Raw genomic sequence first — 55,001 nt, forward strand, 5'->3', positions numbered from 1 at the left:
TATATTATTGGTAAATAAATGAAGCGAAAGATTTAAAAATATTTGTGAAAGGAGAATAGCAAAAATGTATGAACTTAAAACGAAAGAAACTGATAATAGTGTCATTGAATTTATCGAAAAAGTCGATAGCGTCAAAAAGCGGAAAGATGCATATGACTTGTTGGATATCTTCACAGAAGTGACAGGTTTTCCGGCCAAAATGTGGGGGCCAAGTATTATTGGGTTTGGGTCTTACCATTACGTATACGAAACAGGACACGAAGGGGAAGCACCACTTGTAGGATTTTCACCTCGAAAAGCAAAAATCAGCCTATATTTTAATATGGGTGAAAAAGAACGGGAAGAATTACTGGAGAGTTTTGGGAAGCATACAACAGGTAAATCTTGTGTTTATATTAATAAACTAGAGGACATAGATGTAGAAATATTAAAGAAGCTAATTAAACAATCAGTTAACTATTTGGAGAATAAATACTCTAAAAAGTGATTTCTAATAAAGCAAGTTTTCTATGATCTTTTGAAAGGGGAAAATATATGAGTATTGGTGCATTTTCTATTAGTTTGACGGTAAAGGATATTCATGCTTCAAAAACATTTTATGAGAAACTAGGGTTTAATGCTTTTGGCGGAAATATCGATCAAAACTGGTTAATCATGAAAAATGAAGACTGTATAATTGGCCTGTTTCAAGGCATGTTTGAAAAGAATATCTTAACCTTTAATCCTGGGTGGGACGAGAATGCTGAAGAGGTAAATCCGTTTAAGGATGTAAGGGTATTGCAAGAAGAACTTAAAGAAAAAGGAATAAACTTTATTCAGGAAGCAAATTTAGAAACTGAAGGTCCAAGCAGCTTTATGATTGAGGATCCGGATGGTAATCTAATTCTTGTTGATCAACACAGGTAGACATAAAGTCAATTGAATATACTAGGAGGTTAATGATGGGAAGAGTTGTTCATTTTGAGATTCATGTAAATAATATGGAACAGGCAAAAGCGTTTTATGGCGAGGTATTTGGCTGGACATTTCAAGACTGGAGCGAATATGCTGGAATGCCTTACTTTGGGGTAGTGACAGGAAATGAAGATGAGCTTGGAATCAATGGTGCCTTAATGCAGCGGCAAGGTGCTGCACCTGAAGTAGGGCAAGCTTTAAATGCTTATGCTTGTACAATTGGTGTAAAGAATTATGACGAATCGGAAGCTAAAATTCTTAACAATGGCGGAAAAGTCGCCATGCCAAAATATGCTTTACCTGGAATGGCGTGGCAAGGATATTATTTGGATACAGAAGGCAATATTTTCGGACTGCATCAGCCTGATGTTAATGCAAAATAAGGTATTGTAAAACAAGGATTACATATAAGAAGGTGCCTACCCTTGGGGAAAGGCACTTTTTGTATTTTCCCCATGCCTTAATTCAACTGCTCTTCTATTCCCGTCACGAAGATATTCCAAAAAGCTGATAACACAAAATCGTAAATACCTCAAATTTACGATTTTTCAAAGAACTGATACAATTGAAAATAGAGAAATAATAAAAACGGGAGCGAGGAGCGGCTATGTTTGAATTGCTAGTGACGATGGTGGAGCGGCTGGGGATACTTGTCACGATTGCGCTTGTGTTAACGAGATTCCATTTTTTTCGGAGTCTAATTTATCAGAATCAACTAAATCGGAAACAGCAAATGACTGCGATTTTGTTTTTTGGCTTTTTCGGAATCATCGGGACGTATTCTGGGCTAACCCTCAGTGCTGACAGCCTACAGTTTAACCGCTGGACTTCAGGCCTTACTGGGGACGAAGCGATTGCCAACTCCCGCGTCATAGGAGTCGTCTTAGCCGGACTGCTTGGCGGCTATCGTGTCGGAATCGGAGCCGGATTGATAGCCGGAATCCACCGTTTTACCTTAGGGGGATTTACCGCCATTTCCTGCGGCTTGGCGACAATCATTTCAGGATTCCTTGCAGGGTTGTTATACAGGAAAAATAAACATGTGAAATTGAGCTCCGCTTTTATCATTGGTGCTCTTGCTGAAGCTCTGCAAATGCTGATTATATTACTGCTCTCCCGTCCGTTTGATAAAGCGTGGTCGCTAGTTGAAATCATTGGTATGCCGATGATATTGGCAAACGGACTCGGCTGTGCATTATTCCTCCTCATCATTAAAAGTGTCATCAATGAAGAGGAAAAGGCAGGAGCCATTCAAGCGCAAAAAACACTGCGTATTATGAAAAAAACCTTGGCCCACCTAAGAAACGGGCTAAATCACGAATCAGCAAAAGCCGTTTGTCAAATTATTCATAAAGAAATTAATGCAAGTGCGGTTGCTATGACAAATTCATCGGAAATATTAGCCCATGTCGGTCTTTGTGATGATCATCACCGTCCAGACAGCCCTATCCAAACGCAAATCACTTGCGATGTCATCGAGAAAGGGGAAATGGTCACAGCGAATCACGAAACAATCCGTTGCCGTGTAAAGGGCTGTAAGCTAGGTGCGGCAGTCATTGCTCCTTTAAAACAGCGGGGGAAGACTATTGGAACGCTTAAATTTTATTTTCGATCGGAAAAAGAAATCAATCCAATCATTATGGAGCTCATTTCCGGCCTTAGCGCTCTGCTCAGCAACCAGCTGGAATTAGCCGATTCAGACAAAGCCTACCATCTGGCGAAAGAAGCGGAAATCAAGGCGTTGCAGGCTCAAATAAGCCCACATTTTCTTTTTAATACGCTAAATACGATTCTCTCACTTATTCGTGTTAATCCAGCGAAGGCCCGTAAATTGCTTATCTATCTATCCCATTTTTTAAGGCAAAATCTATCTATTACGACTCAAACCTTAACGACACTTGAACAGGAGCTGAAGCAGGTTAAGGCATATCTATCTATTGAAGAAGCTAGATTTATAAATAAGTTAACCGTTATTTATGAAATTGAGGACAAGGCATTAGGACAGAGTATCCCGCCCCTCACCTTGCAGCCGATTGTGGAAAATGCCATTAAACATGGGATAAAAGATAGAGAACGAGACTGTATGATTAAAATGACGATTTTTAGCCATAATCACGCTACACATGTAAAAGTAACAGATAATGGGCATGGAATGAGCGCCGAACGAACTGAACAAATCTGTAAAGAAAAGGTAACTTCAGAGATTGGGAACGGCCTCGCTCTTTACAATGTAAACCGCAGGCTGACCAGCATTTTTGGCGATCACGCTGCCCTTAAGATTAAAAGTGAACTAGAAAAGGGGACGGAAATTTCCTTTTCCATTCCATTTGCGGAGGTGACACACGAATGGAACAATCCATACGAACACTCATTGTCGATGATGAACCGTACAGCCGGTATGAATTGAAGCATTTATTAGAGGCTTACCCTTCAATTATTATTGTGGGCGAAGCCGAATCAGGAGAATCCGGTGTGATGAAAGCCATTCAGCTGCAGCCTGATGTCGTCATCCTTGATGTGGAGATGCCAAGAATGAACGGAATGATGGCCGCCAAAGCGTTAATGGAGCTGAAAAAAGCACCTTTAGTTGTGTTTGCAACAGCTTATCCCCAATTCGCCGCCGAAGCTTTCCGTTATGATGCGATTGACTACTTACTAAAACCTTTTGATGAGGAACAATTACAGGAAACGATCGAGCGAATTGAACGGAAACTTAGCACAATTAAGGATAAGTACCTCGGAAGATCGGCAGGAAAACTTGCGATCGAATCTGATGGTGAAATTTATTATCTTGAACCGAAAGATCTTCTTTATATCGTTAGAGATGATAAGCTGACAAAGCTGATTACAAGAAGTGGAGAGTTTGAAACAAAAACACCATTGAAGGACTTGGAGAGCCGGCTTCTTGGTTATGGTTTTTTCCGGATTCACAAAAGTTTTCTCGTAAACTTAGAGCATGTAACTAGGCTTTCCCCATGGTTTAATGGCGCATATCAATTACAAATAGAGGGTAGAAAGGAATTGTTATCGGTCAGTAGAAATTACGTTAAGGGTTTAAGGACTAAATTAGAAATATAATCAAATATTTATTAAATATTCTATCTCTTCTTAATCTTTTGCGTTTTAGCCCTATTATTAAACATCATAACGCCAAATTTCTACCTCTTAATCTCAAATTACCCCTTTTGCCTGCTTTCTTTTTTATACTAAACTATGGAACCGCATTCATTTTTTTATAAAGGGGGAAGAATAATTTGTATACATTTTTAGCTGGCGTTGTCTTACTTATCGTTGGATATTTCACGTATGGCAAATTCGTAGAAAAAGTCTTCGGGGTAAAAGAAGAAAGAGCCACTCCTGCCTATGTTAATAATGATGGCATTGACTATGTGCCAATGAGTACACAGAAGAATTCATTAATACAGCTATTAAATATCGCTGGGACAGGACCTGTCTTTGGTCCCATCATGGGTGCCCTTTATGGCCCAGTAGCGTTTATCTGGATTGTTATCGGCTGTATTTTTGCCGGTGCAGTACACGATTATTTAACAGGGATGATTTCCATCCGTAATAAAGGGGCACATTTACCTGAACTGGCAAGCAAATTTTTAGGAAAAATCATGCGCCATGTAGTAAATGCCTTCGCTGTATTACTGTTATTATTAGTTGGAACTGTGTTTGTTTCTACACCAGCTTCCTTGCTTCATGTTTTGATGGACGGAAAAATTGCTCTAGGTATTATTATTGCTGCTATCTTTATTTATTACATTTTGGCAACGCTTCTTCCGGTTGATAAAATTATTGGCCGACTATATCCATATTTCGGTGCGTTGCTTGTCATCAGTGCTGTTGGCGTTGGGATTGGATTAATTGCTACGGGTGCACCAATTCCAGAAATTTCATTGCAAAATTTCCATCCTGCTAATGCACCAATTTTCCCATTACTTTTCTTTACGATTACTTGTGGTGCCCTTTCAGGATTCCATGCTACACAAACACCCATTATTTCTCGTACGACGCAAAAAGAAAAACAAGGACGTAAAATTTTCTATGGCATGATGATTGCAGAAGGAATCATTGCAATGATTTGGGCTGCTGCTGCTATGAGTTTATTCGATGGTTATAATGGATTAAGCGATCTGCTTGCTGCTGGTGGACCTGGTGCCATTGTAAGCGAAGTATCAATGAAAATGATGGGTGCAATCGGCGGAACACTTGCTGTTCTTGGGGTTGTTGTCCTGCCAATCACTTCTGGTGATACTGCTTTCCGCAGTGCTCGAATGATTATTGCTGAATACTTAAACATTGCGCAAAGGAAATTATCAAGTCGTCTTTGGATCGCAACTCCGTTATTTGCGATTTCCGTTGTGTTAACTCAAATTGACTTTAACCTTTTATGGAGATATTTCAGCTGGGCTAACCAAGCGACCGCGGTAATCGCACTATTCGTTGGCGCCATGTATTTATACATTGCCAGGAAAAATTACTGGATTTCGTTAGTACCTGGTTCATTCATGCTAGTAATGGTTATTACTTACATCTTGAACGCACAAATTGGATTCGGATTGCCAATGAACATTGCCTGGATTGGCGGAATCGTCGGCGCAGGAATCTTAATTGCCCTGTTCTTTCGTGCAGCGGCCAAGAATCGTTCCAACAACCTTTCTCTTGAGGTAGATGTCTCCGACTGGAATCAGGTGGCCTAAGTGGGCTGCTGCAGTCCGGAATATCGTAAGGTTGTCAATGAACAGGAAGCAAAGATTAACCAAAAGGAGAAGGACTCTGTTCCCTTTTTGGCAAAAATCATAATTGCAATTTTAACAGTTGGAGCAATTGCTTCTATGGCTTTGCTTCTATAATAAAAAATGCACGCTTTCAGAAGCGTGCATTTTTTTATGGAATGAGGAAATTTGTTCGAACCTCTAGAAAAACAATCATTTCAGAAAAATAACGGAAGTATGGTCCTGATTAGAATAAACTAGGAAAGTAGTAATATTTTTATAGTATGAAAGGATATTATCCTAACTGATGCGAATATTGTAAGAAATTCCTGAGGGGAAATGTAAAAGGAGTGAGGAAGTTGAGAGGTTTCATTCATAATAAGAAGCGGGAAATGACGGAGGAAAGTGCTTATCACTTTTTAAAAATGGGCAGGGTTGCACATGTGGCGACAGTGGGGGAGGATGGGTTTCCGTATGTAATTCCATTCGTCTATGTTTATGAGGACGGAAACAAACTATACCTGCATATAGGAAATTTGAGGGAGAGTCATTTTTGGAAAAATATCAAAAAAAAACCGCAAATTTGTATCGAGGTTAGCGAGATGGGGGATGTTCATCCAGGTAAAAAATTTGCTTGCCAATCTGCTCTCGTCTATACAAGCGTAGTTTTATTTGGAAACATTAAGCATATTAAAGATGACAAGCAGAAAGAATGGTTCTATGATCGGCTAATGGAAAAGTATGGGGATCCAAATTGGACTTTTGAAAAAGGATACCCGGCCCTTTCGAAAACGGAGTTATTTGAAGTACAAATTCAGAAGATAACCGGTAAATTAAGTGAAGGATTAAGTCATTAATGAGTGCGCCTGAACCCAAAATGCGGAAATTCAAAGTACGCTTGGGGTCAGGCATCTTTTTTTTGGAGAAATTTTAGTTTGCATTTGGCCCATTTTTTGGCGGACACAGAATCCTTTATTTCTATTAAATCCGTCCTTTTGACGAATGAAAAGGACACAGAATCCATTATTAATCAAAAAACACGAGAAATTTGCTTACTTTTAAATGGATAGCGGAACCAGAGTCCGATCACCTCCTGAAAAAGGCCTTTTTCGGTAAATAAAGAAACGAGTGTCCTATAAATTTATGATGGAAATTTCTAATATTATATTACTAATAATATTTTAAAGCTAAAACCCTTTATATTATCGTAATAATCAACCAATTGCGAATAAATTCAATAAAAATAATAGTATTGCAATATATTAAAAAACACAATATAATATTTTTCATAGAAAGACAAATGTCCTTTAGAAATGGAATTTAGAGGAAATGCATTACACGATATTCATAGTATCGTAATTTATTACACCTAGGGAGGTAGATCTATGAAAAGCTTACTGAAAAATTGGAATCAAATAAGCTTAGTTAAACAAATAATCATAGGTTTGATAATTGGAATTGCTCTTGCTTTAACCATCCCAGAAGCAGCAAAACCGATTACTATTTTTGGTTCATTATTTGTCGGGGCTTTGAAAGCTATTGCGCCTGTATTGGTACTCTTTTTAGTAATGTCGGCTATTGCTCAGCACAAAAGTGGTCAGCAAACGAATATGAAATCCGTTATTATTCTTTATCTTTTAGGTACTTTTTTAGCTGGCTTGATTGCTGTTATTGTAAGTTTTATTTTCCCTGTTGGCCTAACGCTTGTAAAGGGTGCTGAGGGTGTTACGCCTCCTAGCGGCGTGGCCGAGGTTCTTAAAACATTGCTTCTGAATGTTGTTGATAACCCAGTAAAGGCCATCTTTAATGCGAACTATATCGGTATTTTAGCTTGGGCAATTGTCCTTGGTTTGGCACTGAAAAATGCCGCTGATTCGACAAAGACAATGATTGCTAATTTTTCTGATGCGGTTTCCAAAGTGGTTACTTGGGTAATTAAGCTTGCCCCATTAGGAATTATGGGTCTAGTATTTGAGTCTATTACGACAAGTGGAATGGACGCGCTGCTAGGATATGGAAAGCTGCTCGTCATTTTAGTTGGATGTATGATATTTGTGGCATTAGTGGTCAATCCAATCATCGTGTTTGTGTATATTAAGCAAAACCCATTCCCGCTGGTTTTTAAGTGCTTAAGAGAAAGTGGGATTACCGCGTTCTTTACACGAAGCTCAGCTGCAAACATTCCTGTTAATATGAAATTATGTGAAAATCTTGGTTTAAATAAGGACAGTTATTCAGTATCGATTCCATTAGGGGCAACCATTAATATGGCTGGTGCTGCTGTGACGATTTCTGTTTTGACGCTAGCAGCGGTTCATACTCTCGGGATTCAAGTCGATATTCCTACAGCTATTATCCTTAGCGTAGTGTCAGCTATATGTGCTTGCGGTGCTTCAGGGGTTGCGGGCGGCTCCTTATTATTGATTCCTCTAGCTTGCAGCTTATTTGGAATTCCAGCGGATGTTGCCATGCAAGTAGTTGGAGTAGGCTTTATCATCGGAGTTGTACAAGACTCTGTTGAAACAGCACTTAACTCATCTACAGACGTACTTTTCACGGCTGCCGCAGAATATAAAGAGTGGCGTAAAGAGGGGAAAACGGTAGAAATTAAAAAAATTGCATAAAGAAGAATTGAACTGTATCTCCAGTGTAAGAATTGACGAACATTGGAGGTGCGGTTTTTTTTGAATAAATACCGGTAATTTTTTGGAAATATTGATACCTTTTCCTATTAATTTCGTCCATTATTATAAATGAAAGAGATTTTAGGTGAAGGGGGAATAAAAAATGAAGAGATTCTTACCAGGTATAGTATTTTTAATTGCTGGAATACTTGCGGGCTGCACGAATCAAGTAAATGCAGATCCAGCAAATGATTTAAATGAATTAAAAAAGCAAATAGAGCAGCTTTCCATCGAAAATGATGCCCTCCAAAATACAGTGGAGGAACAAAGGAAAGAACTTGAGGCAATGAACAATGACTACGCAATTATTCCAGCTAAAGAGATTGAAAACTATCCGCGTTCGCTATATAAGGAAATGGCCCTTGATATTGATCAGGATGGCGAGGACGAAATAATTGAGCTATATGTGAATGCAGAGAAGATGGCAAATGGTTTATTTGCCTGGGACGATGGACAAACTTGGCTATTGGCAGTGAAAGACGGTGAAGAAACCTATCCCCTTTTTGATAATTTTGTTCAGTTAGGCTCACTCGATATCAGTACGACAACTATTGATGGAAAACCAAGTATTATCATGTTAGAATCGTGGCATTCTGACATTTATATTCACAAATTTATATACGATCCTGACGCAAATGGATTTGTTAAAGAAACGTTTTATAAAAAAGAGAACGTGAACCAGCAATATAATTCACCTGCTTCCTACGCTTTTTTCAAGGACGCTTACGAATTAATGGAACAGGCTTTTACAGTTAAAGCAGCTGAAGCTTTAGAAACTAGCGAAAATAATCTTCAGGAGCTAAAGGATAGAGCGGCAATCTTTGACCCAATCCTTGTAGACCTTTGGAGAGCACAGCGATTGTTTGAAATTGTAGGACTGTTAAATCCCGATCTTCATGTTTCATTACAGAAAGCAGTCAATTTGCTGAACCAAATGGTTAAAACTACACCTACCTTAGAGCAGATGAATCAGCTAAGGCAAATTCATGGTATCTTCAAAGAAGGCGGAATTGACGATTTGGTTATGGACGAAGAAAATCAAATTCATCCGGATTTTACAAAAAAGCTTCAAAGAATGGATCTTATTCTTATGGAACCTATTTAAAATATTATATTGCCGGTAAAAGGACGGACCCTCTTTTAATTCAAAAAATGAAAGAATCGGCCATAAATTAGTTATTTTTCTAAATGTTGTTGACAATTTGTTTTAATAAGGGTAATGTTTGTACTTAAGGAGTTTGAAAAATTAAATAGTTTATCTCTTATCAAGAGTAGCTGAGGGACTGGCCCGATGAAGCTCGGCAACCGTCTATGTTCAATAGATTGGTGCTAAATCCTGCAAAACATTTATTGTTTTGATAGATAAGAGAGGATTTTATGTATATATACAGAAGCCTCTCTTTTTGATGGAGAGGCTTTTTATTATTTTCTTCTTCCAAATACAACTACACAGGGGGAACCTCGAAATGAAGAAGCTTGGAATGATTTTAGCATTACTTGGATTGACATTATTTATTGCCGCATGCAGTAAAGAAAGCGGCGGGGCATTGAATGACAAGAAGCTAATTATTGGAGCAACGGACGGTCCGCATGCTCAAATCTTGGAAGTTGTGAAAGAAGTGGCTGCAGAAGACGGACTTGATTTGGAAATTAAATCTTTTACTGACTACGTCCTACCAAATACAGCATTAAATGAAGGCGACTTGGATGTTAACAGCTATCAGCATAAACCTTTTCTTGAAAAATTCAATGAAGACCATGGACTTGATCTCGTACCTGTAGCAAAAACAATCCTCAACCCAATGGGTATTTACTCTGAAAAATATAAAAGCTTTGAAGAGCTTCCAGACGGAGCAGAATTTGGACTGCCAAACGATCCGACTAATGGAGCACGTGCACTTTTCATCTTACAAGAAAATGGCCACATTAAACTTGAAGAAGGCAAAGAAGAAACAGCTTCTATTCATGATGTAGTGGAAAATCCAAAGAATCTTGAGTTCATTGAGCTTGACGCAGCACAAATTCCAAAACAATTAGGCGAAGTCGATGCTGCTGCAATTAATACAAACTTTGCTATCGCAGCAGGTCTTTATCCGAAAGAAGATGCATTTATTTTGGAGTCAACAAACTCACCATATGTAAACTATATCGTTGTTAGAGGGGAAAACGAAAACGATCCTGTCGTGAAAAAATTGGTGAAAGCTTATCAAAGCGAAAAAGTTAAAACATTCATCGAAGAAGAATTCCGCGGATCCATCATACCGGGCTTTTAATTGAAATTTGATGGAGGTTGTCTATGAAAGCGAGTTTTCTGGACAGGTTTTCGGTAAATTGATAGAAGCTGTCCAATAAAGTGAGTTTTCTGGACAGGTTTTCGGTAAATTGATAGAAGCTGTCCAATAAAGTGAGTTTACTAGACAGGTTTCTGATAATTTGATGAAAGCTGTCCGATAAAGATAGTTTGCTGGACGGCTTTCGGTCAGGAATAGATAACACAGAAAGGAATTGTCCCCATGATTTTATTAGAACATATTTCAAAATCATTTGACTCGAAAAAAGGGATTGTAAAAGCAGTTAAAGATGTGAATCTTCATGTGAAAAAAGGTGAAATTCATGGGGTGATTGGCTATAGCGGTGCTGGAAAAAGCACATTGATACGATGTGTGAATTTATTAGAGAAGCCTACAAGCGGAAAAGTATTTATTGGCGGCAAGGAAGCAACTTCTTTGCCGCTCAACCACTTGCGCGATGTCCGAAAAAGAATCGGCATGATTTTCCAAGGCTTTAACCTCCTAAAAACAGCCACCGTCTATGATAATATCGCCATCCCCCTAAAATTATTAGGTTACAACAAAACAGAAACAAATGAACGTGTTAACAAATATCTGGAGATCGTTGGACTTGCCGATAAGCATCAATCATTTCCCGGCCAATTATCCGGCGGGCAAAAGCAGCGGGTCGCCATTGCCCGAGCACTGGCGCAGGAGCCCGAGGTTTTACTAAGTGATGAAGCAACAAGTGCCCTTGATCCAGAGACGACAGATTCAATCCTGGATTTGCTTTTAAAAATCAATCGAGAACTTGGGATAACGATTTTACTAATTACACATGAAATGAATGTTATCCAAAAGATCTGTGATCAAGTATCGGTTATGGAAAATGGCGAAATTATCGAGCAAGGTCCAACAATCGAGTTATTTACAAAACCTCAAAAACAGACAACACAGAAGTTCTTAAATACAATCAGTCAGCGGAAGCTTTCACCTTCTTTAATCAGCCAGCTTAATGTAACAGGCAAGGTTTCCCGTCTCACATTTGTCGGAGAAAGTACTGGGCAGCCGCTATTGGCTAAAGTAAGTCAGCAATTCAAAGTTCAGCCCAATATTCTGACAGCGAATATTCTTGAATTGAAAAACGGCATTGTCGGCAATATTGTTGTACATCTTATTGGCGAAGGGCAAGAGGTTGGTCAAGCATTAAAATATTTACAAAATCAAGGTGTTGGCATCGAAGAATTGGAGGGATAATAGTATGTCTGATTTTACTGAAAAATGGTTTCCGATTATCTGGAAATCCGTGCTGGAAACCTTCCAAATGGTCGGCATCTCTATGATATTTGCTATCATAATCGGTATCCCATTAGGGGTTTTACTCGTTTTAACACGGCCTGGCCAAGCTTGGCAAAATCAATGGGTCTATCAAATATTGAATCTAGTCATTAATATATTGCGCTCGGTACCATTTATTATTTTATTAATTTTTATTTTTCCATTTACAAAATTCATTGTTGGCACGACGATTGGTGTACAAGGTGCCATCGTTCCGCTCGTTATTTACACAGCCCCATACCTTGCAAGATTAGTAGAATCATCCCTGCTTTCCGTGGATAATGGCGTATTAGAAGCCTATAAGGCAATGGGAATTAAAACGAGACAAATTATTTGGCATGTCATGCTTCGTGAAGCTAGGCCATCCCTTGTCCTCGCTTTAACCATCACCATTGTCAGCTTGATTGGAGCCACTGCGATGGCGGGACTTGTCGGTGCAGGCGGCCTTGGAGATTTAGCCTACCGCTACGGGCATTTACGCTACGAAGAAAGCGTCATGTATGCAACTGTTATCATCCTGATTATCCTTGTTCAAAGCTGTCAGTCCATTGGGAATCGGATTTCAGCTCGTTTAAAGAAAGATTGATCGGAGGGGTTATAAATGTCAAATGAACTTTATGCAGAAAAAGATGGAGCGATTGCTTCCCTCATTATTAACCGTCCTCAAAAAAAGAATTCATTCACACTTGCCATGTTTAAGAGACTTGGTGAACTATTGGATGAGTTAGAACAGGATTCTAGTGTGAAGGTGCTCATTATTCGCGGTGTTGATGAAACAGCATTTTCAGCGGGTGCCGATATTAGCGAGTTCACGGAAGTCCGTCTTCATGGAAAGCAAGCTAAGGACTATAATGATTACGCCCTTGAATCCATTGGAAAATTATATCGCTTTTCAAAGCCAACCATTGCCTTAATTAAAACATTGGCAATCGGAGGCGGGCTCGAACTTGCGAACTCATGTGATTTCCGATTTGCCACCGCTGGCAGTAAGGTCGGAATTACAGCGGCGAATATCGGCATTGTATACAATTTGGCTAGTACAAAAAGGCTTTATAATTTGATCGGCCCTGCAAAGACGAAAGAATTGCTATATACAGCAAAGCTGATCAGTGCTGAAGAAGGCAAAGAGATCGGCTTAATTGATTATGTTTATCCAATCGAAGAAATTGAGGAGAAATGCCATGATTTTGCCAATCGAATTACGGTGAAATCATCTGTTGCCAACTCGGGCATTAAGAAAGTCATCCAAGCCATCATTGACGGAGAGAACGAAGAAAGTGAATATATTGAGAATGTCATTTTAGAGTCATATAGTTCGGATGACTATTTAGAAGGCATTCAGGCATTTTTGGAAAAAAGAAAACCGAACTTCTCGTGATAGAAAAAGGAGTCAATACACCATGATTCAAGCATTAGAAGGAATGAAAGTAATCGACCTCTCACAAGTATTGGCAGGTCCTTATTGTACGATGGTACTCGGTGATATGGGTGCAGATGTCATCAAAATTGAAAAATACCCAAAGGGCGATGACACCCGTTCAATGGGAGCTACTATTAATGAAGAAAGTCATATGTTTATGATGGTCAATCGCAATAAGCGCGGAATGTGTCTCAATTTAAAAAGTGACGAAGGCCGAAAAATCTTACTCAGCTTAATCAAAACGGCAGATGTATTCGTAGAAAATTACCGTCCTGGAGTAACAAAGAAATTGGGCATTGACTATGAAACATTGAAAGAAATCAATCCCGGATTAATCTACTGCTCGATTTCAGGCTACGGACAGACCGGTCCCTATAGTCAAAAGGGCGGCTATGATATCATGGCACAAGGCATGTCCGGGCTAATGGATATGACTGGCGAAAAAGGTGGAAAGCCTGTAAAAGTTGGGATTGCCATTCATGATATTGCAGCAGCACAAACCGCCATTCAAACGATTTTGACTGCATACATCCACCGCTTGAAAAATGGAAAAGGGCAATATATCGACGTTTCCCTTGTTGATGCAGGACTTGCCTGGACTGTTTGGGAAGCTGCTGCTTATTTTGGAACAGGGGAAGTGGCTAAGCGGAATGGGACAGCACACCGTGCATCAGCCCCATATCAAGGCTACGAAACAAAAGATGGCTTTATTTTAATTGGTGCAGCTAATCAGAAGCTATGGGAAAATTTTTGCTTAAACGTGATTGATCAGCCTAATTGGTTGGAAGATCCTCGCTATGAAACGGTTAGTTCAAGAACGGAACATGTGGATGAGCTTGAGATCGAAATCGAAGAAATTTTAAAACAAAAAGAATCAGCACATTGGCTGAAGCTTCTCGAAGATTACGGAATCCCGTCCGGTCCCATATATTCTTATGATCAAACCTTGAATGATCCGCATATCCTTGAACATGATATGGTCCTTGATTATGAACATCCTGCTGCTGGACAAATGAAAACACTTGGCTTCCCGGCCAAACTTTCCGAAACGCCAGGGCAATTAAGAATGCCTGCTCCGCTCCTTGGACAGCACAATAAGGAGATATTGGCTGAATTAGGATACTCTGAAGAAGACTTTAAAGTATTACAAAACAAAGAAATTATCAAATAAACATGAGGGACGGATCACTTGCTTCCACATTTCGAAGCAAGTAATCCGTCCCTTTTTTTACGCTAAAAGAACCCGTTCATGGTCTCTTCAATATTATTAGTAAAACGTCTCTCCAATCTGTCTAATCCTGAATACATTGTTGTATGTGAATGACGTGTATTGAAAATTTATTTTTAAGGGAGCAGACAAATGTATAAAAAGCTAGCTGTCGCCATTATTCATGGAATGGGTAATCAAAAGGATGGTTTTGCTAAAAATATGATCGTGATGATCAATCAAACATTCGCAAAAAAACTAGAGGATGCGGTTGAAGATCCTGCCTCCTATCTTATGTTTGAACCGATACTATGGGCACCAGTTTTTGCAGGCCGACAGGAAAAGCTGTTTGAAAGAATGGTGCAGGAAAACAAATTGAATTATCAAGGCTCAAGAAAATTCATTGTTACTTATATAGGAGATGTGATTGCCTATCAACTAGTAGAGACAGCAAAGCAAAATTATGAGAGAGTTCATGAAAAAATCGGTGAAGGTCTGAACAGTCTCTCTAAGAAAGCAGGAGACCAAGCTCCACTATGTGTCATTTCACACAGTTTAGGTTCAGTCATTGCGAGCAATTACTTTTACGATTTACAATTTAAACAACGCGATGTTGCCTGTATTGTAAATGAAACGTCGCCATTGGAAAAGGGAGAAACTTTAACATTATTTTATACAATGGGGACTACCCTCCCGCTATGGAGTTTACGTTATTATAACTTTAACCGCCCGATCAATATTCCTTCTAAAAACCTCCAAAAATACTATCCTAGCTTAAAAGGTGAATGGATTAATTTCTATGACAAAGATGATGTTTTGGGCTTCCCATTAAGATCTGTAGACGAAAATTATTATCATGCTGTTAACGAAGATCGAGAAGTGAATGTAGGCGATTTGTTAACGAGTTGGAATCCGTTAAGCCATACAGGTTACGTTAAGGATATGGATGTAATTGAACCCATTGTAGATGGATTAGTCCGTACATGGAGACAGATAAATAATCTATAACGCTCTGCTCTATTCAAATCATCAAAATCGGTCAAAGGGTAATTGCAATAGAAAATCATACCTTAAAAAGCTATCAAGGCAATTATGATTATTTTAAAAGCGAGAAGGACAAAGTAAGTCTAAAAGAGTTGAATAAGCCTATTGTAAAAACTGAAAAAGTGAAAAAACAAAGAAATAAGTCTGAGAATTCATAACAAGAGAAAAGTAGGTGCCTTAATGAGTATTACCTTAGCATTATTGGCAGCTTTATTCGCTTCACTTACATCTATATTGGCGAAGATTGGCATCGAAAAGGTGAATTCTAATTTAGCTACAGCGATTCGGACAATTGTTGTTATCGTCATGGCTTTATTGGTCGTGGTTGTAACGGGCAAGCTCGAAACAATCTCTCAGATTTCTGGAAGTGCATTGTGGTTTATTATATTGTCAGGTTTTGCAACAGGATTTTCGTGGTTATTTTTCTTTAAAGCACTGGCAATTGGTGATGTTTCCAAGGTTGTACCCATTGATAAGTCAAGTGTAGTCTTAACAATCGCAATCTCCATCCTCTTTTTAGGAGAGCCGGCAAAGCCCCTTGTCTTGGCTGGAGGAGCGATAATCGCCATTGGAACCTTCATTTTAATTGGGAAAAATGAAGAAAAGAAACGATTTACGGGCTCACAAATATATATTGTATATGCCATTTTGGCAGCAGTATTTGCGGCATTAACCTCAATCTTAGCAAAAATAGGGATGGAAGATGTGGATTCTAATGTCGCTACCTTTTTACGGACAATCGTGATTTTATTGTTCGCTTGGGCCATCGTATTTTTCCAAGGAACTCATAAAAAAATGAAGGAAATTACAAAAAAGGGATATCTTTTTTTAATATTGTCTGGGGTTGCAACTGGTTTATCCTGGTTATGCTATTTCGCAGCATTAGCCATTGGGAAGGTTTCCGTTGTTGCACCTATTGATAAATTTAGCGTTGTGATTACCATGATTTTAAGCTTTATTCTTTTAAAAGAAAAAATGAATAAACACATTATTATAGGTGGTATAGTCATTACTGCAGGAACTCTGTTGCTTATTTTGTAGTTAAGGGATTTTTTAAGATGAATATGATTACTAGTGTTGTTTGAAAATCCTCCCATCTAAAAAAACATTATGTGGAAAATATAGTAAAAATATTCAGATGTAATATTTTGCAAACCGAAATAATTAAAATTGTGAATAGTAGACTAAGGATAACCTGCATGTAGACTGGTAAAACCTGTAGGTTATTTTTTTTATTTTTTTATAAAAAAAAGATTGTCTTATTTTTTAATATAATTTATACTTCGAATATGAATAATATTCAGAATTATAAAAGGGGGGAATTTTTATGTTTGATCAAATTGTAAATACTATTAATGGATGGCTGTGGAGTCCAGTATTGATTGGTTTCATTGTTTTATGTGGTTTGTATTTTAGTTTTCGTACTAGATTCCTGCAGATCCGTCACTTTAAAGAAATGGTTAAACTTGTAACATCAGGGAAGGGTTCCGATGCAGGGGTTTCTCCATTCCAGGCATTAGCGATGTCATTATCAGGCCGTATCGGTGTAGGGAACGTTGCCGGAACCGCTACAGGTATTGCTTTTGGTGGACCTGGTGCAGTCTTTTGGATGTGGGTCATTACCTTTATCGGTGCATCATCAGCTTATGTAGAGTCAACTCTTGCTCAAATCTATAAAGAAAAGCAAGATGGGGAGTATCGCGGGGGTCCTGCTTTCTATATCGAAAAGGGACTTGGCTGGAAATGGTTTGCGATCGTTTTCGCAGTTGCAACATTGCTTGCTATGGCTTTCTTGATGCCGGGTATTCAGGCAAATGCAATTGCAGATACGGTTCATAACGCTTTTGGTCTAGATCCAAAAGTCACGGGACTAATCGTTGTCGCACTTGTTGGTTTTACTATTTTTGGCGGTGTTAAGCGTATTGCTAAAGTTGCAGAATGGGTTGTTCCTTTCATGGCAGCTGCTTATGTATTAATTGCACTTATTATTATTGGATCTAATTTTGCTGATATTCCAGCAGTTTTTGGACTTATATTTAAAAGCGCTTTCGGAGCTGAACAAATGTTTGGCGGTATTATTGGTTCAGCTATTATGTGGGGAGTAAAACGTGGTCTATATGCAAATGAAGCCGGCCAAGGTACAGGTGCTCACCCAGCTGCGGCTGCTGAGGTTTCCCACCCTGCTAAGCAAGGTCTTGTGCAAGCGTTTTCAATTTATTTAGATGTATTCTTAGTTGTTACAGCGACTGCATTCATGATTCTATTTACACAGCAATACAATGTAATCGATGAAAAAACTGGAACAGTACTAACTGAAAACCTCCCAGGAGTTCAACCGGGAGCTGGTTATACTCAAGCGGCAGTTGATACGCTCATTCCAGGATACGGTGCAGGATTTGTTGCCATTGCTTTATTCTTCTTTGCCTTTACGACTATTTATGCTTATTACTATATCGCAGAAACAAACTTGGCCTATCTAGTACGTGGTAAATTCAAGGGAATTGCATTTATTGGACTAAAGATTGTCCTTTTAGGCGCTATTTTCTTTGGTTCAGTAAAAACTGCAACAACAGCATGGGCAATGGGAGATATCGGACTCGGAATTATGGTATGGCTGAACTTAATTGCGATTCTCTTCTTATTTAAACCAGCGCTGATTGCTTTAAAGGACTACGAAGAGCAGCTAAAGGAAGGAAAAGATCCAGAATTCAATTCATCTAAATATGGGATTAAGAATGCAGATTTCTGGGCGAATGGTTATCAGAGTCCTGAAAGAAAGAAGCGAGATAAAGTATCATAAGTGAACTTCTATTCGTATGGTTTCTTCGAATAGTTAGTTATATCAGAAAAGCACCAGCTTTAGTGGCTGGTGCTTTTCTATTTACGGTTTAATAGGACCCGCTTATATAAAAACATGCAAAATCACAAATCCAAAAAATACAAAAGCCATCGTAAAATGAAATTTTCTCCTTTTTCCTGATGCTTTCCACCTGCGTAATAAACCGCTAAATAACAAGATAATTAGGATCCCAATCGCTGCTGCTCCACTAACCGTTTTCGCTTTCCTAAGATCGGTAACGTATGCGGAAATCATCAATGCCGCATGAACGATGATTAATAGAGACGCAGTTATAGCGATTGGTATATGGTATCTCATCATTTTCTTTGAAATTTGTGCAAGCTTTACTTTAACATTTCGAATTTTACTTTTCCGAATTAGGAGAAAGACGAAATACATATTGATGTTAATTAAGAATAAAATAAATGCTGCTTGTGCTATGATTTTTCCTATTAAAATATAATTTGAATCATATCCTTGGTATAAGCTCCACAGAACAATGAGGAGGACAGTAATGATATTAATGGTCAGCCATCTGGTGATCATATAAACCCTCCTCACTTTAGTAGAAAAAGAATGAGCAGACGAAACATCTATTTCTAAGGAGCCTGTGCTTTTTCATTTATAAGCAACTCCAATTAATGCAGGGGATTCAGTTGTATATTCCGATCCTTTAAAATCTCCAAATAACTGAACTCGTCTAAAACCAGCCATTTTTAGACTCTCATTGAGCTCATTTGAAGTTAACGGATACAGCTCGACACTATTTGAGAAGGTCTGAATGCCAGCAGCCTTATTGATCGCAAGTGTTCCGTTGAATTTAATTTTATTTTCAGAGTGGTCATATGTTCTCTTAAATGTAACTCCCTTATTCGGCAATTCAATAAGCGGCAAATCTGTAATATGTTGTTGAAGGATGCGATCATAATTTACGATTTGAATAGTCAATACGCCGTCTTCGGACAGGACATTCCATATTTTCTTCAAGGTTAGACTTATCCCTGCAAATGAATCTAAATGTACAATGGAGTTTCCGATACAAATGGCAGCATCAAATGATTGATCATGAAAGTGATCTATGTTTCTCATATCTAATTTTAATGCCGATAAATTCAGATTATGATCCATTCGCTTTTTTTTAATTTTTTCGACCATCTTTTCATCTAGGTCAACGGCTGTTACATGATAGCCGGCTTTCGCTAATTCAATCGCTTGGTTGCCTGCTCCGGCAGCAATATCTAATAGTTTGATTTTACCGTTAGTGGCGGTTTTAATAAATTCTATTTGAGCTGGATTACTGGGAAATAAATCATCATAATATTGACTTAATATTTTATAAAAAGACATCTCTTATCCACCTCATTTTTATACTTTCAATGCAAATTATACCTGATGTAAAAGATAAATCTAATGATGGAAATCACAGTGGATAATGATCCCTGCTTAGAGCCGCCCAATCAACTCACTATTCGCTCTCACTCTTCAAACGATAAAATCCAACTGTATTTTCTCTAACAATAGAATACACTTCAGTAATCGGCATTCGCTTTAATCTAGCAATTTCCTCAAGTGATTTATGCATCATTTGTGGGTGGGTCTGCATACCTGTAAAAGGGCCTTCGAATGGCCAAGGGCCATCGGTTTCAACCATGATTTGCTCGAGTGGATATTTTTTGACAAGCTCCTTAATATCGTTTTCATAGAGTACATCAGGTGTGATGGATATGAAGTAGCCATTCTGAATCATCCGGTTAATCGTAAGCTCATCCCCCTTAAACCAATGGAAATGCGCTTTTGAAATCGAGTGCTTTTCAAGAAGGTCACATACTATTTTTGCGTCTTCGTATACAGCATGAAGCACAAGCGGCTTTTGCCATTCTTTCGCCTTGATAGTCATTTCTTCTAACAATTCAAGATAAGGTTCGAGTAGAAGATCCTGTTCTTGACGTAAGTAATAGGGGAGCCCGACTTCGCCTACAGCAATCATTTCGCTTTGATGACGGCCCATCCAATTGATAAGTTCGACCAACTCTTTTTCATTTGGAAGCTGCTGCTCGGGATGATAGCCGTAAGCTGGGTATACCTGTTGAAAAAGTGAAGCAATTTTGTGCGTAATTTGGCACGACTTCAAGTCAAATGAAACAGCAATGAGGGCCTCAACGAAAGGGTCACCTTCAATAATGCGGCTTAATTCTTGTTTATTGTATTGATCCAGATGAATATGCGAATCAATAATTTTCTTCATCATACTCACTCCATGAACGATTTCAGTTCGTAATAGATTTTCCGTTTCCATTGTAAAAAATTGTCCTCCAACAAAAGTTCTTCCTTACGCGGTCTAGCAAAAGGAATGACAAACTCAGCTGCAATAGTTGCAGGCTTGTTGGAAAGAATCACAATCCGATCGGATAAAAACAAAGCTTCCTCAAGATTATGGGTGACAAATAGAACAGTTCGGCGATTATTTTCCCAGATGGATAATAGCCATTTTTGCATGTCCAGTCTTGTCAGTTCATCTAAAGCTGAAAACGGTTCATCAAGCAAAATGATGGGCTGTGGACTAAGCAAAGCTCGAATAAAGGATACCCGCTGTTTCATGCCGCCGGAAAGCTCCTGAGGATAAGAATAGGTATATTGGGCTAACCCGGCTTTTTCAATCATCTCTAGAGCTGTGCTAGTGTCCTTTGCGCCTTTTAGCTCTTGACCAAGAAGAACGTTTTGTAAGACGGTTCTCCACGGAAGCAAGCTAGAGGATTGCGGCATATAGCTGACTGCACCTGTTTGGCTGTTGATATTTTCACCCTTTAGTGTAATCGTCCCTTCATCTGGAGCAAGGATGCCGCCAATGAGCGAAAAGAGCGTACTTTTTCCACTGCCTGAAGGACCGAGAATGGAAACAAACTCGCCATCATTTACTTGTAAATTAAGATGTTTAATAATTTCTGCATCTGCAAATTTTTTCGAAATATCTTGTATTGTTAAAACACTCATTTTAGTTTGCTCCTTTTGACTGCCAGCGGATAAGAAGACGTTCAATCAAAACGATTGCAGCAAAGAATAATAGACTTAACGCCATGATGGCAAAGATGGCAACAAACACACGATCTGTTCGGAATGAGGAAGAAGCTAAAGTCATATACACACCAATGCCTGATTTTGCCCCAAGCCATTCGGAAATAACGGCGCCCATGATGCTATAAGTGGCAGAGATTTTTATTCCTGAAAAAATGGTGGGAAGAGCATGTGGAAGTTCCAGCTTCCAAAACAACTGGCTCTTCGTTGCGCCAGCCATTCTCATGTAATGCTTTAAGTCAGCTGATGTTTGTTTAAACCCATCAAGTGCTGCAATCGTCACTGGGAAAAAACAAACAAGGGTAATGACTATCATTTTTGGCAAAATTCCAAAACCAAACCAGATGACTAATAATGGTGCTAGAACGATCACGGGAATATTTTGCGAAAGAATGAGAAGCGGATAAACGGCTTCTCGAACAAACGGCAGTAGATAGAGCAAAATAGCGGCGAAAAGCCCGATCCCGACACCGATCGCAAATCCTGTAACCCCAAGCTTTATCGTTGAAAGCAAATGTTCGAAAAATCCTGTAAAGCCTGTAATCGCTTCATTCATAATGGATGAGGGAGCAGGAAGCAGCCATTCTGGAATATCGGCTTTTTTAACGATCATTTCCCAAATGAAAAAGAAGAGAAGGAGAACGAAAACCGATCTCCACCCCTTTAAACGATTTATTTTCATTATCGATACTTCTCCGTTAACTGATTCATGGCTATGCCTGTAGGCTGATATAAAATTTTCACTTGAGAAATGACGTTTTTGCTGCCCATTTCAATCATTCGTTCATTCATTTTTTTGATCACATCAAATAGTTTAGAAAGCTCACCTTCCATCGTTGTTTCTAACGGATGGACTTCATAAGTGACTCCTGATTCTTCAATAATATTAATCGCTTCATCTACATATGGAATGACGTCTTCTCCATTTTTTGTTTTCGGTATAATTTGAATGCTAACTAATGAATTGTTCATTTTGCAAGTCCCCTTACTGTGGTAAATAATCGTTTGTAAAAGCTTTTTCCGCCTCTAGCTCATTATCTAATAAGTCATTTTCATACATCCAGCTTGCATAGTTTTCCCAAACTTCAAGTTTCTGTTCACCCCATCTTGGCGCAACGTCTTGATATTTTGATGCCAGCCACTCTTGGCTTTTCTTCACAAGCTCTTGATCAAGGTCAGGTGCTGCTTTTAATAAACTATCTGCTGCTTCAGATGGGTTATCGATTGCAAACTTGTAGCCTTTCGAAACTGCCTTCAAAAATTTCTTCACTTGTTCCGGATTAGATTGAAGCTTCTTTTCATTTGTTGCAAGAACTGGTGTATAGTAATCGAGCTTCTCACTATAATCGGTTAAATAGATCATATTAATCTTTTCGCCGCGAATTTCCGCTTCAATGCCTGTCCAGCCGTAATAAATCCATGCAAAATCAATATCTCGTTTTACAGCTGTAAAAAAGTCTGTATCCCCCATATTTACAATGGAAACATCTTCTACATTGGCATTTTCGGTTTGCATCAATGAAGTAATGACTGATTTTTCAACTGGAGCACCCCAGCCCCCGTATGTTTTTCCAGCAAAATCCTTTGGTGAAGTAATATTTTTCTCCGCTGGGGAGGCGAATCCAGACGTATTATGCTGGATTACTGCCGCGATTGAAACTAAAGGCACCCCTTGAACACGTGCTTGTGTAATGCTTTCTTGATAGCTGACACCAAAATCGGCTTTTCCAGAAGCAACTAGCTGATCGGCTCCCGCTTCACCGGGCATAATAATTTCCACGTCCAAGCCTTCTTCTTTAAAGTAATCTTTATCCTGTGCCACATATAAACCGGTGTGATTCGTATTCGGTGTCCAATCAAGCACAACTGTTACTTTTTCATTTTTTTCTTGTTGGTCCTTCGTTGAATCAGTGGATTCCTTTCCTCCAGCACATCCCGCGAGAAGCAAGGTAGTCATCATTGTTGCAATCAACCATTTCATCATTTTTTTCCTCCAAAGCATTCATGATAGTTTCCAGAAAAAATAAAAAACACCCGGATGAGAACCCGCGCGTACATGAACAAACATATCTATTCTTCATTCGAATATGTTTCCTCCGCTGGTATTAACCAGATCAGGTTCAAAGGGTCAGCACCTCACAGGTACAGTCTCAACCGGTCACACCGGTTCCCCCACAATTCTAATGCTATTTATTTTTTCAGATACTTTATTATATCAAATAAAAGAGAGGGAAGTAGCATAATTTAATAATCTTATTAGTAAGTTCCCTTTTTTCTGAAAAGCTATATTCCTATAATTGTATGAATGACAATTAAATACATCAAACATGCTGTTGTTATTCAATACCAAGAGTACTATTCTAATAGAAAAAAGCTATCCAGTAAGTCTGATTCGAAAAAAACAGACTTTCCGGATAGCTTCAAATTCATGAAATCAGGAAGACGAGTGGTTTATAGCCTTTGGAAAGATGAATAGGAATTCGTATTTTCTCTTGTTATAGCTGGTCTTGTCAAAGAAAAGACTACACATAATAAAGCGATGATGACAATACCGCTTCCAAACCAAGCTGTACTAGTAACAGAACCAGTTTGGTTTAACACTAGGCCGCCAATAGCTGATCCAAGTGAGATACCGATTTGTATGGCGGAATTATTAAAGCTTTGTTGTATGTCGGACGTCTCTGGGTCGATTTGAATCAAATAGCTTTGCTGGGGTGGTGCCAAACTCCAACTTAATGCACCCCATACCATCATCATTGGAATGAATAGGAAAATTGAAAAGGTTGTTAACGGCAATAAGCATAAACAAATCGCAAAAGCACTGATAACAATAATCATGCTTTTGTGTGTACCAATCCGATCCGAAAGTGTTCCACCGAATGCTCCGCCACCAACTGCTGCAATACCAAACATGAAATAGCAAATACTAATCCAATAGGAATTAAGATGAAGATTCGTTTCCAAAAAAGGGGTAAAATAGGCATAAACCGTATAATGTCCCGCCAGCATAAACACTGTAGAAAGATGGGCACTGCCTATTTTCGCACTTCCTACTGCCTTTAATTGCTGGGAAAGCGGAACTGTTTTTTCTCCAGGAATACGCTCCAAAAGTAATGCAACAAGCACCATTGATCCAATTGATAGCACCGCGATTCCAAGGAATATGACGCGCCATCCAAATATGTTTGATAATAGGATTCCTAATGGTACACCTAACACGATGGACGAACTTAAGCCCATATATATAAGCCCAACAGCCTTCGCCCGGTTAGCCGACATTACAACTTTAGTAGCCATAGTTAAGGAAAGTACAACGACAAGTGCCGTACTAGCGGCAGTTAAAACTCTGGCCATCATCATATAGGTGAAATTTGGACTAAAATATGTCATGACATTTCCGAGGAAAAAAATCAATAACGAAGCAAGATACAATTTTTTGCGTTCGATTTTGCTTGTTAACACAAGTAAAACAGGTCCAGCTATGGCATATATTAGCGCATACACTGTAATTAATTGTCCGGCAGAGCTTAATGAAATGTTTAAATCTTCGGCAATTGTCGGCAATATCCCGCCAACGATCAATTCAACCAATCCAACCGCGACAGTTGATAATGCTAGAATAAAAACTTTTAAATTCATAATCTATTTAATGTCCTTTCTTAGCTGATATCAAAAGAAATAAGCTTTGAAGGTCTTTTCTGAACAAAAAAAATCCTGACTACAGAAAACGAATAGTTTCATTTTCTGTAGTCAGGATTTTCTTGGTTCCTGGTAGAGACCCTCTAGCCATATTCTAGAAGTTATACAGGTAATATATAATTTACTAGTGATCACTTTGAAGATTTTACTACTCCTTATTTTATTTATCAAGTGTAAAATTTTGAAAGTGTGAATAGACTTGACCCTCAGTAAGTATTTTACTGGGGGTCAAGCTTTTTATTCCGGAATTGTTTTATAAGCTAACTTCTTAATTATATTTTTATACGCAGGATACTTTGACAAAAGCTCGTCTTGTGTGAACAATTCAAAATCCTGAAATTCAAACCCTGGAGAAACCATACAGCCTACTAATGAGAAGGTATCTTCTTCCATAACAGACGATCCAAAAATAGCATTTTTCGGAACTAACGCTTGAGGAACTTCTCCTTTATCCAAATTTAATCCTAATTTAATCTCTTCATATTCTCCGTTTTCATGAATAATATGAATGGTTAAAGGGCTTCCGGCGTGATAATACCATAGCTCATCAGATTTCAAGCGGTGAAAATGAGACACGTCATTAGATGTTAATAAAAAGTAAATACTTGTATAGAGCTTTCTCTTTCCCTCAAAATTCACTGTTAATTCTTGATCAGAAGTTCTTTCACCAGATTGAAATGTACTTTTATAAAATCCGCCTTCTGGATGTGGTTCTAGTCCAAGTTTCGATACAAAATACTGTGCGTCACGATTGTTCAAGTAAATACCTCCCTAAAACATAGTTCTTAAAAGCTTACCAAACAAATCATCCTAAGACCATCGCAGTTAAACTAAATGAACCAGTGAAGTATAACAATAAACATCTCACTAATAAAGTATTTTTATATAATAAAAAGTCCTGATATTTTAAAAGGCTATTTTATGATTAAGGGAATATTCACAGTCGCGGAGCCCTTTAAATACTTTTCGTAGCTATTGAAATAAATCCGAATCGGATTTGTTTTATTGCTTGTGTCAAATGTGTAGGTTGATTCAACCATGTTATTCACATTACTCTGACTAGAACCATTAGTATCAACAGTTTCACCGTTCGCATCGACCGCTTGGAAAAACATTTGATAGAAATGATTTTCTTCTTTGGACTTATAGGTAGCACGAATTGTATTGTTACTTTCAATTCCGACATTTACATTTACATTGTCGGGAATATAGAGGACTTTCTTCTTTAGAAAATCGACTTCGATATAATCCTTTCCTTTTGGTAATGCCTGCACGTCATTGAGTTCCAACGTCAAGCTTTTGGGTTCTCTAAAATAGTTGCTTTGAAAGAAGAAAGCCGCTTCTTCGTCTCGCATACCTCCAAAGCCTGATACTCCATTTGTAATTGTGCCCCATACTTCGCCTTTCTCATCCAATAAACGCATGCTTTTTATTTGCAAAATTTGCATGGTGTTTGCTGGATCGACTGCGATCTCAAGCTTTGCCCGAAGTGGAGAAATCCTCAGTGATTTTACGGTCAATTTTTGACCATCGATTTCTACAGTTTGATCCAATTTGTAATTTTTACTTTTTGCGATATTCTTTTGCAAAGAAAAAGGGATGTTGAATGTTGTCTCATGTTCGTCTTTAAAGGTAATGGATAATTCGAAATTCGGATTTGTGAAATCGATATTTTTACTAGCGGTTACCTCTATAGTATCTTCTATATGATTTGTCGGCTCCTTGCCAAACCAACTATAAGTTATTCCAGCTTCTAGCCCTTTAGTATTTTGTTTAATCTCAACTTCCTTTGTGTGGAGGTCATGAATCTCGAAGGGAGCTTCAAGCTCATAGTTAATAATCATTCCTGATTCATCTGCAATAATGCCGAGCAATGTAAATGTTAAATTATTCTTTGCTGCTGTTATATTAAGCTCTTCGTAATAATCATTTTTTAATATATCCTCAATTCCTTTGTCATAGGCAATCATCTCTACAAGCGGGGCAAAGCCTGGTATTTTTGCAACTGCTTGTGCAAAAGCTGGAGATACGCGAATCGTTGTAATAAAGATTAAGATAAGAGCGGCTGTAATTGCTAACGATCCTGTCCATTTTTTGCGGCTACGTCTTTCATTTTTTACTCTCTTTAAACCGTTTATCCTTGCATAGGAGAGTGCTTCTTTCGGAACTGGAATCGAATTTAGTTCATCTTTCAAAGCGGCATATTCTTTTTCATTCATTTAAAATTCCCTCCTTTCGCTAAAATAATGGCGCAGCTTCCGTAGAGCTGTGTGCAATCTGGATTTAACTGTTCCTTCGGGAATATTTTGCGCGCTCGCAATCTCATTGTTTTTCATATCCTGAAAATATTTCAAATAAATTAATTGCTGCTGTTCATGTGGCAATTGCGAAATCGCTTCAACAATCTCTAGATTAGGAGAATCATAATACTGTCCTTCGACCTCCAACGTTTCCCTCAGCTCAATTCGACTTTTTCTCTTATGCATATCGTGGCACACATTGAGCAGTATTCGAACGAGCCATGTTCCGACATAACGCGGCTCTTTAAGTGTATGAATTTTTTTATAGCTTCGGTAAGTCGTTTCTTGAATGGCTTCAATCGCATCGTGCTCATTTTTTAAATAAGCAAACGCTGTCCGATACAATACATCTTCATATGCTTCCAGCACTTGTAAAAGAGCTTGTTCATCCCTTTTCATTGCTTTTTTTATAATATCTATCTCAATCACAGCGTTGCCTCCTTCCCCCTGCTACTTATTAGACTTTGCAGCAGAGGAAAACGTTCATATTCTTTTTCTCCTTTTTCAGAGATTAACGGGCAAGCCAATCCACTTTTATGTATTCAAGTAAAAACTACTAATCTGGCTTTTATTATTATTGGACAAAGAATCCTTTATTTCCACAAAATCGGTATCTTTGGGGTATGGATAGGACAGGAAATCCGCTAATTACGAAAAACAAGAGAAAATAGCCTTTTTTTCATGCAATAGCGGAAACAGAGTCCGAAAACCTCAAGAAAATCGATTTTTTTGCAAAATAACGGAAACAGGGTCCTCAAAAAAATAATGGGACGTTTCTTCGACTTCCAAAATAGAAGTAAAAGATCCGTCCCCTTAGGGCCTTTATCTATTTAGAATATCCATAGCCCTATAACGGTAGAAAGGAGTAACCCAATCATTACTGGGAAAAAGCTTTTTCGAACTAGTTCCAAAACGGGGACTTTTGCAAATCCTGCTACGGCAACAAGGGAGGACCAGGCTATTAATGTTCCACCGCCTACCCAAATAGCGCCCATTTGCCCAATAGCTGCTAATGTTTCAACGTCAACCCCAACATTAGGCCCTAATGCTCCTGACAAGGAACCAACTAAAGGCAGACCAGAGAACCCGGAACCGTCTAACCCTGTAATGGCCCCAATAATAAGAATGCCTAAACCTGCGATTAGGGTGCTTTCCGGTATGAATTGCTGTCCGGCAACGACTAGATCAAATAAGAAAGAAGGTGCTTCTTCTGCACTTATGCCAAATATTTTACTAGATAAATCTCCACTTCCGATGAAGAAAAATCCGGCAATTGGGATAACGGGCCCCATTGCTTTAAAGGCAAATACAAATCCCTGTACAAAATTATCGCTCACATCATTCAGTGAAGAACGCAAATTTTTAAACATAGTTGCAGCAATAAGGAGAACGGCTGATGCTCCACCAATTAAGGCAGCTCCTGTTCCGCCTTCAATAGAAGGGAAGAGGTCCGAAAATTTGGCAAGAAACATATAGGCAATGATTATTAAAAATGTGAGAGGAACAAGAATGGCAAAAAGGAGGCTATATTTGCTTTTATGCGTTTGATTATTTTCCAATTCATCTTTCGATTGAGGAATTTGATCATCCTTTTCCCAGGCGATTAAATGAGAATTAGATGGACGTAAAATTTGTTTTCTTAAAAATAAATAAGCGAGAACAATGGCCGTAATTCCTGTAATGATTGATAATACTAGCGCCCGATCCGCTAAGATTCCAACATCCGCCCCGGCAGCCGTTGCAGTTAAGGTAGGAGCAATTTGGATAATGTAATCAGAAGACAGGGCCATACCCTGACCAGCGAGTGAAATCGCAATGGCTGCTCCAATCGGTGGAAGCCCAGCCCGAACAGCTACAGGAATAAGCAAAGCGCCAACTAATGGTACAGCCGGTGTTGGCCAAAAGAATAGCGAGATTACATACGTAACGAAAATGATCACCCAGTAGGAGATATGGCCATTTTTCATTACCTTTTGAAACGGTGTGATCATTTGCCGATCTGACCCAAGTGATTTCAACGAGTGCAATAAGGCGGTCATAATCGTGATAATAAGGAAGATATTAAATAATTCTCCTGCGGCTACTAAGCTAGCATTGAAAATCGTCTGCAAACCAGAAATAAACGAGCCCGTAAATATCCACCCAACTAAAAATGTTACAATTATGGAAGGCACAACAATATTTTGCCGAAACAGCATCGTTAGAATAATAATACAGGTCCCAATTAAATACATCCAATGAGCTGCTGTTAGTTCCATTATATTTACCCCCTCAACCATATTGAAATGCAATATTAAAATAGTCTATGCTGATATATGGGCTTAGGTGAAAGGGCATTATAAACAAAAATGATACCAATACTTTGGGAGGAATAACTCATGAAAATCGTTACAATCGTTGGAAGTATCCGTAAGAACTCTCTAAATAGGCAGCTCGCAGAGTCTATGAAGGAACGTTATATTCATAAAATGGATATGTACATTCCTGACATCGGTAGTCTGCCTCATTATGACCAAGATGAAGAAAACAATCCGCCGCTAGCAGTAAAGGAATTTAAAGAGGAAATCGCAAGTGCAGATGGGGTTATCATCATTACTCCAGAATATAATTGGTCGGTTCCTGGTGTTTTAAAGAACGCTTTGGATTGGGCTTCTAGAGTGGACAAGGTTTTCATTGGTAAACCAGTAATGACATTAGGGGCAACTCCAGGAATGCTCGGTACCATTCGTGCACAATTGCATTTACGTGAAATTCTATCAGCGCCTGGTATTCAAGCAAAAATAATCCCTCCAGGTGGAAACGAAGTACTGATTGGTCTTGCAAATCAGAAATTCGATGAGCAGACAGGACGCCTTGTAGATGAAGGGACTCTTAATTTCTTAGATGAAAAGATAGACAAATTTATTGAATTTGTAAAGGCGAACTAAGGAAAGGTTTTTTTCATACAGTCGTCCGGCAGACAGAATATGTTAATTAAAATCAAGAAACCGAGGAGCTCTATTCATATAGGGCTCTTTAACTTTTAAAATCATAATTTCCTTTTTATTGGGAATCATATTCCTTACAAATTAAATCATTCAAAGATGAGCGTATAAGATACATGGAAGAAGGGAGGCTCCGGCCAAGTTCTATGGACATTTATTCCAATGATAATACAGCCAGACGTTATATTGCTCATGTTAGCATATTTGGCACTTCCCAAATCCATTTGAGAAATCCGTATATCATTGCTTGGTGGTCTGCTGCATTTCCAGGATTTGGACATCTCCTTTTAGCTAAATATCATAGAGGGTATATATTATTTATTTGGGAGATTATTGTTAACATTAATGCTCATGTAAATCTGGCCATGGTTTATTCATTTCAAGGGAATATCTTCATGGCTAAAGAGGTTCTAGATACAAGGTGGTTATTAATGTATATTCCTGTATACCTGTTTGCTATCTGGGATAGTTATCGTTCAACGGTTGATTTGAATACTATTTATATTTTAGCTGATCATGAAGACCATCGTTTTAACACGTTTAGTATTGGAGCATTTGGAATGAATTACTTAGATAAAAGGAGCCCAGTTTTCGCTATAATATGGTCGCTATTTGCCCCAGGTCTTGGACAGCTTTATGTGCATAGGACCATAACAGCCTTTTTTCTCATTTTTTGGAATGTGATTTTCTTATATTTTTCGCATGCTCTTGAGGCAGTTTCTCTCCTTTTTTTAGGGGAAATTCAAGAATCGACATCCGTAATAAATTCAGAATGGCTACTTTTCTTTCCGTCAATTTATGGGTTTGCCGCTTATGATTCTTATGTAAATACAGTCGAAAATAATAAGCTTTATGAAAAGACGCAAAGAAAATATTTAAAGGATCATTATCAAGCACCTGGCTTTCAAATATTAAAGGGACAAAAAGTGAAGTGATGTTAATGCAGCTGTTTGCAACCTTTGACAGCAATGATTATTTAGAAGTAGCCATCTCCCAAGTTGAGAAAAAAGGGATAAAAAAAGAATGCATATTTGCGATCCCGCTCAATAATAGAATGGAGGATCGCAAACTTTTTGATTTGCTTCATCGTTCAGATGGTATCACGCTGATAGATATTGGGATGGCACTTGCAACAGCATTTTCCGTTATTGGGGCGAGTATTGGGTTTAAATTATCATTGGGACCTATTTATTGGGGGTTAATTGGCGCTGTTTTTGGGTTTGCTCTAGGGGTTGCTATTAGACTTTTTATTGAATTTGTTATGAAGAAAAAGCGCAGAACCTATAAAGGAAAACATTCTGAAATTATTCTAATCATTGATTGTGAAGACACACAAGCTGAACTTATAGAAAGTATTTTATGGAATCACTTTGCGCTGGGAGTCGCAAAGGTTAAGAGTGGATAAATATATTTTAAAAGGATACGTGAAATAATTTTTCAGTTTTATTAAAAGCTCCTCATTCATAAACTCTTCTTAATCAATGAGATAAGGAGAGGGGAAAATGAAATTGAATGTGGAAATGCAAAAAGCAAACATGTTGGCTAAACAAATCGTTGCATTTATTACATATGTTCGTAAAAACTATGATAGTAAGAACTATATTTACCCTAATCCCGACAAATTGTATCAAATTAAACTGCTTATAGATGAGTTTAGGTTCCAAATCATTGCCGAGGAACTCCTAAGAATTAATCGTTTTTCATGGGATGAAAAGTACACCTGCTATTTAGTGGATGAATTTAAGAAGGGGCTAAATATAATGGAGGAATATGTGAGAAAAAATTATGATGATTTATTCATCTTATCGGCAAGACTTTATACATTAAATAACCTTAGCCGAATCACTCAACAAAATAATATGAAAGAAGCCTGACTCTAGCTTTGATAAAGGAGTCAGGCTTCTTAATTTAATGACTATTTTAGCGGCATTAATAAACGCGATCACCATTAAAAATAGAGTTCTTAACAATAACATAGTCAACGTTTCGAATGGAGCTTAGTTTGCTTCCTCCAGAATACGAAATGGAAGACTGGAGATCCTGCTCCATTTCCGTTAATGTCTCTTGTAAAGGACCTTTGTATTCAACAAACATCTTTTTGCCTTCTACATTTTTCTTTTCGCCTTTTTGGAATTCGGAAGCAGAGCCGAAGTATTCCTTGAAAAGCTTTCCGTCTTTCTCGATCGTTTCACCTGGTGATTCTTCATGACCAGCAAATAACGAACCAATCATCACCATTGTTGCACCGAATCTAACGGATTTAGCGATGTCTCCATGTGTACGAATGCCGCCATCAGCAATAATCGGCTTGCTGGCCGCTTTTGCACACCAGCGTAATGCAGCTAATTGCCAGCCGCCAGTTCCAAAGCCGGTTTTGATCTTCGTAATACATACTTTACCTGGTCCAATCCCAACCTTTGTTGCGTCTGCACCAGCATTTTCTAATTCCCTAACAGCTTCTGGTGTACCAACATTTCCTGCGATCACAAAGCTGTTCGGCAAGTGCTTTTTAATATGTTGAATGATATTGATTACAGCATTAGAGTGGCCGTGTGCAATATCAATTGTGATAAATTCTGGGATAAGCTCAGCTTGTGCTAATTCCTCAATGAATCCATATTCCTCTTCCTTAACACCAACGCTAATAGATGCAATTAATCCACGAGCCTTCATATCCTTTATAAAAGAAACTCGTTTTTCCGGATTAAATCGGTGCATGATATAAAAGTAACCGTTTTCAGCCAGGTAAATAGCGATCTTCTCGTCAATAATCGTTTGCATATTTGCAGGAACGACAGGCAGTTTAAATGTATGTCCTCCTAAAGTTACGGTTGTATCACATTCAGAACGGCTATTTACAATACATTTTGCGGGAATCAATTGAATATCTTCATAATCAAATACGTTTTCCATATTACACACCCCTAAAAACGAATATTAAAGTAAGGACACCTATCGAATGTTCGTCCATATAGTAATTTACATGATTGCTATTTGAATGTCAAAGTTTTTTATTATTATTTCCTATGATATTAATAAAAATTAAAAACACTTATTTTTGATAGAGAAAATAATTATCATTCGCAGAAACTTCTAGGTGAGGATGCTTTTTAGCAAATTGTGTAGAATTTTGTTTAAAGCATTTCAATTTTGTAACGTATCTGTGTTAATATTAGATGGGCCTCTTTATAAAACGCATAAGAGGAGTTGTCTATCATTTTTTGAACTATGTCATGGGGGGAGGATATTAGATGAGTAAGGATAGAACACCTTCTCCGCAAAAGTCTTTCTTATCTGACCTAAGGTCACTTTTCAAAGCGAATGTATTAATAGCCAATGTTCTGCCGGTCTTTACCGGATTCTGGTTAGCATTGTACTTTTCAAATGAATCCTTTATGGAGCATGTACCGTTATTTTTACTGACTATGGTTGGCAGTACGTTTGTAATGGCAGGAGCACTTATTATTAATAATTGGTATGATGTGGATATTGATAGGGTAATGGATAGGACGAAAAATCGCCCGACTGTAACAGGCCATTTTTCTTTAAAGGCTGTTTTAATTATGGGGATTGCCTTTTCCATTTTAGGATTCCTCATACTCTTTTTTACAACTCTTGAAGCTGCCTTTTATGCATTTATCGGATGGTTTACTTATGTCATTTTGTACACGATGTGGTCCAAACGAAGATTTACTCTGAATACTGTCATTGGAAGTATCTCGGGGGCTGTTTCTCCTTTAATTGGATGGGCAGCGATAACGTCTGGCATGCATATCATTCCAATTGTATTGTTTCTGATTTTATTTATTTTTCAAATGCCGCATACGTTTGCCATCGCCATGAGAAAACATGATGAGTATAAAGCGGCGAATGTCGCGATGCTGCCAGTTGTTCATGGCTTTTCGATGACGAAGCGGCAAATCCTTGTCTATGTAGCATGCTTATTGCCGCTGCCATTTTATTTAGCTCCGCTCGGTACAGTGTTCCTAGTCGTTGCTACCTTGCTTAATATTGCATGGCTAGTGATTAGTATAAGGGGATTTTTTGTGAAGGATGATCAGAAGTGGGCTCGGGTTATGTTTCTGTATTCAGTAAATTATATTGCCACTTTGTATTTACTGATGGTTGTCGTAACCTTGCCGATATTTGAATAACATATTTTAAAAAGGGAAGCATGGCCAATCGTGAGCCGAGTTTCCCTTTTTTGCTTTTCAGAAAAATATTATTATCAGCGAATTCTGCTTGTTTCTCTAAGAATTAACCCATTATCAGAAGCAGCCCGAACCCAACCAGGATACTCGGCCATAAGCAAATCATATAACTCATGATCGGAAATCATTTGTGGATCTTCCACACTGAAGAAGTTAGCATTATCCAAATATCGTCCTGTTAAGTTATCTAACTCCTCCAGGAATGAAAAATCGGACTGAAACGCTCTAAGAAATCCTCTTGGCTTTGTCCCTTTATTGGATTTTCCGATTGCCATGAACTGCCAGAAGATTGGTTCGTAAGATGAGCTTTGAATATGAATGACTGCTTTTTCATTGCTGAAATCGGATCCTTGAAAAGAATATTCCATGATTGGCTGTCCATTTGCTTTTACGACAAAAGATCCCGAAGAAATCATCCCCATCTTTAAGAAATGGTATTATTTGTATTGTATAATAAAATCGCTCAACATGAACGCTGTTTTTATTGGAACCCACCGAAACTTTCATCATGAGGCTTCAGAGTACGCTTTTACATAGGAGTTTACACAAATCGCTCGTCCATGATCACCTTTGAAAAGGGAAATAGTATTTGGATGATGCGATGTGGAATAAAATTACAATACAGGAAATGAATAGAGGTTTCTAAGATAAAGGACAATTATTTTTGTTAATAATCGTCCTTTATGTCTTTAATTATTTAATTGCTTTACAAAACTTTTAATTTATTTCCTTTGACTGTTGTATTCTCCATTGCTTGTAAAACTAGTGCGCCTTTTCCGTTAAGAATATCAACATATGACAGATGATCCTTGACCGTAATAATACCAATATCATTTGCTGTGACTCCAGGGATTTTTGCAATCGTTCCAACGAAATCTACAGCACGAATTCTTTTTGTTTTTTCCGCCGCTGAAATGAAGTTTCATGATATCTTGGTTTATTCGGGCAGTTTTATTCTCCTAAAGGATTACTATATGCATGATGTGAATATGGTTCATTATACGTGAAATACAGAACAAGTTGGATTTTATTTTTAAAAAACAACTGGTTTTCATTAAGCAGCTGTCATGGGAAGGTTGGTCCGTTAAGTGCGAAATGGCGGCTTTTCTTGTTTATATTCCGTGAAAGTGTTTTGCAGAATTTATCTTTAAGTCTATCTTGTACATGACGTTTGTCATGCCTTGTAGGTGACACCTGCTACTAACAACTCCAAATCCCTTCCTTTATAATTAAAATTAACAAAGGATTCAAGGAAGGAATTTAAATAAATGACCTTACAAAACACGAAGAATTTGAGAAAACAAGTAGCTCCATTTGAAAAATCAACGACAAAAGAAAGTGTATGGCAGCTCATCAATACGGTCGTTCCATTTATTACATTATGGTATCTTGCCTATTTAAGCCTGTCCGTATCATATTGGCTGGCATTAGTGCCCATTGTGTTTGCGGCTGGTTTTTTAACGAGAATTTTCATTATCTTTCATGATTGCACCCATCATTCCTTTTTTAAAGATCGCCGTGCCAATCGAATAGTTGGAACAGCAATGGGTGTTTTGACAATCTTTCCTTTTGATCAATGGGGGCATGAGCACTCCGTTCATCACGCAACAAGCGGGAACTTAGATAAACGCGGGACAGGAGATATTTGGACGCTAACTGTAGATGAATATTTAGCGGCACCGCTTAGACTTCGTTTAGCATACCGTTTTTACCGTAATCCATTCGTTATGTTCGGATTAGGACCTATTTATGTATTCCTCCTTAAAAATAGATTTAACCGTAAAGGTGCCAAAAAGAAGGAGCGTATGAACACATATTTAACGAATGCTCTTATTGCTGCTTTAGTAGGATTGCTCTGCTGGGCAGTAGGCTGGCAGTCATTCCTTCTCGTTCAAGGATCGATTTTCCTGCTTTCTGGTTCAGTAGGCATTTGGCTGTTTTATGTACAGCATACGTTTGAGGACTCTTATTTTGAAGAAGATAAAGATTGGGAATATGTAAAAGCCGCAGTGGAAGGAAGCTCCTTTTACAAGCTTCCAAAACTTATGCAATTCTTAACTGGAAATATTGGGTTTCACCATGTTCATCATTTAAGCCCAAGGGTTCCAAATTATAAACTGGAAAAGGCACACAATAATACGCCTCCTTTACAAAACGTTCCAACGATCTCTCTTGCAACAAGTTTGAAGTCACTGCGATTCCGTCTATGGGATGAGAAAAACAAGAATTTCGTTAGTTTTAAAGAAGTTAAAGCTTTAGTTGAAAAGAGAGTTTCCGTTCAAGTAAAACCTGAATTATAACTTTAGCTGGCTCCCAAATTCTAGGGAGCTTTTGTTTAATGGTGCATATAGATAAGGGGAGAACGTAAATGATTCGAATTGTCATTGCTGAGGATCAGGAAATGCTGTTAGGGGTTATAGGTTCGCTTCTAAATATGGAAAGTGACATGGAAGTGGTCGGTCGGGCAAGGAATGGAGAAGAGACCCTTACCCTTGTACAACAATTGCAGCCCGATGTTTGTATTATGGACATAGACATGCCCGGAATGAGCAAACTTGAGGTAGTAGATGCCTGCATGACAACAGGGTGTAAGGTAATTATTTTATCAACCTTTGCAAAAACAGGCTATTCTAAAGGTGCCCTGAAAGCGGGTGTCAGAGGTTATTTATTGAAGGACACCCCAAGCGAGGAGTTAATCGCCTCGATACACAGCATTATGAAAGGGGAATACATCTACTCCTCCGAGCTACTGGATAAGGATTCTAGAGAGAACGAACAAGGAATAGAAATGTTTGAACGGTTGACAGGTTGTCAAATCATAAATGAAGGCTCTGATCAAAAAAGCCACAAAATTGTATCCGTCAGAAGCTTTTTTTCCACAATCATGGATAAAATGAAGTTGCCGGCAGGATAGGTATTAATAGAGAATATTCAAAGTCCAATCCCTCAGTATACTAAAGTATTTCTGTACTGGGGGATTGGACTTTGTTTTTCAATCCCGGGGTCAGTCTTCTCTAATTGGAATTTGAATTATGTTTTATTCGCTCATTATACAATTCAGTTCTTTTAATATTTACCCCAACAAACGTTTCCAAGATGGCTTGTCCACCTGCAATGGAGAGGATGAAAATAATAAATTTAGCAAAGGAGGGAAGAAAAAGATAACTTGTACAGAGCAGGATTGCAGACCAAATTCCTGTGCACCAATAACAGGTTAAAAGGTAACCAATCATGGATTTTGGCACCTTTTTGAATTCATGGTCGGGAGTTTCCTTTTTCGTTAAAAAAAGATTTCTTAAAGGTTCTGCAATTTTATCAAAAACGATTAAATGGGTTAAACGATAACTTGCTAAAATAATCATCATAAAAGCCATCCATGATATATCCAATAGGTAATCCTCCTAAATGTTCCTATTTTTATTATCACCGGATAGTATCCATATTATGTTAAGAATTATTAGAGGATATTATTCAGTCTAAAGGGGTAAGTGTAACGGGTATTTAAGTCGGGAAAAAAGTTTTCCTATAAATGTCTGAATATATTTACAATTCATATAACGATAAACTACAATAGCGTTATAAAGGTGTAATATAATTAATCATTTCCTATAGATTTAGTAGGAGGAGCAGAAATGGCCAATCTTACAATGGTGGCTAAAAAGAGAAACTAGAACAATTTATCAGGCGGAATGAGGCAGGGGATAAGATCGAAGCAACGTTTTGAAGGAATCGAGGCAAAAGCTTCACAAAGAGCTGTTCAATGTAAGTGTTTTGGAGGAAGTGAGGAAAGAAAGAAAACTGAATTATAAAGGAAAATAGGGGGGAATTGCATGTTTGAAACGATCCGTTATGACGTTAAAGATGGAGTTGCCTGGCTTTACTTAAATAGGCCAGACAAACTTAACGCGTTTACCGCGCAAATGAACCGTGAAATAAAAGACGCCGTAAGAAGCGCTTCAAAGGACGATATGGTACGCTGCATAGTTATTACAGGCGAGGGCCGGGCGTTCTGTTCCGGCCAAGATTTATCAGAAGTCGATGAAAAAATGGATCATGGCGATGTGCTAAGAAACCATTACGGCCCGATGGTTAAACAATTGAGACAATGTGAAAAGCCGATTATCGCAGCAGTAAATGGAGTAGCTGCTGGAGCAGGATTTTCCCTTGCACTTGCATGTGATTTTAGACTAGTTTCAGAGAAAGCCAGTTTCGTAAATGCTTTCATTCATGTAGGGCTCATTCCTGACTCTGGCAATCTCTATTTTCTAAGTCAGCTTGTTGGTCATGCAAAGGCGGCAGAGCTCGCTATATTGGGAGAAAAAGTGCCCGCAGAGGAGGCCGTTCATATTGGTCTTGCAAATCGGATGATTCCAGTGGAGGCTTTCGAGGTAGAGGTAAGCAGCTTTGCTTCACGCCTAGCATCTATGCCAACGAAGGCCATAAGTTTAATTAAACGCTCACTGAAAGCAGCTTCCTCACTTTCCTTTGAAGACTATCTTGAGCACGAAGCGCAAGGTCAGAGAGCGGCCGGTTTAACAGCTGATCACCGCGCGGGCATTAAAGCATTTTTGCAAAAAAGAAAGCCTATTTTTTCAGGAAAATAATAAGGTAAGTTACACAAGTAATGCTGGCAGAGTAAGTAGTTTTATTCTAAGTGGAAATTAGCACAGGCGAATTAGTTAAGATAGACAGCGAAATAAGGTTATCTTTCCATACTCATTTAATGCATAAGGAGGAGAATCGATATGATCACCCGCATTGTGGTTGTAGGCTCCGGGGTAATGGGCAGAGGCATTGCCTATGTTGGAGCAGTTGGCGGATATTCAGTCACATTAGTAGACATTAATGAATCAGCTTTGCAAAATGCCAAGCAGGAAATTGGCTCGATTTTTGAAAAAGGCCTGTTACGGGGGAAAATTTCTCCAGAAGAAGCAGTAAAAGCCCGTGCTAATTTAAGCTATGAAAGTAACTTGTCTAAAGCAGCTTCATTTGCTGATTTAATCATTGAAGCTGTTCCTGAAATAGCAGCAATCAAAAAACAAGTGTTTGAAATAATGGAAGAACATGCATCCGAAAGCTGCATATTTGCTACTAATACATCCACAATGAGTCCAACAGAGATTGCTTCTTATGCAAAACGGCCAGAAAAAACAATCGCGATGCATTTCTTCAATCCTGTACATAAAATGCCTCTCGTAGAAATTGTCCGCGGCTTGGAAACGAGTGAGGAAACAGCAAATGTCATCAGGGAAGTAGCTGTCAAAATGGGGAAAGAAACTGCCGTAATTAATGAATTCCCAGGATTCGTAACGAGCCGGATTAGTGCCCTTGTCGGCAACGAAGCGTTTTATATGCTTCAGGAGGGACTTGGAACACCTGAAGAAATTGATAAAGCGATTAAACTTGGCTTGAACTATCCGATGGGGCCATTTGAACTCGTTGACCTTGTGGGCCTTGATGTCCGTTTAAACAACCTGAAATACTTACATGAAAAGCTTGGCGAAAAATACCGCCCGGCACCACTTCTAGAACAGTACGTCAAAGCAGGACGTCTAGGTCGAAAAAGCGGAAAAGGTGTTTATGATTATACTAATAAGGAAGAGATGGTAAAAAATGAGAGAAGTAGTCATTATTGATGCTGTCCGTACACCGATAGGCAAATATAAAGGAGCTTTAAAAGATGTAAGACCAGATGACCTAGGTGCTATTGTTATTAAGGCACTTATCGAAAGAAACCCTAAACTTCCCCTAGAAGAAATTGAAGAGGTTATTTTTGGCAACGCGAATCAGGCCGGGGAAGATAACCGAAACGTAGCGCGAATGTCTGCTTTGCTTGCGGGCCTCCCAGTGGAAGTCGGCGGTACGACGATCAACCGCCTGTGCGGTTCTGGCTTGGATGCGGTTTTGTATGCAGCAAGATCCATTGCTGTAGGCGAAGGTGATATTTTTATCGCGGGTGGAACAGAGAGTATGACTCGTGCACCGCTCGTGATGGCAAAGCCTTATCAAGACTTTCCGCGCGGCAATATGGAATTGCAGGATACAACGATTGGCTGGCGCTTTACGAATCCGAAGCTGAAAGAAATGTACGGTACAGATTCCATGCCGCAAACGGCTGAAAATGTCGCACAGCGTTATAATATTTCACGAAGAGACCAGGATCAATTTGCCTTTGAAAGCCAGCAGCGTGCGAAAAAGGCGATGGAGGAAAATCGTTTCTCAGAGGAAATTGTCCCTGTTATTTATAAAGATCGTAAAGGAAATGAAATTATTGTAAATACAGACGAGCATCCACGCCCAGATTCTACACTGGAAAAGCTCGGCAAACTCAGACCGCTCTTTGAAGGCGGTACAGTAACTGCTGGCAATGCTTCAGGTGTAAATGACGGAGCCTCAGCCCTGCTATTGATGAGTTCTGAAAAAGCAAAAGAATTGTGCCTGAGGCAGCTTGCGAAATATGTGACAGGGGCGACAGCCGGACTTGAGCCCGCCGTTATGGGACTTGGTCCGATTTATGCATCAAGAAAAGCGCTTGAACGGGCAGGATTGACAGTAGATGATTTGGGACTAGTCGAATTGAATGAGGCGTTTGCATCTCAATCACTTGAATGTATTCGTCAGTTGGGACTTGATCAAAGTAAGGTGAACGTTAACGGGGGAGCAATTGCTTTCGGACATCCGCTTGGCGCAAGCGGTGCTCGCATTTTAACGACACTTCTTTATGAAATGAAGAAACGTGATGAAAAATATGGCCTTGCGACAATGTGTATCGGTGTTGGCCAGGGAATTGCTGCTATTGTTGAGAATGTTAATAAATAGTCCTATTTATTGAACAACATCATCAAACAGGCTGTCCAGAACCGCCCATTAAAGGCAGGCGTTGGGCAGTCTTTTTATAGAGAAAGGATGAAGGATAATGATGAAATCTGTTTGTGAATTGCTTCAAATCAAATATCCGATTATCCAGGGTGGAATGGGTAATATCAGCAATGCGCAGCTGACAGCAGCTGTTTGCGAAGCAGGAGGTCTTGGGACAATTGGCTGCGGCACAATGGCACCAAATGAAGTAGAAAAAATTATTCTTGAAACGAAGCAGCGAACGAATAAACCTTTTGCTGTAAATATCGCTGTTAGTGTATCTCCTTATACGAAGGAGCTAATTGAACTCGTGATTAATCACCGTATTCCAGTCGTATCCCTATCAGCAGGAAACCCGGCACCTTTCATTCCAATGCTTCATGGGCATGGTGTGAATGTAATTGCTCTCGTTGCATCAGTAAAGCATGCCAAAAAAGCTGAAGCAGCTGGAGCGGATATTTTAGTAGCGGAGGGCTATGAAGCCGCAGGGATTAATTCTAGTCTGGAATTAACAACATTTACGCTTATTCCGCAAATTGTGAAGCATGTGAACATACCAGTATTGGCAGCTGGGGGAATCGGAGACGGCAAAGGCCTAGCGGCGGCACTGATGCTTGGCGCAAGCGGAGTGCAAATGGGTACTAGACTAATCGCGACAAAAGAAGCACCATTTCACGATTTATATAAACAGAATCTTGTTAACGCAGGCGACACAGAAACGATGATTTTTGGCCGCAGTGTTGGTCAGGTCAGAAGAATTTTAAAAACACCATACGCGAAGACTCTTCATGATCGGGAAAAAGAGGGAATGACATTAGAGGAATATACAGAATGGACATCAGAAGAAAAACATATTAAAGGTGCGATTGAAGGCGATATGGAAAAAGGATTTATTAATAGCGGCCAGGTTGCGGGGTTGATCGAGGATGTTCCTAGTGTGAAGGAACTGCTTGATGGCATGATGGGGGAGGCTGAAAGACGGATTAAAGGTTTGGCACTAAAATTTGAAGGCGCATCGAAATGAAAAATAGAAGTTTTGATCTTATGTTGGATAAGTTGTAGAGGTCATAGCGTGTGGTGCTGGCTACATCTGTTAATTACTCCTGCCATGACGTGTTCATAGTGCGTGTTTTGATTCACTCTTGTGTAAAACGCTAACTATGAGGTGTTCATAGTGCGTGTTTTCATCCACTCTTGTGTAAAACGCAAACTATGACGTGTTCATAGTGCGTGTTTTCATCCATTCTTGTGTAAAACGCTAACTATGAAGTGTTCATAGTGAGTGTTTTCATCCACTCTTGTGTAAAACGCTAGTTATGAAGCGTTCATAGTGCGTGTTTTGAGCCACTCCTGTTTAAAACGCAAACTATGACGTGTTCATAGTGCGTGTTTTCATCCATTCTTGTGTAAAACGCTAACCATGAAGTGTTCATGTTACGTGTTTCTGGCTTCTACTATTAAAAATGCTTACTATGAAGAGGACAACAACACCCGCATGGCTAATATGAATAGGCCTGTCCCCGAACAATAGGGGACAGGCCGTATTTTTAGATTTTTATATATGAATTTGCAATTGACTTAACAGTTTCAACCGCTTTCTCGACATCATCATTTGTAATGCCCCTATGTGTAACAAATCTGATTCGAGTTGGACCTGAAGAAGTTGCTAATATCTCATGACTCCTTAATTGGTTAATAAATTCCTCCGAGTCCATTCCTAGTCGATCAATATCCACCATGATAATATTGGTTTCCACACTATCTAAATCGATGTCAATTCCGTCAATTAGGGATAGTCCATTAGCAAGGGCTTTTGCATGAATATGGTCTTCTTTCAAACGGTCAATCATTTCTTCTAGAGCCACAATTCCTGCTGCACCAATGATACCTGCCTGACGGTTTCCGCCTCCGAGCATTTTTCTCCACTTTCTGGATCTTTCGATAAACTCCTTTGTTCCTGCTAATAGTGAACCCATTGGAGCACTAAGCCCTTTAGATAAACAAAACTGAACGGAGTCTGCATATTTGGCCATTTCTTTAGGATGAACATTTAAACGAGTAGCTGCATTGAATAATCTTGCCCCGTCTAAATGGATGGGAATCTGATACTCTCTTGAAAGCTGATAAACCTCTTGCATATAACTAAGCGGCAATACCCGCCCGCCTGAAAATGCATGAGAATTCTCTAAGCAAATTAAGCTAGTTCTTGGAAAGTGAATGTCATTCCCGCGAATGGCTTTCTTTATTTCAGATAAAGGCATTTGCCCATTTATCCCTTTAATTGTCTTCGCCTGTACCCCTGCGATGGTTGCGAGGCCGCCAGTTTCATAGTAAAAAATATGGGAGTTCTCCTCTAAAATAACCTCATCTCCTCGCTGTGTATGGGTCAATACTGCTACCTGATTTCCCTGTGTTCCACTTGTGACAAATAAAGCGGCTTCTTTTCCGAGTAAGTCTGCCGCTATTTGCTCTAAACGATTGATAGTAGGATCATCACGATATACATCATCCCCAACCTCGGCATTGCGCATTGCATCTCTCATCTTTTCAGTAGGCATTGTAACAGTATCACTTCTTAAATCTATCGGCATTGTGTTTCCTCCTCTAAATTTCTCTATAATGTAATTTAAGCATAAAGTTTGCATAGAAACTATCATACTCATTAAATATTGCCATAATCTTCTTAAAAGGCTAGAATAGATTCACTATTGAAAATAGATTTGAGGAAACAATATGACAGCACTTAAAAATTTGCATCCACTTGTATGGAATATTGTCATTGGAACGGTTTTCGGAAGAATGGCAACCTCCATGAGCATTCCGTTTCTGGCTATTTATTTAACAAATGTAAAAGGGGTATCACCTACTCAAACAGGGCTGATTATTGCAGTAAGTTCACTGGTCGGGATCGCAACGAGCTTTTTTGGCGGCTATTTTTCCGATCGATATGGCAGAAAAAAAGTTTTATTAGTTTCCATTTTTCTATGGGCTTTTGTTTTTATTGGCTTTGGCTTAGTGGAAGCGGTTTGGGGCTTCTTTCTTATGAATGCGCTAAATGGATTCTGCCGTTCTATTTTTGAACCGGCATCAAGAGCCTTGCTGGCGGATTTAACAGAACCGAAAAATCGACTGCTTATTTTTAACCTTCGCTATACTGCGATTAATGTCGGTGTGATTTTCGGTCCGCTCCTTGGATTTTACTTAGGTTCATCTAAATCGACCTTCGCCTTTTTTATTGCGGCTGGTGTGTATGCCATATACGGATTATCACTCCTGCTAACCTATCAAAGGACATCAATTAAAACAGGAATAAAAGAAAATGAGAACGCTGGTAATCGTGTCAAGTTAATCGAAGCATTGAGGATTACCAAATCAGATACCATTTTATTATGGTCGTTAATTGGTTTTATTTTGGCGATTACTGGATATTCCCAATTGTCGTCTACTTTGCCTCAATTCCTGTCGAACACTTCTCTCGTTGAAAATGGAGCTAAGACGTTTTCGATTTTATTAGCGCTAAATGCGCTTACTGTCATTTCTATCCAGTATCCGCTATTATCGATTGGAAAAAAATATTCGCCTTTAACATCCATCATGTTGGGCAGTATCATGATCAGCTTAGGTTTAATTGGCTTTGGTTTAGCTAGAGGAATGTTTGCGTGGATTATTGTCATGATTATTTTTACTGCTGGAGAAGTGTTAATGTTCAGCATGACAGATCTATTCATGGATAATATTGCAAAGCCACATTTGCGGGGCACGTATTTCGGGGCGATGGGGTTTACACAGATTGGAAATGTTATCGGGCCGGCACTTGGAGGATTTCTGCTCGATACATATGGGTATGACAAACCGAAGCTTGTTTTTGGATTGCTGTGCTTATCCTCCTTACTGGCAATCCCCATACTGCTAGGGGTGATGGGGAAAATGAAGAATCAAGTATCTCGTGAAACATAGAGAAACAAAAAAATCACGCCCTGACTTTATTATGAAGGAGGGGCGTGACTTTTTTTGAAAGAATTTTTAAATCCTATTGAATAGCTGGTAATTTTATTTTCACTGTAAATTCTTGATCTTTATACACAAAATCGAGAAATCCTTGATGGTCTTTGACAATATCATGGATGATTTTTGTTCCTAAGCCTTCATGATCACCTGTTTTGGTTGTCTTTCCATATGTCTGAAATAATTCATCTAATATATTTGCAGGGATTGGGAGACTATTATTTTTACAAATTAATAGATACAACCCGCTTCTTTTATAAAATTGCAATGTAATACAAGCTTGTTCCTTATGATTCTTTTGCCACTCTGAACTAGCATCTATACTATTCGTTAAAAGATTGCCAATTAATGCGACCACATGCTGATCAGAAAGGGGTAATGTTGATAAAGGCAAATCGAAATCGTAGACAACTTCAATGCCAGAAGCTTTTGCTTGCCGGTATAATTTATGCAGAACCCCAGCAATTACACCGTGTTCTCCTTTGATGGATAAATTCGTCTCTTCATACCCATCAACTAATTTATCAAGATAGCTCTTAGCCTCAATAGGCTTTCCATCCTCCAGCAAATAGTGGATCGCAGAAACATGCTTTAAAAAGTCATGTCTCTCACTCCGTACGAGACGAAATGTTTCATTGAATTGGTTATTCTGTTCTTCAAACACCTTGAGCTTTGTAGTAAATGATGTCTTCTCGTTTGCCCAAAAAACTCGCAAGCTTTCAATCCCGATAAAAATAAAAAATGGAATGAGATAGATCCATGAAGGTTTAACCATTACATATATCAAAATGAGCAATGCCTGCATGAAAAAAAGGACAGAATTCCATATATGGCTTAATACAGAAACCTTGATAGGGATTTTTTTATATAAAAAATAGATTAGACCAGTTATAAGGAAGCAAGTAATGAAAATTGGAATTTGTAAAGGGAGATTCAGCAGCAGTGAGTGCAAGTGAACAATCCCCAGCAAAGCCATGATCCCCCAATAAGTTTTGTTCAGTTTCAACTTTTTTCCACCTTTAAAAATAATATTGCTGTAAAAAATCTACCTTCTCCTTTGTAATCATCGCTTGTTCCTCAATGCCTTCAAAGGTGACAATATAGGAATTCTTTGCGTAGAGGGAGAAGTTCAGCACATAGTGAATATTGATGATAAACGATCGGTGTGAGCGGATGAAATCCCGTTCTCGGAGTTCGCCCTCCAATTCATTCAGCGTTTGGTATGTTTTGATCTGTCCAGATTTCGTATAGATCGTAGTAGACCTTCCGGATCTTTCTATAAAAATAATATCCTTCTTTTGAATAATATGAATATTATTTTTCTGTTTGATATAAAGCCGTCCATTGATCTCGGCAGACTTTGTTTTCTCCTTGAGCCGTTCAATTGATTGGATCAGACGTTCCTTCGGGTATGGCTTCAAAATATAGTCATGTACATTAATTTCAAAGGCATGAACAGCATAACCGCTATTTCCGGTAACAAAAATGACTGAAATATTCAGGGCGTGTGAATGAATAATATCTGCCAGTTCATACCCCGATAGGTCTGGCATCTCAATATCGGCAACTAATAAATCAATTGCTTCTTTTTTAATATGTTCATAGGCTTCTTCTGCAGATGTGGTGGAGAAGATAATATCCACACCCTCAATACCTGAAATGATGCCATGTAATTTATCTAAGTCAATTTTTCGATCATCTACAAGTCCAATCTTCATAATGAACTCCTTTACGAATTCAAGCTCTGCTCATCCTCACAAGTGAGTCTGCTTTCATTATTTTACCATTCTTAATAGGGAATTTGTCATTTTCGCGACACGATATGGAATATTCGCGACATAAGTGTAGATTCCCTTTTTGTTTCCTTGTATGATAAATACAAGAAATGAAACAGACGGAGTGATGAAAACGATGATTCAAATTCATGAAGTGACAAAACAATTTAAGGATAAGAAGAAATATGTAACGGCTTTAAAGCATGTTTCCTTTAACGTTTCTAAGGGAGAAGTACTAGGGCTGCTAGGTGAGAATGGCGCAGGAAAAACAACCCTCCTTCGGACAATTGCTACATTGCTTACTCCTACAGAAGGCCGTGTAACTGTAGGGGAATATGATACAGTAAAAAATCCAAATGAAATTAAGAAACGAATCGGCGTGCTTTTTGGAGGGGAAACAGGGCTGTATGACCGGCTGACTGCTCGTGAAAATCTTGAATACTTTGCAAGTCTTTACGGCCTAGGAAAGCATGAAACAAAAGTACGGATTGATGACCTGACGAAAATGTTTGGCATGAGGGATTATCTCGATCGAAAGGTTGGCGGGTTCTCTAAAGGAATGCGGCAAAAGGTAGCTATCGCCAGAACGCTAATTCACAATCCTGAAATCATATTATTCGATGAACCAACAACTGGATTAGATATTACTTCATCCAATGTTTTCCGTCAGCTTGTCCATCAGCTTAAGCGTGAAGGAAAAACGATTGTTTTTTCCAGCCATATTATGGAGGAAGTTTCGCTGCTTTGTGATTCGGTTGCGATGGTGCATAAAGGAGAACTAGTATACAACGGTAATCTTGAAGCCCTTTATCAATCTGAAGGAAGCCGAGATCTTAATTATATTTTTATGAGCAAGCTTGTTAGAGGAGGAAACCACTATGCTTCGTAAAATTTACTTTAAAGAATTAAAGGACTGCTTCCGTGACAGTAGAACTTTATTATTAACGGTATTGCTGCCAATTATTATGATGACTGGAATGACCTTTTTCTATGAAAAATTAATATCTAGTGATGAAGGCAAGACATATATGCTGGCTGTAGATCAATCGTTTGGTGTAGAAGAGGAGAGTCTATTTACTGGATATGGCAATATTGAATTTGTTAAATCAGCAAATCCTGAAGAGATTCTAAATGAGGGCGGGGCTTTAGCTGCTCTTGATCTAAGTCCTAATTTTATGAGCAGTATTGCGAACGGAGAGGAAGCTTCTGTAACGATAATTGGCAATTCCTTTAGCCAGAATTCCTCGAATTTGATGAATCTAGTAAATACCGCCTTAACAGCTTACGAAAAATCGGTCACTTCAGAACGATTGGAGAAGCTAGGAACAGAATCTTCGGTCATTCAGCCATTTGCTATCAATGAAAAGGAAATGTCTACAGAGGATCCTAATATTAACTTAATTGCAATGCTCATTCCATTAATTTTATCGATTGCGATTGGGGTCGGAGCCGGTCCAGCTGCTTCAGATTTATTTGCTGGCGAGAAAGAAAGAAAAACAATGGAAGCTCTATTAATGACACCAGTCAACCGTGCAACACTGCTTTTTGCAAAATGGCTAACCATTGCAACTGTTGGAGCAATAACCGGAATTATCACTCTAATTGTCGTAGCGTTAGAAATTGGCTTGTTAACTGAAAATCTGAAAAAGGCTGTCACTTTTGGAGATAACGCAGGAATCATCATCGGCTTGGCTATCCTAACCTCAATTATTTATGCCATGTTCAATGCATCAATCCTTATGATTACAAGCATTATTGGAAAAACGGTAAAGGAATCGCAAAGCTACAGTACGCCTGTTATGATGCTGGCAATTATTCCAACGATGGTTATATCCGGAATTGGAATTAATGAATTAGGCTTTGAGCATTTCGCAATCCCAATCATGAATCTTTTCAGTATATTAAAGGAATTAGTTTTCGGTATTGTTAATATAGAACATATATTAATAACGATTGCAAGCAACGTGATTTGTATGATTGTACTCTTTATTATTGGAAGAATCTTATTCATGAAGGATAAGTGGGTTATGAATTAATGAATATAAAGGGACGGTTCCTATTCTTACTTGATGGAACGGTCTCTTTCTTTGTCATCAATCCCATCATATTAGATCCGCACAAGTGGAAAATGCGAAGGGAACGGTCATCAATAGCCTGTAATGATGCCCGTTCACGTTCAAAAAAGTCAATCACGGTCATCAATCGACTTCAATGTTAGCCCCACCAGCCATTTTTTTCATGAGACAAATAAACCACTTACCAAATACAGCACAATTGCTATAGCCCCGCCAATCACAGAAACCTTCAATTTATAGCGGGCATAGTCGACAAGAGAGAGGTCGAGAATGGATGCAGTCGTAATGGTTGTATCGCCAAGCGGCGAGGTAATTGCGCCAAATGCCCCGCTGGCAAATACAGCCCCTACGGTCAAAGGGATAGATGCCCCGGTGGAAACGGCTAAGGTGATTCCCAGAGGCATAAATAATCCCCAAGTTCCCCACGATGACCCTATAAAATAGCCGACTATCGATCCGATCAAAAATATCGTTGCGGGGGTCATAAAGGCAGGTAAAATGGTTCCTAATGTTGATCCAATAAATTCTGAAAAGCCAAGATCTTCTGCCGACAAAGTCAATGCCCAAATCAAAATAAGGAGACTGATGGCCTGCATCATTTGATTCCCTCCATCGTAAAAGTGATACAGGACTTCACTCAATTTTTGTCTCCTAATCATATAAAAGGTGAAGGTTAAAATAAGTGTAATAAAAACTGCCAAAAGCATGACAAACGTGGCATCTGCCATGGAAAATGCTTCGAAAATGGTTTTGGCCCCGAGGGAAGTTCCGTTTTGCCATAATAGAAATAACGATAATGCCAGCAAGATAAAGACAGGGAAGATTAAATGCCACGGCTGTGCTTTTACTAAAGACAGTTCCTTTTTGATGCCCATTCGATGGAATTCATGTTCTTCATGCTCACTATTTTCCTGATTCGCTGTTGCGTGGGGATTCATCATTTTTTTAGAAGGCGGCAAAAAGGTTTGGATAATTCCGATGACTAACATGCTGATGGCATAAAAATTAAATAAAATGCTTAGTAAAAATATTTGATAGGGTGACATTCCTAAGTCTAAACCTTGGATTCCCCCGGCCACTAAAGAGACCATAAATCCGACAAAGGCTGTGGCTACTGGTAATAAGACGATTACGGACTCTGTCGATATATCTAGTGTCATGCCCACCTTTTGCCTTGAAAGATTCATTTTGTTAATGAGAGATTTAACAATCGGTCCAATCATCATAATCCGAAACATTGGCATCATAAACGTAAACGGAAGGGTCAGCCAAATAAGCCCAAGCAGCCCACGCTCGGTCTTTATACGTTTTCCAATCCACTCTGAAAAGCCTTTAATGCCTCCTGCAATATTCATCATTCCAATCAGACCGCCAAATAAATATAAAAACCCGACAATCTTAATATTTGTATCGTTAGATAAAGTTTTGACGACATAGGAAATCGCCTGCTGAGTACCGGCTAATATGTCAGATGATACTAGGATTGCTCCAACCAGAAGCCCAACAACAAGTCCCGGCAGAATGTCTTTTAACCATATGGACATGGAAATGACGATGATAAATGGTAATAAAGATAGCCAAGCGTGCTCCAAAAAGGTTCCTCCCCTTAGCCTGTTTCTATTTAAACGATAGAGATATACATAAAGCTCAAGTTACTCATTCACAAGCTAGTATTGCCAAATCCAGCTGGTGATTATTACTAATGGTCTTAAGAGACCCCTTAAAAAAATGAAAAAACCGGCAAGGAGTTTTGGTTCTCCATTACCGATTTTTTCGTTTTCATATTTTATTCTCTTACGCCTATGGAGGACTTAAGTTGGTGTATTCTAATGTCTTACGTCTACTAGGGTATTAATGTTGCATGGAATAGGTGAAATGAAATTTAATATTGCGTTAAGTGGACATACGTTCCGTTAATTGGTGTAAAAGCGGTGAATTTCACGTTTTAGTCGGACGTGCGTTCCGTTATTTTGTTAAAATGATTCATTTTTACGTGATTTTTATTAATTAACGTACTCAGTGTCCGGTCACACCTCCCAAATAGCGTTATTTATGAAAATAACGTCCTCGGTTTCCGCAAAAAGTTAAAACTTTTGCGAATGCGAGCTTGAACTGAACAAGACATGTATAGACACGCATGGATTTCATTATTAGCCATGCGTTTTTGAAGAGACTACTTCAATTAGATATTACGAAACACACTTTCTAAATCATCATAACCACGCTGATCCTCCAAACTAGGATTATCAGATTCAAGTGTCCACTCATCATTTTCTTGTGCTAATTCACCTTGATCATTTTTAAGATAAGGGCTATGAATATGGAACGTTTTCCCGTCTTTATTTACAGTGTATCCTAGGTAGTACCGATCACCTTCACCATGCTCCTCAAAAATACCAATATCATCAATACCATACTTTTCGATATAAGATTGAAACGGCTGCTGTAATTCATTAATTATTTTTTCTCGTGGTAAAAATTCCATTGAAATTTGCTCCTTCCAATTAATCCTATACTTAATATGGCATTATTGAGGTCTTTTCATTAAAAATAATTCTCCGCCTTAATCGTTCAGTAAATGATGAAGGATTCTTTCTCTGTTCTCAAAAAACTGTTTCATCATTCGGTAATGTCCCGTTTCTTCAAGATCTGTTTCTTTTGCACCATCCTCGGTAAATTCTATAATGGTGGCATTCGGATAAGACATGATGATGGGTGAATGAGTGGCAATTATGAACTGGGAATTCTGACGGACTAATTCGTGAATTCTCGCCAGCATGGATAATTGTCTTAGTGGGGATAATGCTGCTTCCGGTTCATCCATGATGTAAATGCCATTTCCCAAAAACCGATTCATAAAGGTAGCCCAAAATGATTCTCCGTGTGACTGTTGATGAAGTGACACACCTCCAAATGAATCGATAACCCGGGGGGCTGATCCAAATTCTCTGTCCATTTCCTCAATATTAGATGCTACATTATAGAAGGTCTCTGCTCTAAGGAAGAACCCATCACTCGGTTTTACGACTCCTTTCACTAACCTAATATACTGATCTAATTCTGAATGGGAATCATAAGTGGAAAAATTGAAATTAAATGAACCACCTTCCGGATTAAAGCCAGCAGCAACCGCAATCGCCTCTAATAAAGTCGATTTCCCCATGCCGTTATCACCCACAAAATAAGTTACGTTCGGATGAAAGGAAAGTTCATCCAGCGTTTGAATGCTAGGTAAATTAAATGGGAAATTGTTAAAGGAGGGGATATGATCACGTTTCAGTTTAATCCCTCTTAAATAATCATTTTCTATAAAATTGTCCATTCCTATTTCTCCTAAGATTTGATTTTGTTTTATTTTAGCAAACAATTGGAAATTATTCCTGTAATGAATAGTAAAATGTAATAGAAGAGGTTAAACAAAAAGGGATGAATGAAATGAAAATTCTAGTTTTAGACATTGGAGGTACCTTTATTAAGGCAGGGGTATGTGATCAAAATGGGCATCTGGATATTGTAAAGGAATATGAAACGAAGCTGCAGAACGGGGAAAAGAATCTAGTGGAAAAACTAATTCAAATTATTTCCGAATATCATGGCTATGAGGCAATCGGAATAAGCATGGCGGGGCTAGTGAATAGTGAAGAAGGATATATTTATGAAAATGGAAATATTCCGGACCTCGCTCGGATTAGACTGACTGAAATATTGCAAAATCAATTCAAAGTTCAAGTTAAGCTTGATAATGATGTCAATGCCGCTGCTCTTGGCGAAAAATATTATGGTGCTGGCAAGGGATTAGAGGATTTTCTTTGCTTGACCTATGGAACTGGGATTGGCGGGGCCATTGTAATAGGATCCAAGCTATATAAGGGACATAAAGGAATCGCGGCTGAATTTGGCCATATGATTACACATCCACTTGGAAATCAATGCTCCTGCGGGCGGTTGGGATGCTATGAAACTTATGCTTCTACTTCTGCATTAGTGAAGGAAGCGAGTAAACTCAATCGTACATACGTAAGCGGGAGAATTATTTTTGCTAAGGAAAATCAAGAGGATGCTGAGCTTGAAAAAGTCATTCAGAATTGGATATTTGAAATTGCCCTTGGCCTGACTTCCCTTATTCATATTTTTAATCCCCCGGTAATTATCCTTGGGGGTGGAGTAATGGAACAGGAAAAACTAGTTGAGCTGGTTTCTTTGAAGGTAAAAGAATTAATCAGGGATAGTTATTCAGATGTGAAAATAGTAAAAGCATCACTTGGAAATAAGGCAGGGATGCTTGGTGCATCCGCGCTTTATTTGTGAGGGGTAGCTCTCCTTTCAAAAGACAAAGATGGGCGTTAGATTAAAAATCTATCAGTTTATTTATCTAAAAATAATTGTTGCATTCTTTTGAAAAATTGAATAATATCTATATGTTTCTGTCGCACAAATACGCAATTCGGGAAATTTAGCAGTTGAAAATTAGGAATTTATAAAAGGGGGAAAGACATGAAGGACAGAATCGTTATTATTACAGGTGCCAATTCAGGAATAGGGAAGGCAGCTGCACACAAGTTTGCACTAGAAGGGTATCATGTAATCATGGCTTGCCGTAATCTCATGATTAGCAAATCAGTACAAAAAGAAATTATGGAGGTTTCGAACAATACTAACGTAGATTTGATGGAGCTTGATGTTTCATCTTTCGATTCTATTCGGAATTTTTGCTCGGAATTTAAAGCCCAATACCCGCGCCTGGACATTTTGATACATAACGCAGCCTATTTAAAGCATGGGGAAAAAGAGTATAAACTAAGTCCAGAGAACATAGAATTGTCTTTTGCTACGAACACATTTGGTCCATTTTTGATGACACATTTATTAACTGACCATCTGAAAAAATCGGAAGATCCGAGAATTCTTCATGCGTGCACGACTAACATCAAAAATTTCTTCGATCCAAAAAGGAAAATTGACTTTGAAAATCTGCGCGGTGAATATAAAGACACAAAGCCATTCAATGCTTATAAGATGTACGGAGACTCCAAAATGGCACTATTGATCCTAACCTTCAAAATGGCAGAGGAATTAAAAAGCGAGGGGATTAAAGTCAATGCCCTCCAAATCAACCGAGTAAAACTATCAAAAGAGACCATTCAAAAAATGCATTCCTTTTGGAAGGTGTTTGCTTGGGTACAAAATCTGACGAATCCTTTACCATCGGGCATGGCAGATACTTATTTTCATATTTGTACCTCTGATGAATTTAAGGACGTTAGCGGGAAGCTTATTAACCATAAGCGAGAACTTGTCCAGCCATCCGTCAACGAAAAAGGCATCGAGCAATTGAAAAACATCTTTGGCTCTGGGACTTATCCGAGCTATGCGACAGATTCTCAAAATGTTGAGAAACTATGGAAGATGTCTACTATGTTGACTGAAGGGCAAATAATAGATTAAAAAGAAAGAGGGTGGGACAAAACCCTCCTCTGAAATAAAAAGCCAGTGGAATTTTACACCAAGTAAAATTTCACTGGCTTTGCTTATTTTTTTTCAATAA

The 55,001-nt window shown here is 38.6% G+C and carries 55 protein-coding genes, 1 pseudogene and 3 riboswitches; of the genes and pseudogenes, 34 read left to right on the plus strand and 22 right to left on the minus strand.

The window, feature by feature from the left end; translation table 11 throughout:
- The first annotated feature begins 64 nt into the window (after window positions 1–64).
- The 18 genes from AR328_RS17115 (at window position 65) to AR328_RS17195 (ending at window position 18,438) form a co-directional block, all read left to right on the plus strand.
- A complete protein-coding gene (locus AR328_RS17115) occupies window positions 65–487 on the plus strand; it encodes a DUF1801 domain-containing protein (protein ID WP_066298580.1) in 423 nt (140 codons plus the stop codon).
- A 47-nt stretch (window positions 488–534) separates the two neighbouring features.
- Window positions 535–906, plus strand: a complete 372-nt coding sequence (locus tag AR328_RS17120) for a VOC family protein (protein WP_066298586.1) — start codon at window positions 535–537, stop codon at window positions 904–906.
- Window positions 907–941: 35 nt separating this feature from the next.
- Complete coding sequence (locus AR328_RS17125; RefSeq protein WP_066298590.1) at window positions 942–1,337, plus strand: VOC family protein; 396 nt, start codon at window positions 942–944, stop codon at window positions 1,335–1,337.
- Window positions 1,338–1,561: 224 nt separating this feature from the next.
- Complete coding sequence (locus AR328_RS17130) at window positions 1,562–3,361, plus strand: sensor histidine kinase (RefSeq protein ID WP_066298597.1); 1,800 nt, start codon at window positions 1,562–1,564, stop codon at window positions 3,359–3,361.
- Window positions 3,301–4,032, plus strand: coding sequence for a LytR/AlgR family response regulator transcription factor (locus tag AR328_RS17135; protein WP_066298610.1), 732 nt, complete (start codon window positions 3,301–3,303; stop codon window positions 4,030–4,032). The genes AR328_RS17130 and AR328_RS17135 overlap by 61 nt, the downstream gene beginning before the upstream one ends.
- A 176-nt stretch (window positions 4,033–4,208) precedes the next feature.
- Window positions 4,209–5,660 carry a carbon starvation CstA family protein gene (locus AR328_RS17140; RefSeq protein ID WP_066298616.1) on the plus strand — a complete coding sequence of 484 codons (1,452 nt, stop codon included), beginning with the start codon at window positions 4,209–4,211 and terminating at the stop codon, window positions 5,658–5,660.
- Entirely contained in the window at window positions 5,661–5,813 is a 153-nt protein-coding gene (locus tag AR328_RS22890) for a hypothetical protein (protein WP_197414483.1), read from the plus strand. It abuts the gene before it with no gap.
- A 212-nt stretch (window positions 5,814–6,025) separates the two neighbouring features.
- Entirely contained in the window at window positions 6,026–6,532 is a 507-nt protein-coding gene (locus AR328_RS17145; RefSeq protein ID WP_231734967.1) for a pyridoxamine 5'-phosphate oxidase family protein, read from the plus strand.
- Window positions 6,533–7,060: 528 nt separating this feature from the next.
- Complete coding sequence (gene sstT, locus AR328_RS17150) at window positions 7,061–8,299, plus strand: serine/threonine transporter SstT (RefSeq protein WP_066298624.1); 1,239 nt, start codon at window positions 7,061–7,063, stop codon at window positions 8,297–8,299.
- A 163-nt stretch (window positions 8,300–8,462) separates the two neighbouring features.
- The gene (locus tag AR328_RS17155) at window positions 8,463–9,464 is read left to right on the plus strand and encodes a hypothetical protein (RefSeq protein WP_066298630.1); all 1,002 of its coding nucleotides are present in this window, start codon (window positions 8,463–8,465) and stop codon (window positions 9,462–9,464) included.
- A 154-nt stretch (window positions 9,465–9,618) separates the two neighbouring features.
- Window positions 9,619–9,728, plus strand: a riboswitch (SAM riboswitch).
- Between the two features lie 97 nt (window positions 9,729–9,825).
- On the plus strand, window positions 9,826–10,632 hold the full coding sequence (locus tag AR328_RS17160) for a MetQ/NlpA family ABC transporter substrate-binding protein (protein ID WP_066298632.1): 807 nt from the start codon (window positions 9,826–9,828) through the stop codon (window positions 10,630–10,632).
- A gap of 240 nt (window positions 10,633–10,872) precedes the next feature.
- Entirely contained in the window at window positions 10,873–11,886 is a 1,014-nt protein-coding gene (locus tag AR328_RS17165; RefSeq protein ID WP_066298636.1) for a methionine ABC transporter ATP-binding protein, read from the plus strand.
- 4 nt (window positions 11,887–11,890) lie between these two features.
- Window positions 11,891–12,553 carry a methionine ABC transporter permease gene (locus AR328_RS17170; protein ID WP_066298639.1) on the plus strand — a complete coding sequence of 221 codons (663 nt, stop codon included), beginning with the start codon at window positions 11,891–11,893 and terminating at the stop codon, window positions 12,551–12,553.
- Between the two features lie 15 nt (window positions 12,554–12,568).
- A complete protein-coding gene (locus tag AR328_RS17175) occupies window positions 12,569–13,345 on the plus strand; it encodes an enoyl-CoA hydratase/isomerase family protein (protein ID WP_066298643.1) in 777 nt (258 codons plus the stop codon).
- 22 nt (window positions 13,346–13,367) lie between these two features.
- On the plus strand, window positions 13,368–14,558 hold the full coding sequence (locus AR328_RS17180) for a CaiB/BaiF CoA transferase family protein (protein ID WP_066298652.1): 1,191 nt from the start codon (window positions 13,368–13,370) through the stop codon (window positions 14,556–14,558).
- Between the two features lie 189 nt (window positions 14,559–14,747).
- Window positions 14,748–15,602 (plus strand): chemotaxis protein, encoded by an 855-nt coding sequence (locus AR328_RS17185; protein ID WP_066298654.1) that lies wholly within the window; start codon window positions 14,748–14,750, stop codon window positions 15,600–15,602.
- 216 nt (window positions 15,603–15,818) lie between these two features.
- Entirely contained in the window at window positions 15,819–16,679 is an 861-nt protein-coding gene (locus AR328_RS17190; protein ID WP_066298656.1) for an EamA family transporter, read from the plus strand.
- Between the two features lie 286 nt (window positions 16,680–16,965).
- Window positions 16,966–18,438, plus strand: coding sequence for an alanine/glycine:cation symporter family protein (locus AR328_RS17195; RefSeq protein ID WP_066298661.1), 1,473 nt, complete (start codon window positions 16,966–16,968; stop codon window positions 18,436–18,438).
- Between the two features lie 102 nt (window positions 18,439–18,540).
- Here AR328_RS17195 and AR328_RS17200 read toward each other — a convergent pair whose 3' ends face one another.
- From AR328_RS17200 to AR328_RS17255, 12 genes are all read right to left on the minus strand, one after another.
- Window positions 18,541–19,023, minus strand: a complete 483-nt coding sequence (locus tag AR328_RS17200) for a hypothetical protein (protein ID WP_066298664.1) — start codon at window positions 19,021–19,023, stop codon at window positions 18,541–18,543.
- A gap of 72 nt (window positions 19,024–19,095) precedes the next feature.
- Window positions 19,096–19,824: a class I SAM-dependent methyltransferase gene (locus tag AR328_RS17205; protein WP_066298667.1), complete on the minus strand. Its 729-nt coding sequence runs from the start codon at window positions 19,822–19,824 to the stop codon at window positions 19,096–19,098.
- A gap of 118 nt (window positions 19,825–19,942) precedes the next feature.
- Window positions 19,943–20,773 carry a TatD family hydrolase gene (locus tag AR328_RS17210; protein WP_231734970.1) on the minus strand — a complete coding sequence of 277 codons (831 nt, stop codon included), beginning with the start codon at window positions 20,771–20,773 and terminating at the stop codon, window positions 19,943–19,945.
- Entirely contained in the window at window positions 20,728–21,468 is a 741-nt protein-coding gene (locus AR328_RS17215; protein WP_066298670.1) for an ABC transporter ATP-binding protein, read from the minus strand. Before AR328_RS17215 ends, AR328_RS17210 begins: the two co-directional genes overlap by 46 nt.
- A 1-nt stretch (window position 21,469) precedes the next feature.
- A complete protein-coding gene (locus AR328_RS17220) occupies window positions 21,470–22,231 on the minus strand; it encodes an ABC transporter permease (RefSeq protein ID WP_066298672.1) in 762 nt (253 codons plus the stop codon).
- Window positions 22,231–22,521, minus strand: a complete 291-nt coding sequence (locus AR328_RS17225) for a thiamine-binding protein (RefSeq protein WP_066298675.1) — start codon at window positions 22,519–22,521, stop codon at window positions 22,231–22,233. Before AR328_RS17225 ends, AR328_RS17220 begins: the two co-directional genes overlap by 1 nt.
- Window positions 22,522–22,534: 13 nt before the next feature.
- Window positions 22,535–23,533, minus strand: coding sequence for an ABC transporter substrate-binding protein (locus AR328_RS17230; RefSeq protein ID WP_066298679.1), 999 nt, complete (start codon window positions 23,531–23,533; stop codon window positions 22,535–22,537).
- A gap of 90 nt (window positions 23,534–23,623) precedes the next feature.
- Window positions 23,624–23,733: riboswitch (TPP riboswitch) on the minus strand.
- Between the two features lie 267 nt (window positions 23,734–24,000).
- Window positions 24,001–25,188: an MFS transporter gene (locus AR328_RS17235; RefSeq protein ID WP_066298684.1), complete on the minus strand. Its 1,188-nt coding sequence runs from the start codon at window positions 25,186–25,188 to the stop codon at window positions 24,001–24,003.
- Between the two features lie 88 nt (window positions 25,189–25,276).
- Window positions 25,277–25,377, minus strand: a riboswitch (purine riboswitch).
- Window positions 25,378–25,485: 108 nt separating this feature from the next.
- Window positions 25,486–26,007, minus strand: coding sequence for a cupin domain-containing protein (locus AR328_RS17240; protein ID WP_066298687.1), 522 nt, complete (start codon window positions 26,005–26,007; stop codon window positions 25,486–25,488).
- A gap of 155 nt (window positions 26,008–26,162) precedes the next feature.
- The gene (locus tag AR328_RS17245) at window positions 26,163–27,467 is read right to left on the minus strand and encodes a DUF4179 domain-containing protein (RefSeq protein WP_066298690.1); all 1,305 of its coding nucleotides are present in this window, start codon (window positions 27,465–27,467) and stop codon (window positions 26,163–26,165) included.
- Window positions 27,468–27,977, minus strand: coding sequence for a sigma-70 family RNA polymerase sigma factor (locus AR328_RS17250; RefSeq protein WP_231734973.1), 510 nt, complete (start codon window positions 27,975–27,977; stop codon window positions 27,468–27,470). It abuts the gene before it with no gap.
- A 401-nt stretch (window positions 27,978–28,378) separates the two neighbouring features.
- A complete protein-coding gene (locus tag AR328_RS17255) occupies window positions 28,379–29,806 on the minus strand; it encodes a hypothetical protein (RefSeq protein WP_066298693.1) in 1,428 nt (475 codons plus the stop codon).
- A 120-nt stretch (window positions 29,807–29,926) separates the two neighbouring features.
- On the opposite strand from AR328_RS17255, the gene AR328_RS17260 reads away from it, so the two are divergent.
- The 4 genes from AR328_RS17260 (at window position 29,927) to AR328_RS17275 (ending at window position 32,406) form a co-directional block, all read left to right on the plus strand.
- Window positions 29,927–30,475 (plus strand): NADPH-dependent FMN reductase, encoded by a 549-nt coding sequence (locus AR328_RS17260; RefSeq protein ID WP_066298699.1) that lies wholly within the window; start codon window positions 29,927–29,929, stop codon window positions 30,473–30,475.
- A gap of 203 nt (window positions 30,476–30,678) precedes the next feature.
- Window positions 30,679–31,467 (plus strand): hypothetical protein, encoded by a 789-nt coding sequence (locus AR328_RS17265; RefSeq protein WP_066298701.1) that lies wholly within the window; start codon window positions 30,679–30,681, stop codon window positions 31,465–31,467.
- A 5-nt stretch (window positions 31,468–31,472) separates the two neighbouring features.
- Window positions 31,473–31,937, plus strand: a complete 465-nt coding sequence (locus AR328_RS17270) for a hypothetical protein (RefSeq protein WP_066298933.1) — start codon at window positions 31,473–31,475, stop codon at window positions 31,935–31,937.
- Between the two features lie 97 nt (window positions 31,938–32,034).
- A complete protein-coding gene (locus AR328_RS17275) occupies window positions 32,035–32,406 on the plus strand; it encodes a hypothetical protein (protein ID WP_066298703.1) in 372 nt (123 codons plus the stop codon).
- A gap of 55 nt (window positions 32,407–32,461) precedes the next feature.
- Here the strand turns inward: AR328_RS17275 and guaC are convergent, their stop codons facing one another.
- Complete coding sequence (gene guaC / locus AR328_RS17280; protein ID WP_066298708.1) at window positions 32,462–33,445, minus strand: GMP reductase; 984 nt, start codon at window positions 33,443–33,445, stop codon at window positions 32,462–32,464.
- A gap of 338 nt (window positions 33,446–33,783) precedes the next feature.
- Between guaC and cyoE the strand changes: the two genes are divergently transcribed.
- A complete protein-coding gene (gene cyoE, locus AR328_RS17285) occupies window positions 33,784–34,686 on the plus strand; it encodes a heme o synthase (protein ID WP_066298711.1) in 903 nt (300 codons plus the stop codon).
- Between the two features lie 74 nt (window positions 34,687–34,760).
- Here the strand turns inward: cyoE and AR328_RS17290 are convergent, their stop codons facing one another.
- Window positions 34,761–35,111, minus strand: coding sequence for a VWA domain-containing protein (locus AR328_RS17290; protein ID WP_231734976.1), 351 nt, complete (start codon window positions 35,109–35,111; stop codon window positions 34,761–34,763).
- Window positions 35,112–35,449: 338 nt separating this feature from the next.
- Window positions 35,450–35,699 (minus strand): annotated as a pseudogene (locus AR328_RS22345) (DbpA RNA binding domain-containing protein); the annotation flags it as partial.
- 312 nt (window positions 35,700–36,011) lie between these two features.
- Here AR328_RS22345 and AR328_RS17295 point away from each other — a divergent pair.
- The gene (locus tag AR328_RS17295; RefSeq protein ID WP_066298721.1) at window positions 36,012–37,043 is read left to right on the plus strand and encodes a fatty acid desaturase; all 1,032 of its coding nucleotides are present in this window, start codon (window positions 36,012–36,014) and stop codon (window positions 37,041–37,043) included.
- A 68-nt stretch (window positions 37,044–37,111) separates the two neighbouring features.
- Window positions 37,112–37,657, plus strand: a complete 546-nt coding sequence (locus AR328_RS17300) for a response regulator (RefSeq protein WP_066298729.1) — start codon at window positions 37,112–37,114, stop codon at window positions 37,655–37,657.
- 100 nt (window positions 37,658–37,757) lie between these two features.
- On the opposite strand, the gene AR328_RS17305 is transcribed toward AR328_RS17300, so the two are convergent.
- Entirely contained in the window at window positions 37,758–38,117 is a 360-nt protein-coding gene (locus AR328_RS17305) for a DUF1360 domain-containing protein (protein WP_066298942.1), read from the minus strand.
- Between the two features lie 456 nt (window positions 38,118–38,573).
- On the opposite strand from AR328_RS17305, the gene AR328_RS17310 reads away from it, so the two are divergent.
- The 4 genes from AR328_RS17310 to AR328_RS17325 all read left to right on the plus strand — a co-directional run bounded on the left by AR328_RS17310 (window position 38,574) and on the right by AR328_RS17325 (window position 42,625).
- Window positions 38,574–39,347 carry an enoyl-CoA hydratase-related protein gene (locus AR328_RS17310; RefSeq protein ID WP_066298731.1) on the plus strand — a complete coding sequence of 258 codons (774 nt, stop codon included), beginning with the start codon at window positions 38,574–38,576 and terminating at the stop codon, window positions 39,345–39,347.
- A gap of 141 nt (window positions 39,348–39,488) precedes the next feature.
- Complete coding sequence (locus tag AR328_RS17315; protein WP_066298733.1) at window positions 39,489–40,379, plus strand: 3-hydroxyacyl-CoA dehydrogenase; 891 nt, start codon at window positions 39,489–39,491, stop codon at window positions 40,377–40,379.
- On the plus strand, window positions 40,357–41,562 hold the full coding sequence (locus AR328_RS17320) for an acetyl-CoA C-acyltransferase (protein WP_066298735.1): 1,206 nt from the start codon (window positions 40,357–40,359) through the stop codon (window positions 41,560–41,562). The genes AR328_RS17315 and AR328_RS17320 overlap by 23 nt, the downstream gene beginning before the upstream one ends.
- Before the next feature lie 100 nt (window positions 41,563–41,662).
- Complete coding sequence (locus AR328_RS17325; protein WP_066298944.1) at window positions 41,663–42,625, plus strand: NAD(P)H-dependent flavin oxidoreductase; 963 nt, start codon at window positions 41,663–41,665, stop codon at window positions 42,623–42,625.
- 523 nt (window positions 42,626–43,148) lie between these two features.
- Here the strand turns inward: AR328_RS17325 and ltaE are convergent.
- On the minus strand, window positions 43,149–44,192 hold the full coding sequence (gene ltaE / locus AR328_RS17330; protein ID WP_066298738.1) for a low-specificity L-threonine aldolase: 1,044 nt from the start codon (window positions 44,190–44,192) through the stop codon (window positions 43,149–43,151).
- 142 nt (window positions 44,193–44,334) lie between these two features.
- Between ltaE and AR328_RS17335 the strand changes: the two genes are divergently transcribed.
- On the plus strand, window positions 44,335–45,558 hold the full coding sequence (locus AR328_RS17335) for an MDR family MFS transporter (protein ID WP_066298740.1): 1,224 nt from the start codon (window positions 44,335–44,337) through the stop codon (window positions 45,556–45,558).
- A 73-nt stretch (window positions 45,559–45,631) separates the two neighbouring features.
- Here AR328_RS17335 and AR328_RS17340 read toward each other — a convergent pair whose 3' ends face one another.
- Complete coding sequence (locus AR328_RS17340) at window positions 45,632–46,612, minus strand: sensor histidine kinase (RefSeq protein ID WP_231734979.1); 981 nt, start codon at window positions 46,610–46,612, stop codon at window positions 45,632–45,634.
- 13 nt (window positions 46,613–46,625) lie between these two features.
- Complete coding sequence (locus tag AR328_RS17345; protein ID WP_066298743.1) at window positions 46,626–47,327, minus strand: LytR/AlgR family response regulator transcription factor; 702 nt, start codon at window positions 47,325–47,327, stop codon at window positions 46,626–46,628.
- Window positions 47,328–47,517: 190 nt separating this feature from the next.
- Between AR328_RS17345 and AR328_RS17350 the strand changes: the two genes are divergently transcribed.
- Together AR328_RS17350 and AR328_RS17355 are read left to right on the plus strand one after the other, a co-directional pair.
- A complete protein-coding gene (locus AR328_RS17350) occupies window positions 47,518–48,270 on the plus strand; it encodes an ATP-binding cassette domain-containing protein (RefSeq protein WP_066298745.1) in 753 nt (250 codons plus the stop codon).
- On the plus strand, window positions 48,260–49,417 hold the full coding sequence (locus tag AR328_RS17355; protein ID WP_066298754.1) for an ABC transporter permease: 1,158 nt from the start codon (window positions 48,260–48,262) through the stop codon (window positions 49,415–49,417). Before AR328_RS17350 ends, AR328_RS17355 begins: the two co-directional genes overlap by 11 nt.
- A gap of 200 nt (window positions 49,418–49,617) precedes the next feature.
- On the opposite strand, the gene AR328_RS17360 is transcribed toward AR328_RS17355, so the two are convergent.
- From AR328_RS17360 to AR328_RS17370, 3 genes are all read right to left on the minus strand, one after another.
- Window positions 49,618–51,048: a Na+/H+ antiporter NhaC family protein gene (locus tag AR328_RS17360; protein ID WP_082677292.1), complete on the minus strand. Its 1,431-nt coding sequence runs from the start codon at window positions 51,046–51,048 to the stop codon at window positions 49,618–49,620.
- Window positions 51,049–51,638: 590 nt separating this feature from the next.
- Window positions 51,639–51,941, minus strand: a complete 303-nt coding sequence (locus tag AR328_RS17365; RefSeq protein ID WP_066298756.1) for a DUF5634 family protein — start codon at window positions 51,939–51,941, stop codon at window positions 51,639–51,641.
- A gap of 78 nt (window positions 51,942–52,019) precedes the next feature.
- The gene (locus AR328_RS17370) at window positions 52,020–52,778 is read right to left on the minus strand and encodes an AAA family ATPase (protein ID WP_066298759.1); all 759 of its coding nucleotides are present in this window, start codon (window positions 52,776–52,778) and stop codon (window positions 52,020–52,022) included.
- A 113-nt stretch (window positions 52,779–52,891) separates the two neighbouring features.
- Between AR328_RS17370 and AR328_RS17375 the strand changes: the two genes are divergently transcribed.
- Entirely contained in the window at window positions 52,892–53,764 is an 873-nt protein-coding gene (locus tag AR328_RS17375; RefSeq protein WP_066298957.1) for an ROK family protein, read from the plus strand.
- 186 nt (window positions 53,765–53,950) lie between these two features.
- Window positions 53,951–54,901, plus strand: a complete 951-nt coding sequence (locus AR328_RS17380; protein WP_066298762.1) for an SDR family NAD(P)-dependent oxidoreductase — start codon at window positions 53,951–53,953, stop codon at window positions 54,899–54,901.
- Window positions 54,902–55,001: the final 100 nt, after the last annotated feature.

The sequence above is a fragment of the Bacillus sp. FJAT-29937 genome, assembly GCF_001509555.1.
Taxonomy (GTDB): Bacteria; Bacillota; Bacilli; order Bacillales; family Cytobacillaceae; genus Cytobacillus.

Excerpts from the sequence above, each read along its gene's own strand:
- AR328_RS17210 (WP_231734970.1), bottom strand. The coding sequence starts at position 20,773 with ATGGAAACGGAAAATCTATTACGAACTGAAATCGTTCATGGAGTGAGT.
- AR328_RS17325 (WP_066298944.1), top strand. The coding sequence starts at position 41,663 with ATGAAATCTGTTTGTGAATTGCTTCAAATCAAATATCCGATTATCCAG.
- AR328_RS17300 (WP_066298729.1), top strand. The coding sequence starts at position 37,112 with ATGATTCGAATTGTCATTGCTGAGGATCAGGAAATGCTGTTAGGGGTT.
- ltaE (WP_066298738.1), bottom strand. The coding sequence starts at position 44,192 with ATGCCGATAGATTTAAGAAGTGATACTGTTACAATGCCTACTGAAAAG.
- AR328_RS17295 (WP_066298721.1), top strand. The coding sequence starts at position 36,012 with ATGACCTTACAAAACACGAAGAATTTGAGAAAACAAGTAGCTCCATTT.
- AR328_RS17165 (WP_066298636.1), top strand. The coding sequence starts at position 10,873 with ATGATTTTATTAGAACATATTTCAAAATCATTTGACTCGAAAAAAGGG.
- sstT (WP_066298624.1), top strand. The coding sequence starts at position 7,061 with ATGAAAAGCTTACTGAAAAATTGGAATCAAATAAGCTTAGTTAAACAA.
- AR328_RS17130 (WP_066298597.1), top strand. The coding sequence starts at position 1,562 with ATGTTTGAATTGCTAGTGACGATGGTGGAGCGGCTGGGGATACTTGTC.
- AR328_RS17350 (WP_066298745.1), top strand. The coding sequence starts at position 47,518 with ATGATTCAAATTCATGAAGTGACAAAACAATTTAAGGATAAGAAGAAA.
- AR328_RS17320 (WP_066298735.1), top strand. The coding sequence starts at position 40,357 with ATGAGAGAAGTAGTCATTATTGATGCTGTCCGTACACCGATAGGCAAA.
- AR328_RS17265 (WP_066298701.1), top strand. The coding sequence starts at position 30,679 with ATGGACATTTATTCCAATGATAATACAGCCAGACGTTATATTGCTCAT.
- AR328_RS17260 (WP_066298699.1), top strand. The coding sequence starts at position 29,927 with ATGAAAATCGTTACAATCGTTGGAAGTATCCGTAAGAACTCTCTAAAT.
- AR328_RS17305 (WP_066298942.1), bottom strand. The coding sequence starts at position 38,117 with ATGGCTTTTATGATGATTATTTTAGCAAGTTATCGTTTAACCCATTTA.
- AR328_RS17200 (WP_066298664.1), bottom strand. The coding sequence starts at position 19,023 with ATGATCACCAGATGGCTGACCATTAATATCATTACTGTCCTCCTCATT.
- AR328_RS17225 (WP_066298675.1), bottom strand. The coding sequence starts at position 22,521 with ATGAACAATTCATTAGTTAGCATTCAAATTATACCGAAAACAAAAAAT.
- AR328_RS17370 (WP_066298759.1), bottom strand. The coding sequence starts at position 52,778 with ATGGACAATTTTATAGAAAATGATTATTTAAGAGGGATTAAACTGAAA.
- AR328_RS17135 (WP_066298610.1), top strand. The coding sequence starts at position 3,301 with ATGGAACAATCCATACGAACACTCATTGTCGATGATGAACCGTACAGC.
- AR328_RS17115 (WP_066298580.1), top strand. The coding sequence starts at position 65 with ATGTATGAACTTAAAACGAAAGAAACTGATAATAGTGTCATTGAATTT.
- AR328_RS17315 (WP_066298733.1), top strand. The coding sequence starts at position 39,489 with ATGATCACCCGCATTGTGGTTGTAGGCTCCGGGGTAATGGGCAGAGGC.
- AR328_RS17160 (WP_066298632.1), top strand. The coding sequence starts at position 9,826 with ATGAAGAAGCTTGGAATGATTTTAGCATTACTTGGATTGACATTATTT.
- AR328_RS17215 (WP_066298670.1), bottom strand. The coding sequence starts at position 21,468 with ATGAGTGTTTTAACAATACAAGATATTTCGAAAAAATTTGCAGATGCA.
- AR328_RS17290 (WP_231734976.1), bottom strand. The coding sequence starts at position 35,111 with ATGGAATATTCTTTTCAAGGATCCGATTTCAGCAATGAAAAAGCAGTC.
- AR328_RS17120 (WP_066298586.1), top strand. The coding sequence starts at position 535 with ATGAGTATTGGTGCATTTTCTATTAGTTTGACGGTAAAGGATATTCAT.
- AR328_RS17255 (WP_066298693.1), bottom strand. The coding sequence starts at position 29,806 with ATGGAACTAACAGCAGCTCATTGGATGTATTTAATTGGGACCTGTATT.
- AR328_RS17380 (WP_066298762.1), top strand. The coding sequence starts at position 53,951 with ATGAAGGACAGAATCGTTATTATTACAGGTGCCAATTCAGGAATAGGG.
- AR328_RS17275 (WP_066298703.1), top strand. The coding sequence starts at position 32,035 with ATGAAATTGAATGTGGAAATGCAAAAAGCAAACATGTTGGCTAAACAA.
- AR328_RS17355 (WP_066298754.1), top strand. The coding sequence starts at position 48,260 with ATGCTTCGTAAAATTTACTTTAAAGAATTAAAGGACTGCTTCCGTGAC.
- AR328_RS17195 (WP_066298661.1), top strand. The coding sequence starts at position 16,966 with ATGTTTGATCAAATTGTAAATACTATTAATGGATGGCTGTGGAGTCCA.
- AR328_RS17125 (WP_066298590.1), top strand. The coding sequence starts at position 942 with ATGGGAAGAGTTGTTCATTTTGAGATTCATGTAAATAATATGGAACAG.
- AR328_RS17310 (WP_066298731.1), top strand. The coding sequence starts at position 38,574 with ATGTTTGAAACGATCCGTTATGACGTTAAAGATGGAGTTGCCTGGCTT.
- AR328_RS17180 (WP_066298652.1), top strand. The coding sequence starts at position 13,368 with ATGATTCAAGCATTAGAAGGAATGAAAGTAATCGACCTCTCACAAGTA.
- AR328_RS17175 (WP_066298643.1), top strand. The coding sequence starts at position 12,569 with ATGTCAAATGAACTTTATGCAGAAAAAGATGGAGCGATTGCTTCCCTC.
- AR328_RS17245 (WP_066298690.1), bottom strand. The coding sequence starts at position 27,467 with ATGAATGAAAAAGAATATGCCGCTTTGAAAGATGAACTAAATTCGATT.
- AR328_RS17235 (WP_066298684.1), bottom strand. The coding sequence starts at position 25,188 with ATGAATTTAAAAGTTTTTATTCTAGCATTATCAACTGTCGCGGTTGGA.
- AR328_RS17220 (WP_066298672.1), bottom strand. The coding sequence starts at position 22,231 with ATGAAAATAAATCGTTTAAAGGGGTGGAGATCGGTTTTCGTTCTCCTT.
- cyoE (WP_066298711.1), top strand. The coding sequence starts at position 33,784 with ATGAGTAAGGATAGAACACCTTCTCCGCAAAAGTCTTTCTTATCTGAC.
- AR328_RS17185 (WP_066298654.1), top strand. The coding sequence starts at position 14,748 with ATGTATAAAAAGCTAGCTGTCGCCATTATTCATGGAATGGGTAATCAA.
- AR328_RS17335 (WP_066298740.1), top strand. The coding sequence starts at position 44,335 with ATGACAGCACTTAAAAATTTGCATCCACTTGTATGGAATATTGTCATT.
- AR328_RS17230 (WP_066298679.1), bottom strand. The coding sequence starts at position 23,533 with ATGATGAAATGGTTGATTGCAACAATGATGACTACCTTGCTTCTCGCG.
- AR328_RS17155 (WP_066298630.1), top strand. The coding sequence starts at position 8,463 with ATGAAGAGATTCTTACCAGGTATAGTATTTTTAATTGCTGGAATACTT.
- AR328_RS17170 (WP_066298639.1), top strand. The coding sequence starts at position 11,891 with ATGTCTGATTTTACTGAAAAATGGTTTCCGATTATCTGGAAATCCGTG.
- AR328_RS17270 (WP_066298933.1), top strand. The coding sequence starts at position 31,473 with ATGCAGCTGTTTGCAACCTTTGACAGCAATGATTATTTAGAAGTAGCC.
- guaC (WP_066298708.1), bottom strand. The coding sequence starts at position 33,445 with ATGGAAAACGTATTTGATTATGAAGATATTCAATTGATTCCCGCAAAA.
- AR328_RS17190 (WP_066298656.1), top strand. The coding sequence starts at position 15,819 with ATGAGTATTACCTTAGCATTATTGGCAGCTTTATTCGCTTCACTTACA.
- AR328_RS17365 (WP_066298756.1), bottom strand. The coding sequence starts at position 51,941 with ATGGAATTTTTACCACGAGAAAAAATAATTAATGAATTACAGCAGCCG.
- AR328_RS17375 (WP_066298957.1), top strand. The coding sequence starts at position 52,892 with ATGAAAATTCTAGTTTTAGACATTGGAGGTACCTTTATTAAGGCAGGG.
- AR328_RS17205 (WP_066298667.1), bottom strand. The coding sequence starts at position 19,824 with ATGTCTTTTTATAAAATATTAAGTCAATATTATGATGATTTATTTCCC.